The following is a 56,495-nucleotide window of genomic DNA, read 5'->3' on the forward strand; positions in this document are numbered from 1 at the left end:
CAGGTCCAGGGCCAGGCCGCGGATGTCGTCGGCCCCGCTGACGGCGCCGGCATCGTGCGCCACAACCCGGACGCCGGCGGCGTCCGTGGCGGTGTTGACCAGCTGCGCGGCGGCAGCGGCAAGCTGTTCCTTGCGGAGCCGGTCCAGTTCCTTCTCGGTTGCCTTGAGCTTGGCCAGGGTGGCGGAAATCCTGTCCGCGAGCTGGCCGGACGGTACCTTCAAGAGGTCGGTCAGTTCGGTCACCAGGGCACGCTCGGCTGCAAGGTGGCGGAACGCCTCCATGCCAACAAAGGCTTCCACGCGGCGGTTGCCTGAACCCACGGACTGTTCGCCCAGGAGGGACAGGCTACCGATCAGCGAGGTGTTGGCAACGTGGGTGCCGCCGCACAGCTCGCGTGACCACGCGCCGTCGATCTCCACCACCCGCACTTCACTGCCGTAGTTCTCGCCGAAGAGGGCCATGGCGCCCATGGCTTTGGCCTCGGCCAGCCCCATGATCCTGGTTTCCACCGCGTAGTTGTTGCGGATGGCCAGGTTGGAGACCTCTTCGATCTCGGACCGGGTGGCAGTGCTGAGACCTTCGCCCCAGGCAAAGTCGAAGCGCAGGTAGCCGGCCTTATTGAAGGATCCACGCTGGGTGGCCTCCGGGCCAAGGATCTGGTGCAGGGCGGCGTGCACGATATGGGTGCCCGTGTGCGCCTGCTCGGCGGCATGGCGGCGTTCACGGTCGACGGCGGCGCGCACCAGCGAGTCAGCCCCGATCTCACCTTCGCGGACAATCGCCTTGTGCACGCTCAGGCCCTTGACGGGGCGTTGGACGTCAAGGACTTCGACGACGAACCCGTCACCGGTGATGAGGCCGGTGTCGGCGGCCTGGCCGCCGGCTTCGGCGTAAAACGGGGTTTCGGCGAGCACGAGTTCGATCTCGTCGCCCGTGGCTGCCTGGTGGACCTGGCGGCCGGCGCTGAGCAGGCCGCGGACGCGCGACTCGCCTTCAAGCTCGGTGTAGCCGGTGAAGACGGTTTCGCCCTGGCCCAGGATCTCCTGGAAGACGCTGACGTCCGCGTGGCCGCCCTTCTTGCCTTTGGCATCGGCCTGGGCGCGCTGGCGCTGTTCCTGCATCAGGCTGCGGAACGCCGCCTCGTCCACCCTCAGCCCGGCCTCTTCGGCCATCTCGAGGGTGAGGTCGATCGGGAAGCCGTAGGTGTCGTGCAGGGTGAAGGCGTCCTCGCCGGAAAGCGGCTTGTTGGCTGCCTTGGATTCCTTGACCGCGTCTTCAAGCCGGGCAGTGCCGGACGCAATGGTGCGCAGGAACGCCTTCTCTTCGGCGTAGGCGATGCGGCTGATCCGGTCGAAGTCCGTCTCCACCACGGGGTACACGCCCTTCATTGCGTCCCTGGAAGCCGGCAGCAGGTCGGGCAGGCAGGCCTGTTCGACGCCCAGGAGGCGCATGGAACGGACGGCACGCCGGATGAGGCGCCGCAGGACGTACCCGCGTCCCTCGTTGGAAGGCGTCACGCCGTCGGAAATCAGCATCAGCGCTGACCGGATGTGGTCGGCCACAACCCGCATCCGGACGTCGTCCGTGTGATGGGGGTCGTCAGGGGTCTCCGCGGAAGTGTATTCCTTGCCGGACAGTTCCGCGGCCTTGTCGATGACGGGCCGCACCTGGTCGGTCTCGTACATGTTCTCGACGCCCTGCAGGATCATGGCGAGGCGTTCCATGCCCAGGCCGGTGTCGATGTTCTTCTTGGGCAGTTCACCCACGATGTCGAAGTCGACCTTGGAGCGCACGTTCTCGATCTGGTACTGCATGAACACCAGGTTCCAGATCTCCACGTAGCGGGTCTCGTCCGCGATGGGCCCACCCTCCACGCCGTAAGCGGGTCCGCGGTCGTAATAGATCTCGGAGCAGGGGCCGGCCGGCCCGGGCTGGCCGGTTGACCAGTAGTTGTCCGACTTGCCCATGCGCTGAATGCGCTCAGCGGGAACGCCGGTGTTCTTCAGCCACAGTTCCTCGGCCTCGTCGTCTTCCTCGTAGACCGTCACCCACAGCCGCTCGGGCGGAAGGCCGTAGCCGCCGTCGTCAACGCCCGTGGTGAGCAGTTCCCAGGCGAACTTGATGGCGTCTTCCTTGAAGTAGTCCCCGAAGGAGAAGTTGCCGCACATCTGGAAGAAGGTGCCGTGCCGTGCGGTCTTGCCCACTTCCTCGATGTCGCCGGTGCGGATGCACTTCTGGACACTGGTTGCACGGGAGTAGGGCGCTTCCTCGCGGGCGGTGAGGTAGGGAATGAACGGGACCATGCCGGCCACCGTGAACAGCAGCGAGGGGTCGCTGGAGACCAGCGATGCGGAGGGAACCGCGGTGTGGCCCTTGCTGACAAAAAAGTCCACCCAGCGCTTTGTGATCTCCTGCGACTTCATGAGCTGTTTTCTTACCCTTCTTGGTCCGCGCCGCCGGGCGGCACGGGAATTTCGTTGAGGCGGCCGGTCCCGAAGTGGGGTCCTGCCGGTTGTTGGCTGGCTGCCGGTGACACGCCCGCACGGGGCTTAGCGGCGGGCCAGTTCCGCTGAGTCGATACCCAGGGCGGTCCTCAGGTCCGTTTCCCGCTCACGCATCCCTGCGCGGACCGCGTCGGCGAAGTCGTAGACCCCGTCGGCCAGTCGGCCCACGGCGCGGTTGAGGCCCTCCGGTCCAAGGCTCGACTGGGCCTGGCTCACTTTTCGGTAGGCGATGACACCAATGGCCACGCCGATTCCCATCCAGACAATTCGTTTCATATTCGTTCTTTTCGAATCTAGCGGCTGCGGCGCCCGGCAGCGGGCTTCCGGCGGTTGGCGAAGGCGCTGCGCACACCGTAGCTGAATGCGGCCACCTTGATCAGCGGGGAACCCACCGTGGCGGCGACCAGCGAGGACAGGGCGGAAATGTTGGCTGACGCATCGGAGACGTTGGTCGAGATGCCGTCAACCTTCTTCAGCTGCTGGTTGGTGGTGGATACGGTGGCCGTGACCTCGTCCATCAGGGGGGTGGCGCCGTCGCTGAGGGACCTGATGGTGGTCCGCACCTCATCGAAGACCTTTCCCAGTTTCAGGATGGGCACCGCAAGCAGCAGGACCAGGAGCGCGAACACCCCGGCAGCGATCAGGCCGGCAATATCGCCACCAGACATAGACGTTCATCTCCTCGAAATTCCGTGGGTGGGTTCCATCCTGCACGCGCCTGGAAGGGGCGTTCGCACAGATGTCCCCCAAGTACCTTACATACAAAGAAGCCCGCGGCGCTTGCCACGGGCTTCTTTGGATACGCTGCTGGGATTTAGCGTGCGTAGAATTCGACGACGAGCTGCTCTTCGCAGGTCACCGGGATTTCCGAACGCTTGGGGCGGCGCACCAGGCGCGCCTGGAGGGCTTCCAGCTTGACGTCCAGGTAAGCGGGAACGGCGGGCAGGACGTCGCGGTGGGCGCCTGCAGCTGCAACCTGGAGCGGAACCATGGTCTCGCTGCGGCTGTGGACGTGGACCAGCTGGCCCTCGCCGACGCGGAACGACGGGCGGTCAACGCGGACGCCGTCAACCATGATGTGGCGGTGCACAACCAGCTGGCGGGCCTGGGCGATGGTGCGGGCGAAGCCGGCACGCAGGACCAGGGCGTCGAGGCGCATTTCGAGCAGTTCGATGAGGTTCTCACCGGTCAGGCCCTTGGTGCGGCGGGCTTCTTCGAAGGCACGGGTCATCTGTGCTTCGCGGATGCCGTACTGGGCGCGCAGGCGCTGCTTTTCGCGCAGACGTACGGCGTAGTCGGAGTCCTGCTTCTTGCGGGCACGGCCATGCTCACCGGGGCCGTACGGGCGGCGCTCCATGTACTTGGCGGCCTTGGGGGTCAGAGCGATGCCGAGGGACCGCGAGAGGCGGGCCTGACGGCGAGCACGAGTGTTGTTAGCCACTTGTGTCCTTCCAATATCTGCGGTGTGTCAGTGTTACTGGCCTCCACGATGGAGAGCATCGGCCAACCGCTGCCTTTTGCTACTGGGCCCAGGGCATAACCTCTCCAACGTGAAATCGGGGAGATTGTGCGTCCGCGCCTTGCCAGACAAAGATTCAGCTTACCACGCCGTCACTTGCCCCGGATAATCTTCCGCAGCCGCTCCAGCCGCTGGGCAATATCCCTCTCGGCGCCGTTGCCGGTGGGCTGGTAGTAGTCCCGGCCCACCAGGTCGTCCGGCGGGTACTGCTGGGTTGCCACCGCGTGCGGCGCGTCATGGGCGTATTTGTAGCCCACGCCGTGGCCGAGCTGCTTGGAGCCCGGGTAATGCGCATCGCGCAGGTGCGCGGGAATCCCGACGCCGAGCCCTGCCCGCACGTCGGCGATCGCTTTGTTGATCCCCATGTAGGCGGCATTGGACTTGGGCGCGGTAGCCAGGTGGACCACGGCTTCGGCCAGGATGATCCGGCCCTCGGGCATGCCGATGAGCTGCACGGCCTGCGCCGCGGCCACAGCGGTCTGGAGCGCTGTGGGGTCGGCCATGCCCACGTCCTCTGCGGCAGAGATGACAATCCGCCGGGCCACGAACCGCGGGTCCTCCCCCGCTTCAAGCATCCTTGCGAGGTAATGGAGTGCCGCGTCCACGTCCGATCCCCTGATGGACTTGATGAACGCGCTGGCCACGTCGTAGTGCTGGTCACCCGCGCGGTCGTAACGGACGGCGGCCGCGTCCAGTGCGCGCTCAGTGTGGCGAAGTTCGACAATGACCGGTTCCTCGGTGACCGGCTCGCCAGTTGCACCGTCCTCCCCCACGGAACGTTCGACGTCGTCCGCGTCACCGAAAGCGACGCCCGCCGCAGCTTCCAGCGCGGTCAGTGCCCTGCGGGCGTCGCCGCCGGAGAGCCGGACCAGGTGTTCCAGCGCTTCGTCGCTGAGCCGGACCTTGCCGCCCAGCCCCCGCGGGTCCTCCACGGCCCGCACCAGGAGGCCCTCGATGTCTGCGTCGGTCAGCGGCCTGAGCGTGAGGAGCAGGGAGCGTGACAGCAGGGGCGAGACCACGGAAAAGGATGGATTTTCGGTGGTGGCAGCCACCAGGACCACCCACCGGTTTTCGACGCCGGGAAGCAGCGCGTCCTGCTGGGCTTTGTTGAAGCGGTGGATCTCGTCCAGGAACAGGACAGTGGTGGTCTTGTACAGGTCCCGGGCGGTCAGGGCGTCATCCATGACGCGGCGGACATCCTTGACCCCGGCGGTGATGGCGGAGAGCTCCACGAACTTGCGTCCCGGCCCGCGTGCAATGACGTGCGCCAACGTGGTCTTGCCGGTGCCGGGAGGACCCCACAGGATCAGGGAGGTGGGACCGGCCGGGCCGGTGCTGTCTGCTCCGGCGCCTGCAGCCAGCTGCCGCAGCGGCGAGCCTTGCCCGAGCAGGTGCTGCTGGCCCACCACTTCGTCCAGGGTGCGGGGCCGCATGCGAACGGCCAGCGGACTCCGCGGTGAACCCGGTGCCCGCGAACCCTGGCCCCGGGGGCCGGCGCCCCCGGCGACGGGACGTTCGTCGTCGTCGTTGTCTGGGCCGGGCCCGAAGAGATCATCCACATAGATAGGCTACTTCCAGTCCACCACTGCTTTTCCGCCGGCCCTCCCGCCGGCACCCTGACCCCGAAGGACCCTCCATGCCTGCCCCTGCTTCAGCCGGCGTCCCGCCCTCCGTCCGGACGGCGTTCGTGCCCGGCGCCCGGCTGGCGGGCTGGGCGGAGCGGTTCGGCGCGTCCCACGGGGGTTACCGGTTTCAGGATGACGACGACGGCCTCCGCCTGTTGGGCTCTGACGGCGCGGAGGCGCTCTTGCAAGCACCGTGGCCGGCGGACGGACGTCCCGGACGCGGCACTGGGCCACTGGAACGGCTGGCCGCCCTTTCCTCCCAGCCGCGCAGGCTGGGACTGCTCCTGGTCCGGCGGGGCGGCTACGGCGTCGGGGTAGCAAGCGAAGGAACCCTCCTGGCGTCCAAGGCGGGCACCAGGTACGTCCAGTCGCGTACCGCGGCGGGCGGGCAGTCCCAACAGCGGTTTGCGCGCCGCCGTTCCAACCAGGCCGATGCCCTGGTTGCGGCGGTGGCACAGCAGGCGGCGGAGGTGTTCGGCGCAGCAGCCTTCGAGTACGTGGTGCCCGGCGGCGACAGGGCCCTGGCTGATCTGGTCCTCGAGGAACCTTTGCTGCGTGAATACGCCCGCTTGCCGCGCCTTGCCTACCTGGACGTCGCTGAGCCGCGGGCCGCCGTCCTGAAGAAGGCTGCAGCGGATGCCTGCTCGGTGCGCATCACGGTGACCGACCCGGCCGGCTAGTTCCCCGCTGCCGCCTGTGTCAGCAGCCGGTCAGTGAGGGGCGGGGGCGTTCCTGCCGGTACAGGTAGCGGCCGGAATCACGGAACCCGCCTTTGGCGTAGAGTTCCTGCGCACCGTGGTTCGCTGCTGTGACCAGCAGCCAGAAGCCCTCCACACCCCGTTCCGTGCCGGCCCGCAGCAAGGATTGCATAATGGCGGCAGCGAAGCCTTGGCGGCGCGCCGCGGGCAGGGTGGCCATGCAGTACAGGCCGCCCAGGCCGCTGCCGGCGGGGAGGGCAAGACGGCCGACGGCGGCGGCCCGGCCAGCGCCGTCCCGGACCAGGGCATACACAGAGGGACAGCCTTCAATGATGGCCCGGGCAGTGGCCAGGGCATCCTGCCCACCGCGGCCGTCCACCTGCCACCAGGTCCGCAGCCAGTCCTGGGACGGCTCCGTTGACAGCTCGATTGGCGGTGCGTGCACGCCGGCTTCCGGAACCGGGTCCGCCGTGGCACTGCGCACCATGACCCGGGTCTCGGACTGGCGGGTGAAGCCCTCTGCGTCGAGCAGATCGTGGAGCGCCGCCGTTGCCGGGCTGTCAAAAAGCTGGAAAATGACCGGCAGGCGGCGGATGCGGTACCAGGACCGGGCATCGGTGAGCAGCCCGGCGAGGTCCGCGGCGGATTGCCCGGAAGCATGGGTGCGGGGCCAGATGGAGTTGGCCCGCTGGGTGACGCCTGCCGCCGCCCGAAGCACCCACCGGCCGGCGTCATGCCGGTCCAGGGCGGGCCACGCGGCGTCCATGGCGGCTTCGAGTGCCACGGTTGAGGGTTCCCGGTGGTTCGAGGCCGGCACCGGCTGCTCCTTCCTTAACGAAGGGAGGTCCCCGCGGTGTGACCGGGGGACCTCCAATGGTCGCGGCCTGAGCCGCTAACTTGTCTACTGCTTGTTGTCCGGCTTCTTCTCTTCGGGCTTCCTGGCCGCCGGCTTGAAGTCCACGCCGGCCTCTTTGCGCTGCTGCGGCGTAATGGGGGCCGGGGCCTCCGTGAGGGGGTCGTGGCCGCCGCCGGACTTGGGGAAGGCGATGACGTCCCGGATGGACTCCACACCTGCGAGCAGCGATACCACGCGGTCCCAGCCGAACGCGATGCCGCCGTGCGGGGGCGCACCGTACTTGAAGCCCTCCAGCAGGAAGCCGAACTTGGTCTGCGCGTCTTCCTTGTCCAGGCCCATCAGTTCAAAGACGCGTTCCTGCACGTCGCGCTGGTGGATACGGATGGAGCCGCCGCCGATTTCGTTACCGTTGCAGACAATGTCGTACGCGTAGGAGAGCGCTGATTCCGGATCCTTGTCGAACGTGTCAAGGAATTCGGGCTTGGGCGAGGTGAAGGCGTGGTGGACTGCCGTCCACTGCCCTCCGCCGACGGCAACGTCGCCCGAGGCAATTGCGGCGGCGGCGGGCTCGAACATGGGCGCGTCCACGACCCAGCAAAAGGCCCAGTCGTTGGGATCGATCAGGCCGGTTCGGTGGCCTATTTCCACGCGGGCAGCGCCGAGCAGGGCACGCGAGGGGGTCTTCTCCCCCGCCGCGAAGAAGATGCAGTCGCCGGGCTTGGCGCCGACCGCGTCGGCCAGGCCGGCGCGTTCCGTGTCGGTCAGGTTCTTTGCGACCGGTCCGGCGAGTTCGCCGTCCTCCTTGTACAGGACGTATGCCAGGCCCTTGGCGCCGCGCTGCTTGGCCCATTCCTGCCAGGCATCCAGGGCGCGGCGTGCCTGCGAGGCACCGCCGGGCATCACGACGGCGCCCACGTACGGAGCCTTGAACACACCGAAGTTGGTGTCCTTGAAGAACTCCGTCAGCTCCGTCAACTCCTGGCCAAAGCGAAGGTCGGGCTTGTCCGACCCGAACCGTGCCATGGCATCGGCGTAGGTAATGCGCTGGATGGGGGTGGGGATGTCGGCCCCGATAAGCTGCCACACTGCTTTGACGATGTTTTCGCCGAGCCGGATGATGTCGTCCTGGTCGACGAAGCTTGCTTCGATGTCCAACTGGGTGAATTCCGGCTGCCGGTCAGCGCGGAAGTCCTCGTCCCGGTAGCAGCGGGCAATCTGGTAGTACTTCTCGAAGCCGCCCACCTGCAGCAGTTGCTTGAACAGCTGCGGGGATTGCGGCAGCGCGTACCAGGAACCCGGTGCCAGGCGTGCCGGGACCAGGAAGTCACGGGCGCCTTCGGGCGTCGAACGGGTCAGCGTGGGGGTCTCGATCTCCACGAAGCCCTCCTGGTGGAGCAGGTCGCGCGCCACCCGGTTCGCTTCGGAACGGAGGCGCAGGTTGCGGCTGGGGCCGGGGCGGCGCAGGTCCAGGTAGCGGTGCTTGAGGCGGGCTTCCTCACCGACTTCCACGTGCTCGTCGATCTGGAACGGCAGCGGGTCAGAGGTGTTGAGGATGGTGACGTCCTCGGCGATGACCTCGATTTCGCCGGTGGCCAGCGCGGGGTTCTCGTTGCCTTCCGGACGCCTGGACACAGTGCCCTTGACCTGGAGGACGTACTCATTGCGCAGCCCGTGGAACACTTCTTCCTCACGGACCACCACCTGGGATACACCCGAAGCGTCGCGCAGGTCCACGAATGCCACGCCACCGTGATCACGACGGCGGCCCACCCAGCCGGCCAGGGTTACGGTTTGTCCAATGTGCTCGGAACGAAGGGATCCGAGGTCATGTGTGCGCAGCACAGCACGCCTTTCTGCGGGAAAACAGTGGGAAGTTCAATATGATCGTTCCGGGAACGATCCCGTCCGAGTTTACCCGCTGGAAAGGCACTGCCGCCGCATGAGCGAACCACAGCAGCTGCGGCGAAGGCTGTGGACCTTTGATGCCACGGCGATCGGATTGGGTTCCATGCTGGGCGCAGGCGTGTTTGTGGTCTTCGCGCAGGCCGCGGCGCTGGCCGGAAATTTGCTGGTCCTGTCCGTGGCGGTGGCGGGCATAGTGGCGTACTGCAACGCCGTGGCCTCTGCCGCCCTCGCCGCCAAATACCCCACCAGCGGCGGGACCTACGTGTATGGCCGGATCCAGCTCGGCGAATGGCCGGGTTTCCTGGCCGGCTGGGGTTTCGTCACGGGGAAGACAGCCTCGTGCGCGGCCTTGGCCTTGACGTTCGGCAGTTACGTGGCGCGGGAGCATGCGGTCCCGGTGGCTGTGGCCGCCGTCGTGGCCCTCACCGGCGTCAACCTTCTGGCTATTACCCGGACTGCCCTGCTGACGCGGATCCTGCTGTGCCTGGCCATGGCAACGCTGGTATTCGTTGCCATGGCCGCCGTGCTGGGCCCGCACCCGGCGACCGGGTTGGCGGCCACGCCGGGCGGCGGCGCAGCCGGGGTCCTCCCTGCCGCCGGGCTGATGTTCTTCGCGTTTGCCGGTTATGCCCGGATCGCCACGCTGGGCGAAGAGGTCAGGGACCCGGCCCGCGCCATCCCGCGGGCCATTCTGGCAGCCTTGGCGGCAGCGTTCGCAATTTACCTGCTGCTGGCAGTGCTCCTGCTGGCACACCTCGGGAGTCGGCTTGCCGCCACCACCACTCCCCTGCTGGACGCCGTCCTGTACTCCCGGCTGGCCGCGGCTGCGCCGCTGGTGCAGGCGGGAGCCGCGGCCGCGTGCCTGGGTGCCCTCCTGGCACTTATCACGGGTGTGGGACGGACCACGCTGGCCATGGCAAGGGAACGCGATCTTCCGGGGCCGCTGGCGAAGGTGGGCGGAGCCCACACCGTTCCGTTCGTAGCGGAACTGGCCGTGGCCGCCGTCGTAATCCTGCTCCTGCTGACCGCCGACGTGATGACGGTGGTGGGTTTTTCAAGCTTCGGCGTGCTGGTTTACTACGCAATGGCGAACGCGTCCGCCTACACCCTCGCAGCGCACCCCGGCTACGCTCCCCGCTCGCTTAACGCCGCGGGCTTCCTGGGGTGCGTGGTCCTGGCCTTCACCCTGCCGCCGGCGCCCGTCCTGACCATGGCGGCAGTCCTGGCGGCGGGGGTGGCAGGGCGGTGGCTGGTGCTGCGTGTCCGGCAGCACCAGCCACGGACGTAGGCGCCCGGACTACACCGATGCCGCTGCGGGCGCCGTCGTTTCGACCTGGACTGTCAGGTCCTCCAGCGGCGGCATCCACGTTTCGGGGGCTGCCAGCACCTGTTCGCCGGTGCGGATGTCCTTGACCTGGTGGGTGCCGTCCTCGTCAGTGAACCAGACAAAGGGGATTCCCCGCCGGTCAGCGAACTTGATCTGCTTGCCGAACTTTTCGGCCTTGGCCGCCACCTCGGTGGGAATCCCCCGGCTGCGCAGCAGGGCGGCAACGTCCTGGGCAGCGCCCCAGCTGTCGTCATGGTTCAGTGCCACCAGCACGGTGGTGGGAACGGACCGGGAAGCTTTGGCCAAATCCTGGCTCAGGATCCGGGACACCAGGCGGGTGACGCCGATGGAAAGTCCGACGCCAGGGAACTTGCGGTTGCCCTTCGACGCAAGGGCATCGTAACGGCCGCCGGAGCAAATGGACCCCAGCTGTTCGTGCCCCACCAGGACGGTTTCGACCACGGTGCCGGTGTAGTAGTCAAGGCCGCGGGCGATGCTGAGGTCTGCGAGGACCTTGCCGGGAGCCCGCTGCACGGCGGCGTCGATGACCTGTTCCAGTTCGTCCAGGCCTTCGTCCAGAAGTTCATTGCCGACGCCCAAGGCCCGGACCTGGGCGACGAAGGAGGTGTCGTCGGTGCGGATGGCCGCCAGCTGCAGGGCTTTGTCAGCCTGCTCATCGGAAGCGCCCAGCTCGGACTTCAGCAGTTCGGCCACCTTGGCGGGCCCAATCTTTTCGAGCTTGTCGATGCTGCGCAGCACGCCTGCGGTGTCGTCCAGGCCAATGCCGCGGTAAAAGCCTTCAGCCAGCTTGCGGTTGTTGATCCGGAGCCGGAAGTCGGGGATGGGCAGCGCGCTGAGCGCTTCTGCGATGACCAGCGCAATCTCGACGTCGTAACGGAACGGAAGCTCGCCGTCGCCCACCACATCGATGTCAGCCTGGGTGAACTCGCGCGCCCGGCCTTCCTGGGGCCGCTCGCCGCGCCACACCTTCTGGATCTGGTAGCGGCGGAACGGGAAGGCCAGGTAACCGGCGTTTTCCACGACGTAGCGGGCAAAGGGGACCGTCAGGTCAAAATGCAGGGCAAGCGCGTGGGGATCGGCCTTGCCCCCCTTGACGGGGTTTTCGCTCTCATCCTCCTGGAGCCGGCTGAGCCCATACACTTCCTTGTCGATCTCCCCCTTGCGGAGCAGCTGGCCAACAGTCTCCACGGCCCGCGTTTCGATCGAGGTAAAACCATGCAGTTCAAAGACCCGGCGCAGGGTATCGAGCACATGCAGCTCCACCAGCCGCTCCTCGGGAAGCCACTCGGGGAATCCGGACAGGGAGGCGGTGCGTGCCATGGGGAAGGTTCTCCTTAGGGGGTGGATGGTGCGCCGAAGCTGCCGGCCCCACCCCTCAAGGGCGGCTTACGGCGGCAGTACAGCCAGCCATGCATAAACTATGTGCGGCAGCCAGTTTATGCGTCATCCGTGTGCATCTCTAATGCGGCGGACCTGCGTAGCCTGGCCCTTAATACCTGCGCCCTGCGGCCACCCGCCGGGCACCAGCAGCCCGACGATGAGGAGGACCCTTGGCGGCCAGTTCACGCAGTGCCCGCGAAACAAAACGGCGCATCCAGCAAATGGAAGCCAAGCGTGAGCTCCGGCGCGACCAGGAGAAACGGCGGAAGCGCGACAACCTCGTGGCCGCCGGTGCCGGGACCGCCGCCGTGGTGCTCGCCGTCGTCCTCCAACTCACCGCTTTCGCCGGAAACCCCACCGAAGCCGAATACGCTGCCGCCCAGGCCGGCCTGACGGAACCATCGGCCTCCGCAAGTGCCTCCGCCACACCGTCCGCAGCGGCAACCAACGGGCCGAACATTCCATCAGCGGACACAGCGGCCGGGAAGACGTTCACCGGCCAGCTGATGCTGAACGGCAGCCCGCTCGGCGTGGAGGTGGACGGGACGAAGGCCCCGCAGGCGGCCGCCGTCTTCAAGTCCCTCAGCGACGAAGGATACTTCAACGGCAAAACGTGCCACCGCCTGACCACCGCCGACAAGTTCGGCGTCCTGCAGTGCGGCTCACCCAAGGGCGACGGGCAGGGCGACCCGAACTACACATGGGGCCCGCTGGAAAACACCCCGGCTGACAACATGTACCCAGCCGGCACCATCGCGGTGGCCCGCACCGGCAACAACGCGTACGGCAATGGAACGCAGTTCTTCATCGTCTACAAGGACACAGCCATTCCTGCAGACGCCGCCGGCGGCTATACGGTGGTGGGAAAGGTCACGTCCGGACTTGATGTCGTGACCAACATCGCTGCCACCGGCATCACGCCAGGGGCCAGCGACACGGACGGCGCGCCGAAACAACCAGTCACGATAGACTCGTTTTCTCTGAAGTAGGAAGCCGGGCCGGACAGGCAACGGTGCAGTACGTGAGTATTTCCCTCCAAGCGAAAGACTTTTAGCGGTGACAGACAGTCAGAAATCCGACGAAACAGCAACAGACCTGACCGAATCGGCGGCTCCGGCCGACGGTGAAGGCAGCGGAACTGATGCACATGCCGAGCAGTCACCTGTGACCCCGGAGACCGAGGCCCCGGAAACCGCGGCTCCCGAAGACGGGGCGGCCGAAGTAAGCGCTTTGAAAGGGGGCGCCGTGGAAGAGGGCACTGCCCAGGACGCTGGGGAGCAGGCCGGCGAAACCGCTGCCGCCGAGGCACCCGCTCCAGCCCCCGGGCCGCGCCCGTCTGCACCGTCCCCTGCCGCGTTCGCGTCGCGTCCCAAGCCCGCTGCTGCGGCTCCCGCCGCAGCACCCGTTCCGGCTGCGCCCAGCACGTCTGTCGCCGAGGCCTCCAAATGGGGCCGGGTGGAGGGGGACGGCCACGTCTACCTGAACATCGACGGCGGTGAGCACCCCGTGGGACAGTACCCGGGTGTCAGCGGCGATGAGGCGCTGATCTACTTTGCGCGGAAATACGACGACGTCCTGGCCCAAATCGTGCTCCTGGAGCAGCGGGTCAGCTCCAAGGCCCCCAGCACCGACATGCAGAAGACGGTTACGCACCTGCGTGAACAGCTCGCCGAACGCAACATGGTGGGCGATCTTCGGGCAGCCGAGGCCCGGCTGGACAAGCTGTCCGGGCAGATCACTGAGCTGGAGAAGACCGAAAAAGCCGAGCACGATGCCGTGCGCGCCTCTGAGCTCGCAGCACGCGAAGCCATTGTTGCCGAGGCAGAGGAGATTTCCGGCCAGGATCCCGCCCAGACACAGTGGAAGACCTCCAGCGCCAGGATGAACGAGCTCTTCGAGAACTGGAAGGCCGCGCAGAAGAGCGGCGTGCGGCTGGGCCGCAGCAACGAAGACGCGCTGTGGAAGCGGTTCAGGGCCGCCCGTACGGTCTTCGACCGTCATCGCCGGGCCTATTTCTCCCAGCTGGACAGCAACAACTCCGCGGCAAAGGCTGCCAAGGAAAAGCTGATTGCCGAGGCCGAGGCACTTTCCACGTCCACGGACTGGGGCTATGCCGCCGGCGAGTACCGACGGCTGATGGACCAGTGGAAGGCATCGCCGCGGGCCAGCCGCAAGGACGACGACGCACTGTGGGCACGGTTCCGCGCCGCCCAGGACGTCTTCTTCACGTCCCGCCAGGCCGCCAACGACGAGATCGACCAGGAGTACGCCGCGAACCTCACGGTGAAGGAGGCCCTGCTGGCCGAAGCCAACGATATCCTGCCCGTAAGAGACCTGGCAGCCGCCAAGAAGGCCCTGCAGTCAGTCCGCGACCGCTGGGAAGAAGCCGGCAAGGTGCCCCGCGCAGACATGGGCCGGATTGAGGCCGGGCTGCGGAAGGTGGAAGACGCCGTCCGCCATGCCGAGGAAGAGCAGTGGCAGCGGTCCAACCCGGAGCGCAAGGCTCGCACCAACAGTGCGTTGTCGCAGCTGGAGTCCGCCATCGCCGGACTCCAGGAAGACCTGGCCACGGCCGAAAAGACTGGCGATCAGCGCAAGATCAAGGCAGCCCAGGAAGCCCTTGAGGCACGCCAGGCCTGGCTCGACCAGATCCAGCGGTCTGCCAGCGAGCTGTCCTGACGCTCCTGCCCTGAACTGACAGGCACAGGCCCGGTCCCGGTTATCCACATAACCGGGACCGGGCCTTTGCCTGTTAAAAGAGTGCGGGCAGGATTGCACGTATGGCCTCACCTCCAACTGCTTCCGCCGCCGGCCCGCGCTGGGCACCGCGCAAAGCCTCTTCACCGCCGGGCTGCGAAGCAAACGGAGCGGAGGCTGCCACCCCGCCACGCTTTCCCGAACTGTACTCGCCCGGCAAGCCCTTCGCCGGTCCGGAACTCCAGTCCCTGGCAGCTGACGGGCTGCTGGCCCGCTTCCACCAACACGGCTACACCCTCCCCGGAACACCGGCGTCCCCTCAGCTGCGGGCACGGGCTGCCGCCGGAAATGTACCGGCAGCAATACGGCAACGCGTGGTAGCGGGCCGGATGACGGCGGCCTGGATCTACGGCTGCGCGGCGGAACCGGACAGGCTGGCCCTGCTGGTGGATGCAAAGAGGCGGGTGTCCAGCCTCCGGAACACGCGCGGATGCACGCTGCACGAGGTGAAGCTGGGGCCATTCGATGTGATCAGCCTGGGCGGACTGATGGTTTCCAGTCCCTTGCGGACTGCACTTGATATCGCACTGCACGTTGAACCGGAGCGCGCCGTGCCCGCCCTCGCGGAATTGCTGGCCCGGCCGCAGCAGGACGTGAAACTGCGCCTCCTGGTGCGGGCCATTGAGGCAACTCCACGGATCCCGCACAAGCGGAACGCGCTGGAAAAACTTGCCCTGCTAGCTCCGGCGTTTGTTCCCGGTGGTGCGGTAGACGTCAAAAACCCCGTCGATCCTGCGGACGGCGCTCAGGACGTGGCTGAGGTACTTGGGATCCCCCATCTCGAAAGCGAACTTTGAGATGGCCACCCGGTCCGTGGAGGTGTGGACGCTGGCCGCGAGGATATTGACGTGGTTGTCCGACAGGACCCGCGTCACGTCCGAGAGCAGGGATTTGCGGTCCAGGGCTTCAACCTGGATTTCCACCAGGAAGACGCTTGACTGCGTCGGCGCCCAGTCCACGTCCACGATCCGGTCCGGCTGGTCCTTCAGGTCGGAGATGTTGGTGCAGTCGGTGCGGTGCACGGAGACACCGGACCCCCTGGTCACGAAGCCCAGGATAGGGTCCGGAGGAACAGGCGTGCAGCACCGGGCCAGCTTCACCCAGACATCGCCCACGCCGCGGACCACCACACCGGAGTCGGAGAAGCGGGCCTTGCTGACCTGGGTGGGGATGCTGACCTCTTCGACGTCATCATCGGCGCTCTCGTTGCCGCCCAGGCTTTCGATGAGCTTCTCCATGACCGATTGGGCGGAAGTGTGCCCGTCGCCCACGCCGGCGTACAGGCCGGAGATGTCAGCGTACTTGAACTCCTCCGCCACTGCGGCCAGTGCCTCATGCGTCATCAGCCGCTGCAGCGGAAGGTTCTGTTTCCGCATGGCGCGGGTCAGCAACTCCTTGCCGCGGTCGATGGCTTCTTCCCGGCGTTCCTTGCTGAACCACTGGCGGATCTTGTTGCGCGCCCTGGCGCTCTTGACGAAGTGCTGCCAGTCCTGGCTGGGACCGGCCCCCTCGGCTTTGGAAGTGAATATTTCCACCCAGTCGCCATGGTTGAGTTCGCTGTTGAGCGGGACCAGTTTGCCGTTGACCCGGGCACCGATGGTGCGGTGGCCTACCTCCGTGTGCACGGCGTAGGCAAAATCCACCGGCGTTGATCCGGCAGGCAGCGCCATGACTTCGCCCTTGGGCGTAAAGACGAATACTTCCCGGGCGTTGATTTCGAAGCGCAACGAGTCCAGGAACTCGCCGGGGTCCGAGGTTTCCTGCTGCCAGTCCACCAGGGAGCGCAGCCAGCCCATGTCGCCGTCGCGGGGGCTTCCCGGACCCACGGCAGTGCGGTTGGGCTGGTCCTTGTATTTCCAGTGGGCCGCCACGCCGTACTCGGCCCGCCGGTGCATTTCGTGCGTGCGGATCTGGATTTCCACCGGCTTGCCACCCGGGCCGATGACGGTGGTGTGCAGGGACTGGTACATGTTGAACTTAGGCATCGCGATGTAATCCTTGAACCTGCCAGGCAGGGGGTTCCAGCGCGAGTGCATGGTGCCCAGGGCCGCATAGCAGTCCCGGACGGAGTCCACCAGGACACGGACACCCATGAGGTCGTTGATGTCGTCGAAGTCCTTGTCGCGGACGATCATCTTCTGGTAGATCGAGTAGTAGTGCTTGGGCCGGCCGGTGATGGTGGCCTTGATCTTGGCGGCGCGCAGGTCCTCAGTGATCTGGTCGCGGATAACACCCAGGCTCTTTTCCCGCTCCGGCGTACGGTCCCCCACCATCCGGACGATCTCTTCGTACACCTTGGGGTAAAGCGCCGCGAAGGACAGGTCCTCCAGCTCCCACTTGATGGTGTTCATGCCCAGGCGGTGGGCCAGCGGGGCGAAGATTTCCAGGGTCTCGCGGGCCTTGCGGGCAGAGGATTCAGCGGATACGAAGCGCCAGGTGCGTGCATTGTGCAGCCGGTCCGCCAGTTTGATCATCAGGACGCGGATGTCCTTGGCCATGGCCACGACCATTTTGCGGACCGTCTCCGACTGTGCGGCCTCGCCGAAGCTGACCTTGTCCAGTTTGGTCACACCGTCCACCAGCATGGCCACTTCCGGCCCGAAGTCCCGCTTCAGGTCCGCAAGGGTGTAAGGAGTGTCCTCTACCGTGTCGTGCAGCAGGGCTGCCGCCAGGGTGGTGCCGCTGAGGCCCAGTTCCGCGAGGATGGTGGCCACGGCCACCGGATGGGTGATGTACGGGTCACCGCTTTTGCGCTTCTGTCCGCGGTGGCTGCGCTCGGCTACGTCGAAGGCGCGCTGGATGAGGTCGAAGTCCTCTTTGGGATTGTTGGCACGGACGGTGCGGAGCAGCGGCTCAAGGATGGGTGAGTATGTGGCGGCTCCGCGTCCGGTGAGGCGGGCAAGCCGGGACCGGGTGCGCTCCCTCCGGCCGGGAAACGTGGCACGTGATCCTGAGTTGTCAACAGGAACCAATGACCCCGGCCGCGCAGGGGATGCCGCACCGGCCTGTACACCGGCAGGATTCTTCTCTTCCTGTGCCGTTGGCGCCGACGCCGAACGTTCTTCCAATGAAGCACCCCTCACCACCGATTTAATTACCCCAGTCTATTCCTCCGGGCAGCCACTTTTATAACCGGGCCCAACAGGCTAAGGCCGGGCAACGCAAAATGCGTTGCCCGGCCTTAGCTGCAATTACAACTGCCTGCGGTTGCCGGTCAGGCTTTGGCCGGCGATGCCGGAACTGCCCGTTCTGCTGCCCCGGCCCGCCGCTGCTGTACACGCCTTGCCTGCTTGACCAGGTCCGGTTCTCCCTGCCGGAGCGCAGCATACAACGGAGCGGCCACGAAGATGGTCGCTGCGGTGCCGATGAGAATCCCGACGAACAAGGCCAGGGACAGGTCACGCAGGGTTCCCGCGCCCAGGAGGCCGGCACCGATGAAGAGGATGGCCCCCACGGGGAGGATGGCCACCATCATGGTGTTGATGGACCTCACCAGTGTCTGGTTGACCGCGAGGTTCACTTCCTCGCCGAAGGTCCGGCGCGTGGAGGCGTCGATTCCCGAAGTGTTCTCCCGGATCTTGTCGAAGACCACCACCGTGTCGTACAGCGAGTAGCTAAGGACGGTCAGGAATCCAATGATGGCTGACGGCGTGACCTCGAAATCGCTGAGGGCGTACACCCCGGCCGTGATGAACATGGTCACGGCCATGCCGGCAAGCGCCGACAAGGACATCTTCCAGGTGCGGAAGTACAGGGCCATCAGCAGGGCCGCAAGCAGCACGAATACCACCAGGCCGATCAACGCCTGCTTGGTTACATCGGCACCCCAGGTGGGGCCGACGAACGTGGAGGTTACCTCGTTGTCGGTAACGCCGTAGGCGCCGGTGAGGCCCTGCTTGATCCGCAGGGTTTCGTCGTCGGTCAGCTTGTCAGTCTGGATGCGCATGGTATTGCCGGCAACGTTTGCCACCCGCGGAATACTGCCCGCGACCACATCCGTCACGGCCTTCTCGCCGATGGTGGCATCCGTGGTTTTTACGTTCGAGACCGTGAATTCGGAACCGCCGCGGAACTCGATGCCGAGGTTGAAGCCGCCCTTGGCCACCGGGATGATGATGGACAGGGCCACTCCCACCGCGGCAATGATGAACCAGAGTTTCCTTTTGCCGACGAAGTCGTAGGAGCGCTTGCCGGTGTAGAGCTCGTTGCCGAAAGTGGCGAAGCCTGACATTACTTGTTCTCCTTCGCGGAGGTCTTGGACGAGCCAGCCAACTGTTCCTGCTTCTCTGCCAGGCGCCGTTCGGCGATGGTCATGCGACGCTCGGCCTCGGCGGCGGCACCGGTGTTCTTGCTGCGGACCACTACGGGCTTGTCCTCCGGGGTGCGGAGGCGGCCGGCGCCGCGGTACAGCGGCACGGCACCCAGCCGTTCAGGGTCCAGGCCGGAGAACTTGTGGCCTTCACCGAAGAACCGGGTACGGGCAAGGAGCTGCAGCGTGGGGTGGGTGAACATGAACACCACGATGAGGTCGGCGATGGCCGTCAGGCCCAGGGTGAAGGCGAACCCGCGGACGTTGCCCACGGCCACGAAGAAGAGGACGAGGGCTGCCAGGAGGTTGACGGCCTTGGAGGCCAGGACGGTGCGTTTGGCCCGCTTCCAGCCGTTTTCGACGGCGGAGACCAGGCCGCGCCCTTCGCGCAGTTCGTCGCGGATGCGCTCGAAGTAGACAATGAAGGAGTCTGCAGTCTGGCCGATAGCCACAATGATGCCCGCGACGCCGGCCAGGGACAGTCGGTAGTTCTCCGTCCAGCCCAGGATCGCGATCGCCTGGTACGTCAGGGCACCGGCCACCACCAGCGACGCAATGGTGACGAAACCCAGGGCGCGGTACTGGAACAGCGAGTAGACCACCACGAGCAGGAGCCCGATCAGGCCGGCCAGCATGCCCATGCGCAGCTGTTCACCACCGAGTGTGGCGGAAATCTGCTGTTCGCTCTGGATATCGAAGCTGATGGGAAGGGCGCCGAACTTTAACTGGTCTGAGAGTGCCTTGGCGGTCTTCTCGGTGAAGCCACCGGTGATCTGGGGGCGTCCGTCAGTGATGACAGCCAGTGAACGCGGGGCGGAAATGACCTGGTTGTCCAGGACGATGGCGAACTGGGACTTGGGGTCGGTGCCCGACTCGCCGCCGGCAGCCACGTAGAACTTGTTGAGACGTTCGGTGACCTCCTTGAACTTGGTCGTGCCCTCGCCGTCGAACTGGATGTTGACGGCCCAGTCATTGGTCACAGCTCCCTGTGCGCCCTGCTGCAGCTGGAAGGACGAGGTGACGATGTTGCTGCCCTTCACCTCCACGGGACCCAGGATGTACTTGATGGCCGGGGACTTGTCGGTGGCAGGTTGGCAGGTCACCAGCGGTTTGGTGGGATCTGACCGTTCGGATTTCTCGGCTGCGGCACTGTTGCAGTCCAGCGCCTCGAACTGCTTGTAGATCTCGGGAGTGATCCAGTTGGTGTCGCTGCTGTTTGCCGGTTCAGCTGTGGGCTTGGGCAACTGGTCATCCGGGGTCCGGGACTCCGGCGGGACGGCTGCGCCGCCACCGTTGAGGAGGACAGGGCGGAAGTTCATGTCCGCGGACGCCTGGATCAGGTTCCGGGTTTCGGCAGAGGGAGTGCCGGGAAGGCTGACCACCACATTGCGCCCTGACTGGGTGCTGATTTCCGCTTCGGAGACACCGGAACCGTCAACGCGCTGGCGGATGATTGCCACGGCCTGGTTGAGCTGCTGTTCATTAATGTCCGAACCGCCCTCCACCTTCGGGGCCAGGATCATCTGGGTGCCGCCCTCAAGGTCCAATGCCAGTTTGGGTGCCCAGCTGGCCTGTCCGGCGACGGTGCCGCCGGCCAGGACGGCGGTCAGCGCTGCCAGGAGTACACCAAGCCAGACCAGGACGCGCAGCCCAGGTTTCTTGCGGCCAGTTCGTGCCATTTTCGATCTTTCTCTTATTCACGGAGGAACCGCCGGCGACGGCTTTGCGTGCGCCGGCGGTGATCCGCAGCGGTAGAGGGAGGAAAGGGTCCAGCGGGCCTAGCTGTCCTTCTTGCCCTCGTCGTTGAGGCGCTTCAGGGTTTCTTCAGGAGTCTCGGCGGCCGTGGCGGTGCTCCCGGTCCCCGGAGTGGTGAGTGAGGACGCATCGTCAGGCACAACCGGGGAAGCGGCGGCCGGTTCGGCGGCCTCCTCGGCGACGGGCTCAGCGGCAGGTTCGACGACCTTCGTCACGGCCTGGCGGTGCACTGTGGCGAGGTTGCCGGGGGAAAGTTCAAGGGTGACCTTGTTCTCGGCCTCGTCGATGTCCACGATCCGGCCGAAAAGGCCGAAGCTGGTCATGACCTCCACGCCGGGGCCAAACTTCGACTGGAGCTCTGCCTGCTGCTGCTGCGTCTTCTTGTTGCGGCGGAACATCATGAAGATGAACACGCCGAGCATGACGAACAGGAGAATTGACATTGGATCCAAGGGGAATTCCGTTCTTTTGCGTGGTGTAGCTGGTTTTCCAGCGACGTCGGCTTCGCTTCGGCCGGGGCGGGTTGGTGACGCAGGCAGAACGCCTGACAATCCCTTCCCCAAGCGACGGGAGCGTTAGGGCGACCCGCGAAACAAAGACCCGAACGTGCGGGGCGTCATACCAGTCTAAAGGGAAAAGCTGAAGGCAGCCTGCTATTGGCCCTCGGAGGCCCAGTCCCCTTCCGTGGAGGCGTCCTCGCCGGGTTCGAAAAGGTCCAGCTGCTCCTGCGCAAAGACATTGGACGGGATTGCATACCCAAGGTGGGTCCACGCCGGTGCCATGGCGATCCTGCCGCGGGGGGTGCGGCCCAGCAGGCCCTCCCTGACCAGGAAGGGTTCGGCCACTGTTTCAACCGTTTCGGTCTCCTCACCGACAGCGATGGCGAGGGTGGAGAGACCGACGGGACCGCCGCCGAACTTGGTGATGAGGGCGTCGAGGACGGCCCGGTCCAGCCGGTCCAGTCCCTTCTTGTCCACTTCGTACATGTCCAGGGCAGCGGACGCGGTCCTTGAATCGATTTGTTCGATGCCGTGCACCAGTGCCCAGTCCCGGACCCGGCGCAGCAGGCGGTTGGCGATCCGGGGAGTGCCGCGGGAACGGCCGGCGATTTCAGCGAACCCCGCCGAGTTGACCTTCAGGTCCAGCAGCCCCGCGGAGCGGCGCAGGACCAGCTCCAGCTCCGGAACCGAATAGAACTCGAGGTGCCCGGTGAAGCCGAAGCGGTCGCGCAGCGGCCCGGGCAGCAACCCGGCGCGGGTGGTGGCGCCAACCAGGGTGAACGGCGGCAGCTCCAGCGGAATGGCGGTGGCACCGGCGCCCTTGCCCACCACGATGTCCACCCTGAAGTCTTCCATGGCCATATACAGCATCTCCTCGGCGGGCCGGGACATGCGGTGAATCTCGTCGAGGAACAGGACCTCGCCTTCAGACAGCGAGGACAGGATGGCTGCGAGGTCGCCGGCGTGCTGGATGGCAGGCCCGCTGCTCAGGCGCAGCGGGGCGTTCATCTCCGCGGCAACGATCATCGCCAGCGTGGTCTTGCCGAGTCCCGGCGGACCGGAGAACAGCACGTGGTCTGCGGTGCGTCCACGCATCCGGGAGGCCTGAAGCACCAGCGACAGTTGTTTCCGTACCCTGTGCTGGCCAACGAAGTCGTCCAGGTTTTTGGGCCGCAGGGCCGCCTCAATGGCGCGCTCCTCCGGCTCCTCCCCCGCGGCAACCAGTGACGGTTCAGCCACGGGTGCCTACACGGTTGCCGGCGCGCGCGCCGTCCTGGCCAAGCCACCGGAGGGTGGTCCGCAGGATTTCAGCCACGTTGCCGCGGAAGGACACTTCGGGATCCTCTGCCAAGGCTTTGTCGATACTGGCGGAGGCATCCTTTTCGGACCAGCCCAGGCTGGTCATGGCCGCCACCACCTGGGGCTTCCAGGCGGCTTCCGCGGCGGTAGGTGAACCGGCTGACCCGGCTGTCCCGTGCGGGACCAGCTTTCCGGCGAGCTCCAGGACGATCCGGCCGGCCACCTTGGGCCCGATGCCGGGCACTTTCGTGAAGGTCTTGCTGTCGCCGGTGTGCGCCGCCACCCGGATGGCCTCCGGTTCATGAACGGCAAGAACAGCCAGTGCCAGCCGGGGGCCAACCCCGCTGACACTGAGCAGGACGTCGAAAACCTCCCGCTCGTCGTCGGACGCGAAGCCGAAGAGCGTCAGGGAATCCTCCCGCACAATGAGTGATGTAAAGACTTGGCCCGGCTCACCCACCCTGAGCCGGCTGAGCGTCTGCGGGGTGGCATTGACGCTCATCCCGGCACCGTTGAGGTCGATCACGGCCGTGGACAGGCCAACGTGCGCTACGGTTCCGCGGAGGAAACTGATCAAGGCCGGGCTCCCGTTATACCGCCGGCCTCGCAGTGAGAACCCGGCTATCCGAACATATCTACGAATACCCTAGCAAGCAGCAGGGACAATCAACGCGACCGGCGCGCCTTCGCCTCGGCTTCCGCCCACGCGCGTTGGGCGGATGTCAGGGACGAGCTGCCGGGGCCGGTTGTCGCCACCGCAGCGCCGCTCCCGGCCCGCCACGCGTGCGTGATGGCCAGGGCCAGGGCGTCGGCCGCATCGGCGGGACGCGGCGGGGCGTCCAGGCGGAGGATCTTGGTGACCAGCTTGGTCACGGCGTCCTTGTTCGAGGACCCGCTTCCCGTTACCGCGGCCTTGACCTCGGACGGGGTGTGCAGCGCCACCGGGATTCCCCGGCGGGCCGCCGCCGCGATCACCACGCCGGACGCCTGCGCGACGCCCATCACCGTGCTGACGTTCAGCTGGGAAAAGACGCGTTCGACGGCGAGGACCTGGGGTTCGTAGCGGTCCAGCCATTCGTCGATGGCCAGGGCAATCACAAGGAGCCGCTGGTCCAGCGTTTCCTCGGGCGAGGTGCCCACGACGCCCACGGCCACCATGGTGGCCCGCCTGTTCCGTTCCACATCCACCACACCGATTCCGCAGCGGGTCAGTCCCGGGTCAACTCCGAGTACGCGCAGCGTCACGTGCGTGCTGTCTCAGCAGGCACCGCGGGACGTCACTCGGATTCCAGGGCAGCCTGGACTTCGTCACTGAGGTCGGCGTTGCTGTAGACGTTCTGGACGTCGTCGAGGTCTTCGAGGGCATCGGCCAGCTTGAGGAACTTGCGGGCGCCGTCGACGTCAAGTTCCACCTGCATGGAGGGGACGAACTCCACCTCGTCGGTGTCGTACTCCATGCCGGCTTCCTTGAGCGCCTCGCGGATGGCCTGCAGGTCACCCGGTTCCGAATGGATCTCGAAGGTCTCGCCGTTGTCCTTGACTTCCTCGGCGCCGGCGTCGAGGACCGCCATGAGGACGTCGTCCTCGCCCAGGCCGTTCTTAGGCAGGGTGACAACACCCTTGCGGGCGAAGAGGTAGCTCACGGATCCCGGATCGGCGATGGTGCCACCGTTGCGGGAGATGGCCAGGCGGACCTCGGAAGCTGCGCGGTTCTTGTTGTCCGTGAGGCACTCGACCAGGAGGGCTGAGCCCTGGGGACCGCGGGCCTCGTACATGATCTCGGTGTAGTCCACCACTTCGCCGGTGAGGCCGGCGCCGCGCTTGATGGCGCGGTCGATGTTGTCGTTGGGAACGGAGGTCTTCTTGGCCTTGGTCACCGCCAGTTCCAGGCCCGGGTTGCCGGCGAGGTCCGGTCCGCCCATCCGGGCGGCAACTTCGATGTTCTTGATCAGCTTGGCGAACGACTTTGCGCGGCGGCTGTCAATGATCGCCTTCTTGTGCTTGGTCGTTGCCCATTTGGAGTGGCCTGACATGCTTTACGCTTCTCCTCTGATCATGCGGATAAAAAGTTCGTGTACGCGTTTTTCGCCGGTCACTTCCGGGTGGAAGGAGGTGGCCAGGAGCTGGCCGGAACGCACTGCCACAATTCTAGCCGCCCCGGGCAGCGGGGCGGCGTGGGAGGCATGCTCCGGGTCCGCCGGTTCCACCTGCGCCAGGACCTCCACGTCCGCACCCACCCGTTCCACCCAGGGGCCGCGGATGAAGACTGCGTGCACCGGTTCCACGCCCGATGCGGTGGCGCTGAAGTCCAGCCCCTTGAAGTCCAGGTCGGTTTCGAAGGACTCGCGCTGACGCCCGAAGGCGTTGCGGCGGACGGTAATGTCCAGGCCGCCGAACGTCTGCTGCGGGGCGCCGGAAAGGTCGGTGGCCGGATCGGCAATGTCCGATGCCAGCAGGATCATGCCGGCGCAGGAGCCATAGACGGGCATGCCCTCGGCGATGTACTTGCGCAGGGGGTCGGCAAGCTCGAATGCCCTGGCCAGTTTGTCGATGGTGGTGGACTCACCGCCGGGAATGATCAGGCCGTCCAGGCCGTCCAGCTCCCCAGGGCGGCGGACAGCCGTGCCCTGGGCACCGGTTGCTTCCGCGGCGCGGAGGTGCTCACGGAAGTCTCCCTGGAGGGCCAGGACACCGATCCGCAGGCCTGAGCCCACGCGAGCGGGATCAGCAGAAGGGGGATTCGTCATCCCTCCAGCATACGGGCCCGGCCCCTGGCCGCCGCCGCAAGCAGGGGCCAGCAAAGGTTGCATGCCGCTCCTGGGATATATTCAAAACATGGTCTTCTTCAGTGTTCCGCTCGGCAAACTGGTCCGCAGGGTGTCCCGGCTCCGGGGCGGTGGCTCGGCACTTCCAGGCCTGGTGGTCGAGAAAATCGATCCCGGCTTCATGCGGCGGACGCTCACCACCCTGCCCCACGGTGTGGCCGTGGTCAGCGGCACCAACGGCAAGACCACCACCACCAAGATGGTTGTTGAACTCCTGGAAAGCCAGGGCCTGAAGGTCTTCACCAACCGGACCGGCAGCAACTTCACACGGGGAGTGGCGGCCGCCCTCCTGGGCGAGGTGGACTGGCGCGGCAGGCTGGACGCGGACGTTGCCGTCCTGGAACTCGACGAAGCCCACGCGGTCCATTTCGTGAACAGTGTTCCGCCCCGGTACTGCCTGCTGCTTAACGTGCTGCGCGACCAGCTGGACCGCTTTGGCGAGATCGACAAGACGGCGCAGCTCCTGCAGCACATCGCTGCCAAGACCACCGGAACGGTTGTCCTGAACCGCGAGGATCCCCGGGTGGCCAGGATCGCTGAGACCCTGACGGGACAGGAGGTCAAGTACTTTGGCCTTGATGATTCCCTGCTGGAAACCTTTCCCAACGACGACGACATGCGTGCCGCTCCAGGCAGCCCCGCTCCGGCGGGCCTCCCGGAAAAGCCCGCAGCCGACGTCGTGCTCCGCAAAGTGGGCGCGGACAGCGCAGAGTTTGAGTACGACGGCGGTACGGTCACCACGGCGATGAAGCTGCGCGGCGTCTACAACATCTTCAACGCCGCTGCCGCCCTGACGCTGGCCCGAAGCATCTGCGGCGCCGGCGCCGCCACGGCAAACCACGCCACCTTGCTGGAGGCGCTGTCCCGGGTGGCGCCTGCCTTTGGCCGCGGCGAGAGCCTTACCGTTGATGGCCAGCCGCTGGACCTTGTGCTGGTGAAGAACCCCAGCGGTTTCCGGCTGGGACTGAAGTCCTTCCCGGCCGGCGGTTACGCCACCATGATCGCCATTAACGACAACTACGCGGACGGCCGGGACATGTCCTGGCTTTGGGATGTGGAGTTCGATTCCCTCCGTGCGGGCGGCGTGGAGGTGCTGACCGGGTCCCGGGCCTACGACATGGCTCTGCGGCTGCAGTATGACGACGTCCGGATCGGCGCGGTGCAGCCCGAGATTCCAGCCGCCCTGGCAGCCTTCATCAGGGAAGGCCAGGGCAAACCGAAGCGGATTTTCTGCACCTACACCGCCATGCTCGCCATCCGCCGCGAGCTGTCCAAAATCACCACCGTGGAGGTTGTCTCGTGAGTCCGGCAGAAGCAACGGCAGCTGGCAACCAGTCCAAGGGCACCATCCGCGTAGTCCAGCTGTACCCGCGGGACATGAACATCTATGGCGACTGGGGCAATGCCCTGGTCCTGCAGCGCCGAATCGCCTGGCACGGGTACACGCCTGAACTGCTCGAGTACAACGTGGGCGATCCATTCCCGGACGGCGTGGACATCATTGTCGGCGGCGGCGGGCAGGACAGCGGGCAGCTGGTCATCCAGGACGACCTGCAGGCACGGGCCGGCGAACTCAAGGAACTGGCCGAGGATGGTGCGCCCATGCTTGTCATCTGTGGCCTGTACCAGCTTTTTGGCCGATTCTTCAAAACCCGCACGGGTGCCGTCATTCCCGGCATCGGCGTCCTGGACGTTGAAACCCACGGCACCGATGAGCGCCTGATCGGCAACGTCAAGGTCTCAACCACGGAGTTCGGCGAAGTCCTGGGCTACGAAAACCACAGCGGCCAGACCACTTTGGGCAGCGGTGTGCGGCCGCTCGGAACGGTGGCCAAGGGAACGGGTAACAACAGCAACGACGGCCATGAAGGGGCGCGGTACCGCAACATCGTCGCCAGCTACCTGCACGGCTCGCTGCTGCCCAAGAACCCCGCCATTGCCGACTTCCTCATCCGTACCGCCGCTGAACGCAAGTTCGGCAGCTTCTCCCCCGGCGACCCGGACGACACCTACGCGGTCCTGGCGAGGGACCACGCCGCCCGCCGGCCCCGCTGAACGCAGCTGCCGGGGTCAGCGCCACTGGAAGTATTCGCGGTGGATGTTGGCACGGCGCACGCCCGCTGCCCGGAAAGCCTTCCGGAACTGCCGCAGCATGGCGTCAGGACCACCCATGAACACCGACAGCTGCCGTGGTTCCGTGCCCACTGCCGCCATGACCGCATCTGGAGTCAGCCGCCCGTCCACCACGGTATCCACAAGGTGGACCGTAAGCCGTGGGTGGTTCCTGGCGATGGCGGTGATTTCGTCGGCAAAGGGTGACGGCCCCGCCGAGGTTACGAAGAAGTGGACATCCTCGTGCAGTTCCCCGTCCAGTGACCGCAGCCAGCTGAGGAAGGGCGTGATTCCCACCCCGCCGGCGATCCAGACCTGTTGGGCCGTGCCTCTGTGACGGTCAAAGCGGCCGTAGGGCCCGCCGACGACGGCCGGCATCCCCGGCTGGACCACGTCGGGAAGCCTTGTGGTGTGGTCCCCCAGCGCCTTGACGGTGATGCTGATCCCGCCTTCCTCGGCCGGGCCTGAGATGGAGAAGGGGTGCCGCTGCCAGCCGTCCGCTGTTTCGAGGTAGACCATGGCGAACTGGCCGGGCTTGAACACCAGCGGGCGGCCCAGGGGACGCAGTGCCACCTCCACCAGGTCCGCCGCAACCGGCCGGACCCCTGCCACCTGGTAGTCGTGGTGGGGCAGGAAACGGCGCGCCAGTAGCTCCCGGTACGCGTAGAACGCCAGCCCGGTCCCGCCGATGGCCACGTAGCTCCACCTGAGTGCGGGCACGGCCTCGAACGCGCTGGCATCGAGCAGGCCGTGCAGGAACCCGGCGGCCAGGAACAGGCCGGTCAGCCGATGGAAACCGCGCCAGCGCTCGTAGCCGCCCAACACGCGGCCCGCCAGGCGGACAGGCCTGGTCTGGAGCGCCCGGATGACCAGCCCGCGGACTGGTGACGGAAGCATGGTCCGCCATCGCGGCAGGACGGCCCACACCACCAGGGCGGCGAGGCCGCAAATGGCCACCACTGCCAGCGTCTTTCCCAGGCTCGTTGCTTCGGGGCTGGACGCGAGTTCGATGTGCGGCAGCAACAGGACAGTTGCGGTGACCGCCGCCCTGCGGTGCCAGATGGCGGCGTGGTCGATGCCGCCGAAGACCGGCTCAACATGGGGGAGGGTGCTGACCAGGACCAGCGCGACCGAATACAGCAGCACGGATTCCCCGCCGAAGAGCTGGCCGACGTGCCCCAGGAGCGGTTCGCCCGCCGGACGCGCCAGGTACCAGTAGATCCCGTACGCTCCTGCCAGCACCATGATGAGGCCCGGTCCCACCCATCGGAACGGTATTCCCAGGATGGCGGACCCCGGCGTCGTGCCCTGTTTGGTCATGGACTAAGGTCCCTCCGTCATTGCCGAAGCCGTGCGCGTGCCTGGCAAGATGCCCAGGTTGCGGCCCGGTCCGGACCCCATAGCGGCAATTGTAGGGATGGCGGCTGGGAGCGGGCGCTAATTCAATTAATTGAGAAGCGTGCCCGGCTGTGAAAGGTTTACCCAATGACCAACCCCCTCCTTGCCCCCAGTCCCCTGCCCCACGGCCTTCCACCTTTCGAGGGCGTCACAACGGAGCAATACCGTGAAGCCATAGACAAAGGCCTGTCCTCGCACCTGGTCGAAATCCAGGCCATCACGGGCAACGCTGAGCCGGCAACGTTCGAAAACACGGCCCTCACCATGGAACGCTCCGGGCAACTGCTGAACCGGGCGGCCGCGGCATTTTTCACCCTGGTGTCCGCGGACGCGTCCACTGGGATCAGGGAACTCGAAACGGAGTTGTCGCCGCGCCTCTCCGCCCACCAGGACGAGGTCTACCTCAACAGGGATCTGTACGAGCGCTTTGCCGCCATTGACACGGCCGGCTTTGATCCGGAGTCAGCCCGCCTGGTGGAGGAATACCTCAAGGAGTTCGGCCAGTCCGGCATCCAGCTCGACGCGCCGGGCCAGGAGCGGCTGCGTGGCATCAACGCGGGTCTGGCCAGGTTGGGCACGGAGTTCGGCCAGCGGGTCAAGGAAGGGATGAAGTCCGCGGCGCTGGTGCTGGAAGACGCCGGCGACCTGGCGGGCCTGCCGGCGGACGACGTCGCCACTGCTGCGGAGGCAGCGTGCGCCGCCGGACACGACGGCAAATACCTGCTCACCCTGATCCAGCCCGGCAACCAGCCTGCCCTGGCCGCGCTCGAGAACCGGGACGTCCGCCGTCGTCTGTTCGAAGCGTCCGTCGCCAGGGGCAGTGACGGCGGCAGCCTCGATGTGCTGGACTTGGCCCGGGAGATGGCCGGGCTTCGGGCGGAGAAGGCCCGGCTGCTGGGTTTCACCAACTACGCCGAACTTGTGGCCGACCGCCAGACAGCGCCGGACTTCGAGACAGTGCAGACCATGCTCAGCCGGATGGCACCGGCTGCCCTCCGCAACGCCGACACCGAGGCAGCAGCACTGGCCGAGGCTGCCGGGCACCCGCTGGAAGCATGGGACTGGGCCTACTATTCGGCAAAGGTGCGGCGGGAAAAATACGACGTCGACGAGCAGTGCCCAAGGCGATCCGCGCCGTCGTACTCCGCATCGTGGTGTTCTACGTAGGGTCCGTCCTGCTGCTGGCCATGCTGCTTCCGTCCGACCAGGCGCTTCGTCCCTACTTTGAGTTGGACCGGACGATAGCCGACGGTGTGTTCCACGCGGCCACTGAGCTGTACGGGATCACCTTCCACGAGCGGAACGACCTCAAGGGCTATCACCCGGACGTGCGTATCTGGGAGGTCCGCAATAAGGACGGAACGGGGCTGGGGTTGTTCCTGGGCGACTACTACGCCCGTGAATCCAAGCGCGGCGGAGCATGGATGAACTCGCTGGTGGACCAGTCGGCGTTGCTTGGCACCAAGCCCGTGGTGATCAATACGCTCAACATTTCAAAGCCGCCCGCGGGCGAGCCGACGCTGCTCACCCTGGACGAACTGCGCACGCTCTTCCATGAGTTCGGCCACGCACTGCACGGCCTGTTCTCCAACGTCACCTATCCGCGCTTTTCCGGCACGTCGGTTCCCCGGGATTTTGTGGAGTACCCGTCCCAGGTGAACGAAATGTGGATCACTTGGCCCGAGGTACTGTCCAACTACGCACGCCATCACGTTACCGGCGAACCGCTTCCGCAGGACGTCGTGGACCGGCTCGAGGAATCCCGGCTCTGGGGCGAAGGTTTTGCCACCACCGAATACTTGGGTGCTGCCCTGCTCGACCTGGCGTGGCACGTGCTGGAGCCGGGCCGGGTGCCGGACGATGCACTGGAATTTGAAGCCAAGGCCCTCGCTGCGGCCGGCATCACCCATCCCCTGATCCCGCCGCGGTACCGGACCGGCTACTTCCAGCACATTTTCGCCGGGGCCGGCTACGCCGCGGGCTACTACTCCTACATCTGGAGCGAGGTGCTGGACGCCGAGACGGTGGACTGGTTCAAGGAGAACGGCGGTCTGACCCGCGCCAACGGCGAACGCTTCCGGCAAGAGCTCCTCAGCCGGGGCAACAGCCGCGACCCCCTGGAGTCCTTCCGGATCCTGAGGGGCCGCGACGCCCGGCTCGAACCCCTGCTCAAGCGCCGCGGCCTGGAGTAACCCCCCATCGATTGCTCCGTAGACGCCGTTTAGAGCCTCGAGAAGGGCAGTTACGGAGCAATCGAATTAAAAAGAACGACGCCGGACCCCCACCGAGAGAGGTGAGGGACCGGCGTCGTCAGTTACAAACAAAAGCAGGCGACCACTGGCGACGGACGGCGTTACCCGGCAGCGCGCGTAAAAGGGGCCCCGCGCCCCGGCCAGCCGCGAAAGCTGCCAAGGGAGCGCGGGGAATAGCGCGCAGAGGGTGGCGCCGTGCGCCGCCCACCGGACGCCAAAAACGAATTACCAGCCGCGCTCAGCGAGGCGGTGCGGCTGCGGGATCTCGTCGACGTTGATGCCCACCATGGCTTCGCCCAGCCCGCGGGAGGCCTTGGCGATGACGTCGGGGTCGTCGAAGAAGGTGGTGGCCTTGACGACGGCGGCGGCGCGCTGTGCGGGGTTGCCGGACTTGAAGATGCCGGAGCCGACGAAGACGCCGTCGGCGCCGAGCTGCATCATCATGGCGGCGTCAGCAGGCGTGGCGATACCGCCGGCGGTGAACAGCACCACGGGAAGCTTTCCGGCGGCGGCGACTTCCTTGACCAGTTCGTAAGGGGCCTGGAGCTCCTTGGCCGCGACGTACAGCTCGTCCTCGGGCAGGGAGGAGAGCTTGGCGATCTCGGAGCGGATCTTGCGCATGTGCCCGGTGGCGTTGGAGACGTCGCCGGTGCCGGCCTCACCCTTGGAACGGATCATGGCCGCGCCCTCGTTGATGCGGCGCAGGGCCTCACCGAGGTTGGTGGCACCGCAGACGAAGGGAACCTTGAAGTTCCACTTGTCGATGTGGTTGACGTAGTCGGCCGGGGTGAGGACCTCGGACTCGTCGATATAGTCGACACCGAGGGACTGCAGGACCTGGGCCTCGACGAAGTGGCCGATGCGGGCCTTGGCCATGACCGGGATGGAGACGGCGTCGATGATCTGGTCGATCATGTCGGGATCGGACATCCGGGACACGCCACCCTGGGCGCGGATATCGGCCGGAACACGCTCCAGCGCCATGACCGCCACGGCACCGGCGTCTTCGGCGATGCGAGCCTGTTCGACGTTGACGACGTCCATGATGACGCCGCCCTTGAGCATCTCGGCCATGCCACGCTTCACGCGGCTGCTGCCCGTGACGCTGTTCGCGGACGAACCGGCCTCGTTGCTTACATCAGGTGTAGACACAAAAACCCCTATGGGTAGACAGATGATCTTCGCCGGGCATGCGGCGGCGGCTGCCGGAGGTGCACGCACGGATTGCCGGGTCCCTTGACCGGGCACTTATATACTAGTCCCCCGCCGCCCGGCCGGCTTAATCATGCTTAATCAGCTGGGGTGGGTTCCGCCAGCGCCTGCCGGCGCACGGCGATGACGCGCTGCACCACGGTGGCCAGGCTTGCGGCGGCCAGGAGAACCAGCGTTACCAGGAGCACCACCGGCGGGAGCCCAAGGCCTGTCAGCCCAGTGACGACCAGGACGGAGACCAGTCGTTCAGCCCGTTCTGCGATGCCGACGTTGGCGGTGAAGCCGAGCGATTCCGCCTTGGCCCGGGCATACGAGACGACCATGCCGAGGACAAGGCAAAGCAGGGAGGATACGGCGATAGCAGCGTTGTTGCCGCCGGTGAAGAACCACACGGACACGCCGGCGAAGAGTGCGCCGTCGGCGACCCTGTCCAGGGTGGAGTCGAGGAAGTTCCCCCAGCGGCTCTTCACCTCCTGCATCCGCGCCATGATGCCGTCCAGGACATCGGAAAAGATGAACGCGGTGATGAACAGGGTGCCCCAAAAGAGCTGGCCCAGGGGGTAGAAGACCAGGGCTCCCACCGCTACCCCGGCAGTGCCGAGGATGGTTACCGCATCCGGGGAAACACCGATCTTGAGGAGCCAGCGGGCCAGCGGGGTAAACAGCGCGGTGAAGAAGCCGCGAGCGTGCCTATTCAGCATCCGACTCCCCGGGCCAGGCGTCGGCCACCTGCTGCCGGACCTCGTCAAGAGTCTGGGTGATGGCCTTGGTCTGGGCAATGATGGGGAAGAAGTTACCGTCCCCGCCCCATCGCGGAACAATGTGCTGGTGCAGGTGGGCGGAAATGCCGGCTCCCCCCACGACCCCCTGGTTCATCCCCAGGTTGAAGCCCCCCGCGTTGGAAACCTTCCGCAGGACCCGCATGGCGGTCTGGGTCAGGTCGGCGAACTCCGCTGTTTCTTCAAGCGTGAGGTCCGTGTAGTCAGGGATATGCCGGTAGGGGCAGACCAGCAGGTGGCCCGGGTTATAGGGGAACAGGTTCAACACCACGTAGCAGGTCCTGCCGCGGTAGACGATGAGCGCGTCCTCGTCAGTGCGGCCGGGACCCAGGCAGAACGGGCAGTCGTTTTCATTCTTGAACTGGTGCTGCCCGCCCTTGATGTAGGCCATGCGGTGGGGAGTCCACAGGCGCTGGAAGGCGTCCGGGACACCGGCGAGGGCAAATTCGTCGGTAACGTCGGCGTCGCTTGGATATCCTGCGCCTGTGTTCTCCTGCACTGTCCTGCTTCCGTTCGGCTAGCTGGTCCGGTTACGGACGGCTTCGGTGATCCGCTTAATTGCTTCCGACACCGGCACGCCGTTGTCCTGGCTGCCGTCGCGGAAGCGGAAGGACACCGCGCCCGCCTCCGCGTCGTCGCCGCCCGCGATCAGCACGAAGGGGATCTTGTCCTTGCTTGCGGTGCGGATCTTCTTGGGAAACCGGTCCGAGGAAGTGTCCACCTCGGCGCGGATGCCCGCCGCCTTAAGCTGGTCGACGACGTCGAACATGTACTCGTTGAACGCCTCTGCCACGGGGATGCCCACCACCTGCACAGGAGCCAGCCACGCGGGGAACGCCCCGGCGTAGTGCTCCGTGAGGACGCCCATGAACCGCTCCACCGAGCCGAAGAGCGCACGGTGGATCATCACGGGACGCTGGCGGCTGCCGTCGGCGGCCTGGAATTCCAGCTCGAAGCGTTCGGGCAGGTTGAAGTCCAGCTGGATGGTGGACATCTGCCAGGTGCGGCCCAGGGCGTCCTTGGCCTGCACGGAAATCTTGGGACCGTAGAAAGCTGCTCCACCAGGATCCGGCACGAGCTCCAGCCCGGATTCCTGGGCCACCTCGGCGAGGGTCCTGGTGGCTTCCTCCCAGGCGGCGTCGTCGCCGACATACTTTTCTGGGTCCTTGGTGGAAAGCTCCAGGTAGAAGTCGTTCAGTCCGTAGTCCTTGAGCAGGTCCAGGACGAAGTTCAGGGTTTTGGTTAGCTCGTCCTTCATCTGTTCGCGGGTGCAGTAGATGTGGGCGTCGTCCTGTGTCATGCCGCGGACGCGGGTGAGGCCGTGCACCACACCGGACTTCTCGTACCGGTAGACCGAACCGAACTCGAACAGCCGCAGGGGCAGTTCCCGGTAGGACCGGCCGCGGGCGCGGAAGATGAGGTTGTGCATGGGGCAGTTCATCGGCTTCAGGTAGTAATCCTGGCCGGGCTTGCGCACGGTGCCGTCCTCATTGAGTTCGGCGTCCACGTGCATGGCGGGGAACATGCCGTCTTTGTACCAGTCCAGGTGCCCGGAGACCTCGTACAGGTGGCCCTTGGTGATGTGCGGGGTGTAGACGAACTCGTAGCCGGCCTCGACATGGCGCTGGCGGGAGTAATCCTCCATCTCCTTGCGGATGATGCCGCCCTTGGGGTGGAAGACGGGCAGCCCGGAGCCCAGTTCGTCCGGGAAGGAGAACAGGTCAAGTTCGGAGCCCAGCTTGCGGTGGTCGCGGCGCTCGGCCTCGGCAATGCGCTCCTGGTAGGCCTTCAGCGCTTCCTTGGTGGGCCAGGCGGTGCCATAGATGCGCTGCAGCTGCTGGTTCTTCTGGTTGCCCAGCCAATAGGCCGACGACGAACGCGTCAGTGCGAAGGCGTTGGAGATGAGCTTGGTGTTGGCCAGGTGCGGGCCACGGCAGAGGTCGCACCAGACAGTGGTGCCTTCCTTGCGCTCCACGTTGTCGTAAATGGTGATGTCACCGGCGCCGACCTCAACGTTCACGCCTTCGCCTGCCTCGGCAGCGCCGTCCTTTTTGCCCAGCAGCTCGAGCTTGTACGGCTCGTTTTTCATGGCTTCGCGGGCTTCGTCCTCGTTGACAACGCGGCGGACGAATTTCTGGTTCTGGTTGACGATCTTGAGCATCATCTTTTCGAGGGTCTTGAGGTCCTCGGGAGTGAAAGGCTCGGCAACGTCGAAATCGAAGTAGAAACCGTCGGTGATGTAGGGTCCAATGCCAAGCTTGGCGTCGGGACGCAATTGCTGCACTGCCTGCGCCATCACGTGGGCAGTGGAGTGGCGCAGGACGTTCAGGCCGTCGGGGGAATCGACGGTGACGCCCTCCACCTCGGCTCCCTCGGGAAGTTCCTGGTCAAGGTCCTTCAGTTCGCCATTGACCCGGGCTACAACAACGTCACGGCGCTCAAAGAAGAGTTCCGCACCGGTTGTCCCGGTAGTCACCTTGGTCTCTTCGCCATCGACGAGAAGGGTGATCTGCTGGGCATCTGACACGGGTGTCTCCTATTCAAAGTTCAGGCTTCATAGCTTGTGGCATACGGGGACCACAGCCAGCCATCGTCAATGCTATCGGTTCCGGCTGGGGCCGACCAACGCGGCACACGGCACGCTCACCCGTTAAACCCGGTTATGGCCAGCGTCCTGCTGATGCCGTCGAGGGGATGCGGGCCGTCCTCGGCGGCACTCTGGACGGACGCCGGGAAGGGCAAACTCTCCGCCCGGCTGAGGTCCCACGCCATGCTCGCACTGAGGCTGATGCCCCGGGGACCGGTCCTCCGGGTGGTGCCGCGGATCAGCAGCAGCCGGGTACCGAACAGGAGCGGTCCGGCGCTTTCCTGGGCCTCGTGGAAGAAGACCGAATCCACGCAGCCGGTGCCGTCGTCGATGCTGATGAACACCACTCTCCTGCCGCCGCGCATCGGCGGCGTCTGGGTTGCCACCCGGACTCCCGCCACCAGCACTTCTGTCCCGTTGCGCAGGCTGAGGAGTTTATCGGCAGTGGTGACGCCCAGTTTTTCCAGCAATGGCCGGTGGCTTTCCATGAGGTGGGTGCTGACGTCGACGGCCATGAGGTCGAGTTCCGCCCTGACGTTTTCCACCAGCGTGGGGGCGGGAAGTCCGGGTTTGATGTTGCGCAGTTCGATGTCGCCCAGGGGAAGGGACAACTGCCCTTCCAGCACCTCCACCCCTTTGCGGGCGCCATTGGCGGTTTGGAGCTGCTGCAGGTGGTGCACCAGGTCCGCCCGGTTGGCAGGGCCTCCGGCTTCACGGTGTAGGGAATCAAAGGCTCCCAGCTGTGCAAGGCGCCTGATGCTTGGCTTGCTGAGCCGCGAGCGCGTCCTGAGGTCCGCCAATGAGTCGTACGGCTGGCCGGCAACTATCCGCTTCAGTTCTGCAGCAGACAGTCCGTAAATCCCGTTCAGGCTGAGCCTGATCCCCAGCCTGCCGGCGTCATTGCCGGACCCGATCCTTTCCACCTGGTATTCGGCTTTGCTCCGGTTGATATCCAGGGGAAGGATGGGAATGCCCAGCCGGCGGGCTTCGGCAACAAGCAGCCGTTTGGGGTACATTCCGGGGTCATGCTCCCATAAGCCGGCCAGGAAGGCTTCGGGGTGGTGGGTCTTCAGCCATGCTGACTGGTAGGTGGGGACGGCGAAGGCAGCACCGTGGGCTTTGCAAAAGCCGAAACTGGCGAATGACTTCAATGTCCCCCAAACCTTGTCCACTACCTCGGGGCCGTACCCCTTGGTTTTGGCGTTGCGCCGGAAGTACTCCTCCACCTGTGCTTCACCGGCCTCGTTGCTCAACGCCCTGCGGAACTCGTCGGCTTTTGCCAGCCCGCAGCCGGTCATGATGTCAAGGGTTTTCAGGATCTGTTCGTGGAAGACCGTGACCCCGTGGGTTTCCTGAAGTACCGGCTTGAGGTCCGGGTGCGGGTAGACCTCAGGTGCGAATCCGTGCCGGTGTTCCAGGAAGGGCCGCACCATGTCCGATTTCATCGGACCGGGGCGGAACAGGGAAATATCGATGATGAGGTCGTTGAACTCCCGCGGTGCCATCTTCCCGATCAGTTCGCGCTGCCCGGGTGATTCAATCTGGAAACAGCCAAGGGTATGAGTGCTGCGAATCAGCTCGTAGGTCGCTTCGTCATCGAGCGGGACGGCGTTAAGGTCAATCCGTCCGTCCCCGGCAATATAGTCAGGCCCCGTGCCATCAGGACCTGGCGGGTGCTTGCCTGCTGCCACCACGTCCTTCTTGGTGGGGTGGATACGGATGATCTCCCGGACCGCGAAAGCCATGGCGCTTTGCATGCGCACACCCAGGACATCGAGTTTGAGCATGCCCATGGGGTCCATGTCATGTTTATCAAACTGGCTCATGGGCAGCCCAAGGCCGCTTGGCTGGACCGGTGTGCGGTCAAGGAGGCTTGCATCGCCCAGGATCACACCGCAAGGGTGCATGGAAATGTGGCGGGGCAGCCGGTCGAGCCGCTCGGTCAGGTCCACCAGCAGGTCCAGCTGCTGGTTACCGTCCGCGTCCCGCTGCTCCACCCGTCCCGCAAACTCCCGGAGCTCGGGTTTTTCCTGGAGTGCTTCACGGAATTTCCGCGCCGAGAACCGCCACAACTGCTTGGCAATTTCCCCCACCTCGCCGTCGTCCATGCCAAGCGCCAGTCCGGCGTCGCGGACTGCGCCCCGGGCGCGGTACCCGTTCTGCATGCTCATCAGGGTGACCCGTTCGGAGCCGAAACGTTCGAAGATCCGTCGGTAGACGTTATGGCGCTCCGCGCTTTCGACGTCGATGTCGATGTCAGGGAGGGTGGCGCGGTCATTGGAGAGGAACCGTTCGAAGATCAGGTCGTGCTGAAGGGGATTCACGTGGCTGACGTCGATCAGGTAATTGACCAGGCTGGAGGCCCCGGACCCCCTGGCCGCCGCCCTGACCCCCATGTCCTGGATCATCCGGGACACCTCTGCCACCGTCAGGAAGTAGGAGGAGAAGCCCAGGTTTTGGATGATGCCGAGCTCGTGCTCCAGCCTGGCCAGCATCTCCTGCCCTGCCTTGCCGCTGATGCCAGGGAACCGCCTGCCGATTCCTGCATGGCAGCGCTGGATGAGTTCGGCGTGCGGATCCTGGCTGATGCCAATGACGGACGCCTCAGGAACGACAGGCTGCTTCCACCCCATGTCGGTAGTTGGATCAATCCGGCAGAGGTCGGCGAGCGCCTCTGTCTGCGCCATCAACTGCTTGAGGTCTGCGGCACCATAACCGGCAGCTGAAATGATTTCCCTGCCCAGCCCCAGCATCTGCTCCGGGGTCTTCAGCCATCCTTGTCCGGTGGGCTGCAGGAGAGGTTCCCCTGCCAGTTCCGGCAGGGACTTCAAGGTCCTGGCAGAGTCGAGGACGTCAGCGGTTGGCGCTCCGTCTGCAGCGCAGTACCTCACTGCATTGGTAAGGATGGCGGGCACATGGTGTTCCTCGGCGAGCCGGAGCAGCCGGACAGCATGCGCAGTGCTGAACGGGGTCCCCGGGGCGCTGAGCTGGGAGACGATTTCCGCCACCACCGTTCCCGCGGGCATGGCATCCAGCCATTGCTTGAACAGGGTCCGGGGACGGAGGTAGCGCCGTCCGCCCATGGCCCGTCCGACGTCCGAATCAGGACCGAGCAGGACCGTCAGCACCGGTTTGAGGGTTTGGGGGTCGAGGGTGCGGGAAGCCAGTTCGGCCCTGGTGACCGCCGCGGGCACCGCTCCCCCGGCTTTCCCCGAGGTCCTGGCGTGGGCGTCGGAAACCAGCCGGCACAACGCCCGGTACCCGGCACCGTTGTTGTGGCCGCGGGCCAGCACCACCACCCTGCCTGCTACCTGCGTGCGGTGATCGCCGTCGTCGTCAAATACTGCAAGGTCTACCCCCACAATGGGGTCGATGCCCGCTGCCATGCAGGCCTTGAGGTGCTTGATAGTGCCGTAAAGGCCATCCCGGTCGGTGCAGGCGAGGGCCGTGGCACCATCGGCGGCGGCAGCCATGGCCAGCTCCTCCGGCCAGGAGACGCCGTAGTGGGCGCTGAATGCTGTGGAAACGTGCAGATGGGTGAAGCTCATGCTGTTCTGTGTTCAGGTTGTTCTGTGCTCATGCCGAGAAGGGGCTCATGCTGATTTGGGGCGGAGAGCGTCATGGATCCGCAGCAGCCGCCAACGGCCGCTGCGGATATGGCGGGTCAGGTCAAGGGTGAGGGGTTCAGCGCCGGCAGGTTCTCCTGATCCTCCGGGACGGCCCACCCCGGCAGCCAGCACCTGGACGCGCCAAATTTCGTGGTCCACCACGCCGGGCCCGCTTCCCAGCGGAGCCCTGCTGTCTTCAGCCCACCACTGCCTGCGTTCATACCATCGGACGGGTTCTGCACAGACGGTGAAGGACCTGCCTGCCCATGTCACTGCTTCCGGCTGCCCGGCAGCGGAGCACACCACGTCAACGGACTCGCTGAACATGCCCATGTGCGCCTCCCGGACGGTACTTCCTTTTCAAATATTCGAATATGTATTCGAATATAATCAGTCTACGCCGGGCAGGCAACAAAACATAGGCAGGGGTGGACTGGGCGTGCGGCAGGGAGCAGGATGTTGGCATGAGTACCGATGACGCACTCCTTAAGCAGGCAAGCATCAAGACCCAGGACTCCACCCTCGTTGCCACATTCGATATCGAAGGCGCCATTCCGGGCTCCGGCGCCTATGTGGTGGGGTTGATGGGAGCCTCGCCGGACTATTCGTTCCAACGCCGGCTGTGCATTGAATTCATGAATGGTGAGGCCATAGCCTGCTACTCATTCAACCGGGACCAAGGCATCGAGGAAGATTACGACCTGTCCGGGGTGTCCCACTCGGAAAACAGCATTACCGGGAACTTTCCCCTGGCAGCGTTGAACGGGCTCGGGCGGGAGCATGTCCTGTCAGCCTTCAGCGAGGCGGACGGACGGGAGTTCCAACACGGGGTGCCGGTAGAGGAAGCCCTGTAGGGCTCCTCCACCACCTCCTGGATCCTGCGCCGGAAAAACCCGCACCAGCACCCAAACGCAGGTCAGCCCTGTTCTTTGTGGATCCTCAGTTCAAGTTCAATGAACGCGGAGATCATTGCGCGGTACGTCGACTCGACGATGTCCGGGTCGATGTCCTTTTTCTCCGCAGCGGACCGCACATGCTCGATGATGCGCTCCACGCGGCCAGGGGCACGCACCTCGGCGTCGTCACCCTTGAGGGTCCCGGCAATCCTGATCAGCCGTTCGCGGCGGGCGATGAGGGTGACGATCTGTTCATCCACCTCGTCAACGGCAATCCGGACGGCAGCGAGCTGTTCCTTGTCGGCCCGGGCATCCCTATCGTTTCCTTGAATTGTCGCCATCATCTGACAGTATCGAAGCATGGAGCCCAGAGTCGACTTTATCTCGCTTGGTGTCCGCAACGTTGCGGAATCCCGCGCCCTCTACGTTGACGGCCTTGGCTGGCCCGTCCATCGGGAGGTTGCCGGGGAGGTGCTTTTTATCCAGGTGAACCACGGCCTGGTGCTCTCCCTCTGGGACGCACGCCAGATGCAGGCCGAGGCGGGCACCAGCCAGCCCGCGGGCGTCCCCTGCATCACCCTCAGCCACAACGTCAAAAGCCCGCAGGATGTGGACCGGGTTTTGGAAGAGGCTGCGGCGGCTGGCGCTGCCATCATCGCCGAGCCGGTAACCCAGCCGTGGGGCGGTTACACAGGCTATTTCGCCGACCCCGACGGGTTCCGCTGGGAAGTGGCGTACAACCCCGGATGGGCAGTGGACGACGCCGGCACGGTCACCGTCTGATGGGCCGCCGCGGCAGTGGCGGCGGCTGCTAGAACAGGGCTTCCACCGGCCGGATCAGTTCCGGGCCGTTGTTGCGGACATTGCCCACTTCCTTGCCCACCGATTCCACCTGCCAGTCGGCGGCGGCGTCCTTGACCCCTGACCGCACCAGGTCCACGAGTGCGGCGGCATCATCCGCCTGTGGGTCCAGCCAGGCTTCCATGGTGGTCTTGTCCATGGGGAGCGGCACCCTGTCGTGCAGTTCCGTCAGCTTCCCGAAGATGGTGGACTCCGTCCCTGGCGGCGGGGTGTCGGCCGTAAGGATGGACGTGGACAACAGCCAGTGTCCTGGCTGCCCCTCCGGCAGGGACGGGTCCTTCCACCACTCGTAGAGGCCGGCAAAAACCAGCCCATGCTCCCCGCCAGGGTGGACGTAATAGGGCTGCTTCGCCTTCCCAGGCCCCTGCTTCCACTCGTAGTAGCCGTCGGCCGGCACAGCACACCGCCGGGACTTCACGGCCTTCCTGAATGCCGGCTTCTCGAGCACGGACTCGCTCCGGGCGTTGATCATGCGTGAGCCGATTCCGGGATCCTTTGCCCAGGAAGGGACCAGGCCCCAGCGTGCCACATGCAGCTGGCGTACCTGCCGGGGCGCGGCATTGTCATCAACCAGGCGTTCCAGCACGATGGGCACGGCATCGGTGGGCGCTACATTCCACGACGGCGGGATGCTGACCTCGTCTTCAAGTTCGGCATCGAATTCAGCCAGGAGGTCCCCCACGGCGCGTGCCATTACGTAGCGTCCACACATGGCAACAGCTTGCCACCGCCGCCACATACTGTCATCCAGGCACCGCTGGGGTCACGCAACTCCAGGGAATACCCGCGGCCACGCTACGGTTGACAGTAAGGAAACCTTTCAAGCGACGTTTAGGAGATCCCTGTGGACTTCACTCCCGAATCCGGCACCATCACCATGTTTTCCACCACCTGGTGCGGCTACTGCAACCGGCTCAAGAAGCAGCTGGACGCGCAGGGCATCGGCTACACGGAAATCAACATCGAAGAGGTGGAAGGCACCGCAGACCTCGTGGAGCAGCTGAACGGCGGCAACCGCACCGTTCCCACCGTCCTCTTCCCGGACGGCACCGCTGCCACCAACCCGTCCGCTGCCGAGGTCAAGAGCCGCCTGGCTGCCTGACCGGCCGCCACGCGGCATTGAACCGTAAGCATGTGGCCACGCGACGTAACACTGATGCGGGTCATGCCCCCAGGCTGCTGAAGGAAGCAGATTCCAGCGCGGCATGGCCCGCATACGTTTCCAGGAGGGCCTGCTCCACAGCTGGCACGTCCAGGCCGGGCACCAGGTCATTGGCGGCGCCGGCGGTGGCAGGATCCCACGCCAGGCCCAGCGCGGCATAACTGTCGGTCAGGACTTTGCGGATGGGGGCTGAATCCTCCACCACGATGACGGAGCTGAAGAGCCAGCCGCCGGAGACCACCCTTTGGGCAGTGCCCACCAGTTTCACCTGCCGGGAGCTGTCCGCCGGATCGGTCCCGTGCACGCTGTATTCGCCGGGACAGTACTCCCCGGGGATTTCCCCCACTGCGGCCTGCACCCCGACGGTTCGCAGGGCCTCGGCAAAGAGCTCGCCGAAGTAGCCGAACCGGCTCTTGGACCCTGCGACTGCGTCCGTGTCCGGTTCGATATGGTCCACCACCAGGGTGCCCTGGTGGTAGGCAGCAGCGCGTCCCCCTGCCCTCCGGACCAGGGGTTCGAAGCCATTGTCCCGGCAGGCCTGGGCGGCCGCCTCGAAACCCGGCAACCGGGTGTCCCGCTGCCCGAACGCCACGGTGGGAGCCGGCCGGTACAGCCGGAGGGTGGGGCCGAGGGCGCCGGTCCTTGCCCTCGCCAGCAGCTCCAGGCCGAACTCGAGGTCGCGGCCGGCGCCGAGCGACACGTCCTGCCGCACCACGGTCAGCGTGCGGAGTCCAGTACCGGTGTGGTGCATTGTTGCGGGGCTCCCTGGGATTAGGCGTCGACAGGATTCCATGGCGACGGGTTCAAAGGCTGCGGACGGACAGGCCAACCTTAGGCTACGCCCGACGGCGGCAGCCGCCTCAACGCCCCCGGCGCCCCGCCCACAGTGCGTGCAGCAGCGGAACTGCCGATGCGGTCATCAGCACATTGCCCAGCATCAGGTCGTCAGCGCGGACAACGGCGCCAGCGAGCAGCAGGGCACCGAAGACCAGGGCGGAGGCTGAGCGGCGTACTGCCCGGTCCAGCCGGGCAGCCTGGCGCTCCAGGCGCGGGACGGCGACCTGCAGCGACCCTTCCTCAAGCGTGCCGGCCAAGGCGTCAAGCCGGCCGGGCAGGCGGAGCGCAACACCGGCGGCATCGAGGGCTTGCCGTGCGACGTCCTGCACCACGTTGCCGCGCTCGTTCCGCAGCAGCTGCGCCGCATAGGGCTCCACCGAATCCCAGAGGTTGAAGCGCTCGTCCAGGGCGCTGCACACGCCGGATGTCAGGGACATGGCACGGATGATCAGCAGGAAATTCTCCGGCAGCTGGAACGGCAGCGAGCGGACCACATCGCCGAATTCGACCGCAAAATCGCGGAACTCCCGGGGGTCCACTTCGCGCAGCTCGGCGAAGCCCATGCCGCCGAAGCGGGCAAAGAGCTGCGTCATGGCGCGCTCCAGGCCAGCGCTGTCGGCTGACGGCATCAGGACGCCCACATCGTTGATGGCCGCTACAAGTCCCTTTCCATCCCGGGCGGCGGCTGCGATCAGCAGCTTCCGCAGGCCGCTGCGCGTGGCGGCTGTCACCTCGCCCATCATGCCGAAGTCGATGAACGTCAGCTTCCAGGGAAGCTCCCCTGTCCCGGCAGGGACAGGGGTGACGAAGATGTTCCCCGGGTGCGGGTCGGCATGGAAGAAGCCATTGGTGAAGAGCTGGTCGAACATGATCGACGCAAACACCGGGGCAACCGCGGCGGGATCGATGCCGGCGGCGCGGAGAGCCCGGACGTCCGTGATCTTGATGGCGGTGACGTCCTCCAGGGTCAGTGCACGGCGGGTGGTCCGCTCCCAGACCACGCCCGGCACCGCCACCCTGCCGTCGCCGGCAAAATCCGCGGCGAACCGCTCGGCGTTGACGGCTTCGTGCAGGTAGTCAATTTCCGCCAGGCTGGTCTGCGCGAACTCCTCCACCAGGGCAGGCATGTCGGCGCGGCGCGAAACAAGGCGGATGTGGCTGAGCCAGCCGGCCACCTTGCGCAGGGCGGCGAGGTCGACGTCGACAATGGCGCCGATGCCGGGACGCTGCACTTTCAGGACCACGGCATCGAGTCCGGTGTCCCCGGCGTCCAGGGGATTCAGGCGGGCCCGGTGGGCCTGGCCCAGGGAGGCAGCGGCGATGGGCGTTTCGTCCACGGAGGCGAACACGTGCTCCAGCGGCGCACCCAGTTCCTGCGCTGCCAGGGCGGAGATGCCCCGGAAGGGGACCGGCGGGACCTCGTCCTGCAGCCCTTCGAGCTCCTTGGTGATTTCCGGGGGAAGGATGTCGAGCCGGGAGGACAGGAACTGGCCCACCTTGATCATCAGGCCACCGAGTTCCACGGCCAGGTCATGGAACCGACGGGCAAACCGCCCCATCCGCTGCGAACGCGTCCTGGCGGCGATCCGGCCGAGCCCTACGCGCGGCAGGAACAGCTCGAACCACCATGTGTTGGCAAGGTTCCAGGCGGCGAAGCGCAGGATCCGCCGGTAGCGCCCGCCGTGCTCCCGCCTGGGGCGCGGCGGGCCGGACCTGTCCTGGACCGTCGACGCCACCCCGTCAGTCCTGGGCGAGGATGGCGTACAGCCGGCGGCGGGCCTCGTCCAGCACCGCCACGGCCTGGTGCACCTGTTCGGGTGTACCTGTGCGGCCCACCTGGGCTGCGGCCTGTGCCAGTTCGATCCCCGCTTTGGGAAGGGAAGCAATGCCGCCCCCGGACATGGGGCCGGCCGGATCCCATGGCGCAGCTCCGTGGCGGGCCGCCACCTCCTCGCGGCCGGCTTCGGTCAGCGTGTAGATTTTGCGGCCATTGGATTCCTCGGCGCTGATCGAACCTTCATCCGCCAACAGCTGCAGCGTGGGATAGACAGAACCCGCACTGGGCTTCCAGCTGCCGCCGCTGCGCTCTTCGATCTCGTGGATGATCTGGTAGCCGTGCATGGGCCGCTCAGCGAGCAGGGCCAGCACCGCCTCCCGCACCTCACCTTTCCCGGCACGGGTTCCCACCCGCTTCTCGAACCGGGAGCGCAGCTCCTCGACGGCCTGCCACATGCCGTCCAGATTGTTCCCGCCGAATCCGCCTGCAGGGTATGAAGCACGCATGATGAACTCCTTTATCAGTCCCGAACGATATACAACGATACTCAGCGATACATCCGGGCACCATACCCGCCGGGGCGGCCACTGGCAGCTGCCGGCCGGCAGGAAACTGCGGTTCCGGTCAGGTCCTGCGCAGTGTCAGGATCTGTTCGGCCCGGCCGAACGGCCCCTGCCGGTCATGCAGCACCGTGGACGTCAGCCCGATTCCATCCCGGCCGAACGACACCGCGTTGTCGAGTCCCAGCCATTCCCCCTGGGGCCTGCGGTACATGTGGATCTGCAGGTCAAGGTTGGGAAACGCGTAGCTGTCCTTGCCGGGAGGGACCCGCGCGGCGATGCCGTTGGCAGTATCCACCAGCCCCATGAGGCGGGCGAAGTCCCCGCTGTCGGCGCGGTCGGTCAGGGGGTGGTCGGTGCGGAGCCACACTTTGCCGGCCCCCGGCCGGTGCCCTTCGGCCACCCTCATTTCCAGGGACCGGATGTAGCCGCCGGGCCAGACGGCAGAGCCGTCGTACGGCTTGCATTCGTCGGGGCCGGGTATTGCAGCGTCCTCGACGGCGGCCACCTCACCGGTATCACTGGTCAGCATGCGCCACCCTGTGGCACGGATCGCGGTCCGGCCGCCGGCCACCAGCTCGGCCTGCACCAGCTCGATGGTCCTCCCGGGCCGCAGCGTGGTGGTGTCGATCTGAAACCCGCCGCCCGGGATCAGGCCAAGGATCTCGTAGCTGATCCGCGCCATCCGCATGTCCTCCCGCGGCTGGTGCCGTTCCAGGACGTCCGCCATGAGTCCTGATGCCGGAGCCATGTGCTGTTCGTGGGCGTTCCAGGCACCCTGGGCGTGAATGGTGGACCGGAACCGGCCCCCGCCCAGGTCCTGGTAGTAGAAGTTGCCCCCGGCAAGTTCGGGCAGGTCTGCGGTCAAGGCTGGCCCCTTACGGAAATTCAGTGAATTGCCACTAACTCTATCCTCCTGGGTCCGCGGCGCGCGCCGACAGGCATACGAAATGTTGGATGGTGCCGGTGGCAATCGGGCTAGAGTAAGGAACTGATCCTGTCAGCAACCCTCAAAAGAGGTGTTTCATGCGCGTCATCAGCTACAACCTCCGCAAGCACAAGGCCAGTGGCGAGCTTCTCGCGCTGGCCCGGAACCATGACATCGATGCGCTGTGCCTCCAGGAGGTGGATTCCAGCGACCTCCCGGAGACCTTGGGCCCCCTGCACCTTGCGGACGTTACCAAGGGCAACCGGCTGGGCCTGGCCATCTACTACCGCACCAGCCGGTTTACGGCACTGGACACGCAGTCCTTCGCCCTGAAGAAATCCATGCATGACAGGGTGTTGGCTCCGGCGCATGAGCGGCTCATCGGCACCAGGGTGGTGGACAACGAAACCCAGCATGAACTGGTGATCGGTTCGTTCCATGCGGCCCCGCTGACAGCATCGAACTCACTGCGGCGGAAGCAGATCCACGCTGCCCACGCCGAGCTGCTGAGCATGGGCAGGGGCCTGATGACCTTGATGGTGGGCGACTTCAACTACCCGTTCTTTACCAAGAACCTTGACATTCACATGAAGAACTCGGGGTATGCCCTGTCGCTGAGCAACAGGCGGACCTACACCCGGTACAAGGTGTTCAAGGGCCACTTCGACTTCGCGACGTCACTGGGGCTGGACATCGCAAGTGTGGAGACGCTGCCGCGCGGAAATTCAGACCACTTGCCCATCCTGGTGACCGCCGAATACGGCGAAGGATACTAGCGAAAAACGCGGGGGTGCCGCCGGCTCACCAGGGTTCGTCGGTGTCCAGCCGCGCCAGCAGCTCCGGCCAGGCGGCAGCGAAACCAGGGTGCAGCTCAAGGGAATCCACCTCTGCCACCGGAATCCAGAGCAGGGCGATGCTTTCGGGGTCGCTGATGACGGGCTCGAAGGACTCCCGCACCCGCACCACCACCGTGGTGTAGGACCAGTAGCCGTGGTCCAGCACCGACGTGAACAGCACTTCCACGCTTTCCGATGGGACGGCGGCTTCCTCATAGGCCTCGCGGAGGGCGCCGTCCACTGCCTCCTCGCCCTCGTGCAGCGCCCCGCCGGGCAGGCCCCAAGTTCCGCCGTTATGGCTCCAGACGGCGCGGTGCTGCAGGAGCACGCCCCTGCCGGGGTCGTAGGCCAGGACGCCTGCCGCCCCGAACCTGCCCCAATACCGGCCGCGGTCCCCTTCCACCCAGGCGTCGCCGGGGTCGCGGGGACCGGTGCGCGGCGGCGGAGTGGAGGACGTACTGGAGGACGGAAAGTGATCCATCGCTCCAGTCTGACAGGTGAACCGGCCGGGGCGCAGTCCCGCTTGGCTGTCAGGGGTTGCGTCCGTGGTCGACGGCGAAATCGCCGCCGGGATACATGACCGTTTCGTGGCCGTCGTCGAAGCGGACAACGTAGGGTGGGCTTCCGCCCTCGCCGCGGACTTCCAGGATCACCCCGTGCCGGTCCGAGGAGCCAACGGTCCTCCCGTGCACGACGATGCGGTCGCCTTGGGCTGCCTCCATGCCAATCACCTCCCAGCCCCCAGATTACGACTCGCGGCCGCACGGGAACAGGGGGCCGTGGCAGGATTCCGGTATGCCGTTGAACCTTGTCCTGATCGCCGATACCCATGTGCCAAAACGGGCCAGGAGCCTGCCGGAGCAGGTGTGGCAGGCCGTCGAAGAGGCTGATGTGGTGTTCCACGCCGGCGACTGGGTGGAGGCGGCGCTGCTGGACGGGTTCGAACGCCGGAGCAAGCGGCTGCTGGGCGTTTACGGCAACAACGACGGCCCGGAACTTCGCCGGCGGCTGCCCGAAACGACCACTGCCACCCTGGAGGGTGTCCGTTTTGCGATGGTCCACGAAACCGGACAGGCGAAGGGCCGCGAGTTGCGCTGCGACGCGTTGTACCCCGACGCCGATGTCCTGGTGTTCGGGCACAGCCACATCCCGTGGGACACGGTCTCCCCAAACGGCCTGAGGCTGCTGAACCCTGGTTCGCCCACCGACCGCCGCCGGCAGCGCGCCTGCACCTTCATGGAAGCCGTGGTCGACGCCGGACGATTGGCCACGGTCAGGCTGGTGGAGGTCCACCGCAGCTGACCGGCCGTTCCGCTTGGCAGGGTGGGGATCCATTGCCTAGGCTGGTAACCGTAAGCATGCTTAGCTTTTTGGCTGTTGCGATTGTGTGATCGCAGCCTGCTTCAGTTTCCGGGGCGACGAACCCGCCCGAGTCCGCACGAACAGGAGGACCACCATGACTGACCAGTACACCTTCCGTAATCCCGTGACTGCCTACGAAAAGATCTCGCCGCCACAGCAGCACCAGCCCGAGCCGGGCCTCGATGCCGGGCTGGAGCCCAAGGCCGACCTGGGCGAAGAGACCTACCGTGGAACCGGACGGCTGCAAGGCCGCCGCGCCATCGTCACCGGCGCGGACTCAGGCATCGGCGCTGCAACAGCGATCGCCTTCGCAAGGGAAGGCGCCGACGTCGTGCTTTCCTACCTGCCGCAGGAAGAGGAGGACGCCTCCCGCATCGCCGGGATCATCGAGGCGGCCGGCCGCAAGGCCGTCAAGGTTCCCGGTGACCTCAAGGACTCGGCAACGTGCCGGGACCTGGTGGACACGGCAGTTGCCGTGCTGGGAGGGGTGGACATCCTGGTCAACAATGCCGGCAAGCAGGTTGCGCAGGAGGACCTGCAGGACATTACCGACGAGCAGTTCGACCACACGCTGAAGACCAACGTCTACGCCATGTTCTGGGTGACCAAGGCAGCGGTGCCGCATATGCCGGCCGGCTCGACCATCGTCAACACCACGTCCATCCAGGCCTACAACCCGTCGCCCACGCTGGTGGACTACGCCACCACGAAGGCCAGCATCAACAACTTCACGAAGGGCCTGGCCCAGCAGCTGGCGCCCAAGGGAATCCGGGTGAACGCCGTGGCCCCCGGCCCCATCTGGACCCCCCTTCAGGTCAGCAGCGGCCAGCCCAAGGAGGAATTGCCGGAGTTCGGCCAGTCCACTCCCCTGGGCCGGGCGGGCCAGCCTGCCGAGCTCGCCCCCGCCTACGTCTTCCTGGCCTCACCCGAGTCCAGCTATGTGGTGGGTGAAACCCTCAACGTCAACGGCGGCAGCCCCACGCCGTAGCGTCCCCCTGCCCCCTGGAACTGGAGGCAGGGCTCAGCCGGCCGCATCCTGGCGGGCAAGGAGCTCGTCGGTGGCAGGGTCCGGCTCGCCGTCGAAGAACTGGGCCAGGACGGTCTTGAACACTGTTTCTCCGGGTGCCGCCCGGAGAAACAGTGTCATGGAGGAGCGCAGTTTCCTGGCGTCGATACCGCCGAAAATGTCCTCGGCGGACTGGTCGGCGTGGTTGGCCAGGACCAGGGCGCACTCCAGGAGGCGCGGGCCCAGCACCTCGTGATCCAGGTAGGCGCGGGCTTCGGCCAGGGAGGAGATGGCGTATTTGCGCGATGTGGCGCTTTGCCCCAGTCCGGCGACCTGCGGAAAGATGAACCACATCCAGTGGCCGGATTTCCTGCCGACCTGCAGTTCCCCCAACGCCTGGTCATAGGTTCCGCCGCTGTCCTGGGCGGCGACGAAACGGTCAAGATCAAACGGTTCGTTCATTTGGGTCTCCTAGGTACATTTCACAGGGATAAGTCGTTCTCAAGGGCGTTGGCAGCCGCCCGCAACTGGGGGTCGGGGCCGTCCCGCCACCTTGCAAGGACAACGCCGGCCCGCTGCCGTTCGCGTTCCCCCAGCCGCGCCAGCAGGGGCACCAGGACGTCGGCCAGCAGGGGCTCTGCCAGGTCCGCAGCCTGGGCGGAGCGCAGGAAGCCTTCCAGGCGGGTCAGGTCCGAATGCCGGAGGACCCGCACGTTTGACTGCAGCAGCACCACGGCGGCCAGGCGGCGCTCGAAGACGGGACGGGCGCCGGGCCGCGGCTGTCCCCACAGGGCGGAGGCCAGCATCACCACGCCGTCGTGGTCCAGGCCCTTGAACTTGCGCAAGGCATCCCGGACGGTTCCGCGGACCGCACCCACGGACGAACCATAGGAGTCAAGCACCCCGCCCAGCCGGTGCCCGACGTCGTCCGCCCGGTACCAGGCGCCCTCGTTCCGGAGGGTCCGGTCAACGAAATCGGCCGCCGCCGGCACCACATCCGTCGTCGTCATCGTGCACGCCCCGCTGAGGCGTGCCGGATACAAAACGGGGTCCAGGGACGGGCCTCCAGCCTGCCTTCGGCGATGGGCTCGCCGCACACGGCGCAGGTTCCATAGGTGCCCCCCGCAAGCCGTGCCAGGGCCGCCTCGATCTGGTCCAGGCCGGCCGAGCTCTGTTTCAGCAGCGCCGCGGCCTGCGAAAGTTCAAAGGCGATTGTGGCGCCCTCCGGATCGTGCTCGTCATCGACATTGGAGTCCTGGCGGGCCAAATTTGCGGCGTCGATGTCAGCCCGCAGCGCCGGCAAGAGCGCCACCCGCCGCGCCCGCTCCTCTTCGAGCAGCGCACGGAACCGTTCGAAATCAGGCATGGAGACAGCCTAACGCGTCAGTCAGTACCAGTTCAGGGACACGGAGTGGTTCCACGCCCCGCACGGGGAACCGTAGCGGTCGCGGATATAGCTCAGGCCCCACTCCACCTGGGTCCGCTAGCTGGTCAGCCAGTCACTGCCGGCACTTGCGTACTTGCCGGGCGGCAGGGCCTGGGCGATTCCGTACGCTCCGGAATAGGCGTTTGTGGCGGTGGTCAGCCAGTTGGACTCCTTGGTCCACAGCTGGGCCAGGCACAGGAACTGGTCCTGCTCCCAGCCGTAGGCAGCCAGTCGCCCCGGCCGGATCGTTCACCGCTCCCCCTGGGACGGAAGGTACGACGACGGCGGGCGGGGCTGGCAGGGAAGGCGCCTGTGGCGCATCGGGGACGGAAGGAGCTGGATTGTTGACGGGCGCCGGATTGGACAGTGCGGGATTGGACAGTGCAGGATCCGCCGGGGCGGGGTTTGCCGCATTTGCGGCAGCGCCGGCGGGTGCTGCGGGCTTGGGCTGCCGGGCCGCCCCCGCGGCGGCGGCCGCGTTGGCAGCAGTTTCCGCCTGCACGCGGGCCTGCTCCTCCGCGGCCGCCCGCTTGGCCGCCTGGGCGGCCTCATAAGCAGCCAGCGCAGCCTGGCCCTGCCGGTACTCTCCCTCAAGGGCCGCCGTCGTACCCTTCAGGGCGGCAAGCTGGGCAGTCAATTCGCCGCCGTGCCGCTGTTCCTCGGAGACCTGGCGGGCCAGCGCATCCTGGGCCGAACGGGCAGCATCCTGTTTTGCTTTCGCTTCCCCGGACAGGCGCTCCCGCTCGCTCCTTGCAACCTTTTCCTGTTCGGTGAGGGCAGCGGCAACCTTACCGGCGGCCGCAGTATTGCTCAGAAGGGCGGCAGTCTTGTCCCCGACGACCTTGACCAGGTTGAGCCCCTGGACACTGTTGGTTTCCAGCACATCGAGCGCCACGAAGAATCCCGCGTTGGTCCCGCCGGTCTTGTATGACCGGACTGCCAGGGCGCCAAGCTCCTTCCGGTGCCGGGCTAACTCATCGGCTGCATGGGCCGCCTGCGCGGACAGCGCATCCAGGCGGGAGGTGGCCGCCTGGAGTGCGGCATCGGCAGCAGCATAGCCGGCGGCCGACCGCACCGCCGCTTCTCCCGCCCTCTCCGACTGCGCCTGCAGGCCGGTCAGAAGTCCGTTGATCGTGGTGATTTCCGCGGCTTTTGCCGCCTCCGAGGCCTGCGCGTCCTGCACGTCCGTCCAGGAGGGGTATCCGCCGGGCGGTGCGGGTGCCTCGGCCGCCGCCGGCAGCACCATGGTGGCGGCAAGGGCAGTGGCAATGAGGCTACCCATCACGGCGTACCTGGAGATGGTCACGGACAGGGGCATGGTCCCGAAGCTTACCGCCGGCAAACCGAAGCGGATACGAGGCCGCACCAGAATTGTTACGCAAAAGGCCCCAATTCCTATCTCGCGAGGTCATCCCGACATCCGGTGGATATCCAGACGTTTGCCAAATTCGAGAGAGGAACCTCGTATGTTATCTAAATGTGACAATCAGGGTGGGCGCGGGTTATGGTCTTTTGGTGTCCCTCCCAGACGGGACATTCCCGTCAGTATGCCGAGCCCTGCCGCTGATCATGGGATTCAACCGCTTTCCAGCTGGCAGGGACGGGGGAACCACGTTTCCACGGCCACATGTGGCCTTGGGGTTAAGTCGATAGCGCCTCCGTCCGTCGCGGAGCCGCTGCCGGCCGGGTATCTCCAACCCGAACCCGACAGCTCACCCCGCAGGCATGGGAGAGGCGATCAACCGTGTCAAAAAATTCCATCACTGCCCGTCACCGCGCGACTCCGGCCCGCTCCATAGTGCTCGAGGGCCTCGCCGTAACAGCCAAGTCCCAGGCCCGCTCGCTGGGCCGCCCGGCGCTCGCCGTTGCTGCAGCGTCCGGCATTGCGTTCGGTGTCGGCGCGCCGGCCCACGCCGGTGTAACCGGCCCGGACACCACTGAGAAGACCACCGTCCAGGCCTCCTCTGCGCCGGCAGCCCCGGCTGCAGCTCCTGCAGCAGCAGCAAACGTGCACACCGTCGTTTCCGGCGACACCCTTGGCGCCATTGCCGCAGCCTACGGCGTCAGCCTCAACGACGTCCTGTCCGCCAACGGCCTGGGACTGTCTTCGATCATCTACCCCGGCAACCAGATCCAGATCCCCGGTGCAGGGCACACCCCGGCCCCGGCGCCCGCCCGCGCAGCAGCACCCGTCCAGGCTGCAGCCGCCACCGCACCGGCGAACACGGGCATGAACATGTCGTACGCCTCCGCCACCCCGGTGGCATCCAGCACGGGTACCGGCGCTGCCATCCTGGCGTCCGCCTACGGCCAGGTTGGCGTGAACCAGGACTGCACGGCAATGGTCGAGAAGGCACTGCGTTCGGTCGGCAAGACCGTCGGCGACCTGGCCCCCACCCAGTTCTTCCAGTACGGCACCGTGGTAGGCAGCCCTGCTCCTGGTGACCTGATCATCACCTCCGGCCACGTGGGCGTTTACGCCGGTAACGGCCAGGTAGTCAGCGGCGGCGTCAACGGTTACACCACTCAGGTGCACCCGATCAGCTGGCTCAGCGGCTACTCCGCTGTCCGCGTAGCCTAGCCTGCGCGACGCTTCGCCATCGGCGAAGCTAGTCATGAGCACGAGGGCGGCAGCCGGGGATTCCCGGCTGCCGCCCTCGTGCCGTTTCCCTGCCGGCCCGACGGGAGCGGTCAGGTTCCGCAGAAGGTCATGTACCTGCCGAAGTCTCCAGGAGCGCCTTCCGCGTAGCGTTCCAGCCCGGGCCGTTCGGTGAAGGGGTCGCTGACTGCCTCGAGCAGCAGCTCCAGCGGTGCCAGGCTGCCGTCAGTGGCGGCGGACAGCGCCTCCTCAACGAGGTGGTTCCGGGGAATGTATGCCGGGTTCACGCTGTCCATCAGCTCCGGGTCGGGTTTGAGCGCCTGCCACCGCTGCGCCCAAGCATCGAAAGCGGCCAGGTCCAGAACCATGCCGCGCACGGGACGAAGGTCGCCCCGAGCTGCCTTGCCCAGGTTCCGGAAGAACAGGGTGTAGTCCACCGGGCCGTCCTTCAGGAGTGCGATGGCATCATCCACCAGGCCGGACGCGGCGTCGTGGTCACTTCCGGCGGCGCCTTCCAGGCCCAGCTTGGTTTGCATGCCGCCTGACCATGCCTTGCTGTACTGGCCCCGGAACCCGCCCAGCACCTCCACCGCCGGGGCAACCGCCTTCTCCTGGTCCTCGTCGATGAGGGGCAACATCGCCTCGGCCAGACGGGCAAGGTTCCATTCGGCAAGCACCGGCTGGTTGGCGTAGGCGTACCGTCCACTGACGTCGATGGAACTGTAAACGGCTGCGGGATCGAACGCGTCCATGAATGCGCAAGGGCCGTAGTCGATGGTTTCCCCCGAGATGGTCATGTTGTCCGTATTCATGACCCCGTGCACGAATCCCACCAGCATCCACCGGGCCACCAGGGCCGCCTGGGCTGAGACGACGGAGCCAAACAGCGCCAGGTACGGGTTTCCAGCGTCGGCGGCGTGTGGGTAGTGCCTGCTGATGGCGTGGTCCGCCAACCGCTTCAACAGGTCCATGTTTTCCGTAGCCCGCGCATACTGGAAGCTGCCAACGCGCAGGTGGCTGCTTGCCACCCGGGCCAGGACGGCGCCGGGCAGCATGTCATCGCGCCTGACCTGCCGCCCGGTTGCCACGACGGCGAGCGAGCGGGTGGTGGGAATCCGCAGGGCGTGCATGGCCTCACTGACAACGTACTCACGCAGCATAGGTCCGACGACGGCACGGCCGTCACCGGCCCGGGCGAAAGGCGTGCGCCCCGAACCTTTGAGATGGACGTCGAGGAGGCGGCCGCTTTGGTCCGTCACCTCACCCAGCAGCAGTGCGCGGCCGTCGCCGAGCAGTGGCGAGTACCCGCCGAACTGATGGCCGGCGTACGCCTGCGCCACGGGCGTGGCCCCGGCTGGCACATGGTTTCCCACCAGGAGCCGCACACCTTCGGGGCTGCGCAGGTAGTGCGGGTCGAGGCCCAGGTCTTTTGCGAGCTTTTCGTTGAGGACGAGAAGCACGGGGCTGGGCGCTTCCTCGGCCTGCCAGGGAACGGCGAGTTCCGCCAGTTCACGGGCGAAACGGCCGTCAAAAGTGACTGTGGATTCAGCTGCTGCCGTCATGGTTTAACCCTATCGCCGTAGTGTGGCCCGCTGCTTCCCGCGCCCGTTGACGCCGCGGCGGAACTGCGATGCGCTCCAAGTCGCGGGCGGCGATCACCGCGGTCCCGGGAGCGCGGGCCCGGGCCTGCTCCGCAAGCAGGGTGGCGTCGTCGCCGTACCGCGACGAGAAGTGGGTGAGCACCAGCGTCCGCGACTTCCCGTTCGCCGCCAACTCCCCGGCCTGCCCGGCGGTGAGGTGCAGGTATTGCCTGGCCAGGCCGCCGTCGTCGTCACTGAACGTTGACTCGGCGACCAACAGGTCTGTCCCCTCCGCCAGCTCTTCGGCGCCGGGGCACGGCGCGGTGTCCATGATGAAGGCAAAGCGCTGACCGGCCCTGGGAATGCTCACCGCCTCCAGCCTGACTGCGCCCAGGGCGCCCAGGCGCTGCAGCCGGCCCACGTCCGGCCCTGCGATTCCTGCCGCCCGCAACAGCTCCGGCAGGAAGGTGCGGCCGTCCGGCTCGGTGAGCAGGTAGCCGTAGGTCTCGATGCGGTGTTTCAGGGGCCGGATTTCCAGGCCGTCTGCCACGGGTCCGGCGCCGGAATGCGGGTGGAGCCGCAGGTCGACGCCCGGCGAACTGACAGCCACAAGGGCGCGGACCACCGGGTCACCGGTCGCCGGATAGTGCAGGTGGACCGGATGCCCGACGCCGTCCAGGGCCATCCGCGACAGGACACCGGGCAGCCCGTAGCAATGGTCTCCATGCACGTGGGTGAGGCAGATCCTGGTGATGTGGCCTGCCGCGACGCCGGCGTGGATCATCTGGCGCTGCGTGCCCTCGCCGGGATCGAACAGTAGCCCCTCACCGTCCCAGCGTAGGTAGTAGCCGTTGTGGTTCCGGGTCCGGGTGGGAACCTGGGAAGCGGTCCCCAGCACCACGAGTTCACGCACCGCTGGTGTCTGCCGACCCGGGGAGGAGCCCCTTGGCGTATGCGGCCTGGCCGACGTGTTGGAGGCAGTCCCCCAGGATGCTGACCAGCCGCACTCCGAGGGTCACAGGCGGGTTCCAGTGCTTGTCGACCACCCGGTCCAGATCCGGATCGCCTATGCCTTCCAGGACCCTGGCGGTTTGCCGGTGCACGGCGTCGTAGTACTCCTGCAGGAGTTCCCGGGGCGCCCTGACAGCGTCCACCTGCCGGCTGGAGTGGCCGTAACCCGTATCGCCGTCCGCCAGCGGGAGGCCGAAGCGCGATACGAAGCCCTCAGCCTTCCAGACCTGTTCCAGCCCCGAAGCGGAGGCGACCTGCGCATCTTCCACCCGGCCCGTGTGCCAGATCAGCCAGGCGATGGAATTGCCGTGCCCACCGGGACGGTGCTGCAATTGGGCGGAATCGAGCCCGTCGAGTGCCTGCCGGACCAGGACCGGGAGGCGATCGAAGGCCTCCAGCAGCAGTTCCTTGGATTGCATGAGTCT

At 66.1% G+C, this 56,495-nt stretch carries 53 protein-coding genes, 2 pseudogenes and 1 riboswitch (1 of these 56 cut by a window edge); of the genes and pseudogenes, 15 read left to right on the top strand and 40 right to left on the bottom strand.

From position 1 onward, the window contains the following. The 5 genes from alaS to IEW19_RS05550 form a co-directional block, all read right to left on the bottom strand. On the bottom strand, positions 1 to 2,424 hold the 5' portion of the coding sequence (gene alaS / locus IEW19_RS05530; RefSeq protein ID WP_188570663.1) for an alanine--tRNA ligase. Its footprint begins 255 nt before the window's first position; 2,424 of the gene's 2,679 nt are visible here — the first part of the coding sequence; the start codon lies at positions 2,422 to 2,424; the stop codon falls past the left edge of the window. A gap of 126 nt (positions 2,425 to 2,550) precedes the next feature. Beyond that, positions 2,551 to 2,781: a DUF6167 family protein gene (locus IEW19_RS05535; RefSeq protein WP_188570664.1), complete on the bottom strand. Its 231-nt coding sequence runs from the start codon at positions 2,779 to 2,781 to the stop codon at positions 2,551 to 2,553. 17 nt (positions 2,782 to 2,798) lie between these two features. Then, positions 2,799 to 3,173, bottom strand: a complete 375-nt coding sequence (locus IEW19_RS05540; protein ID WP_188570665.1) for a DUF948 domain-containing protein — start codon at positions 3,171 to 3,173, stop codon at positions 2,799 to 2,801. Between the two features lie 146 nt (positions 3,174 to 3,319). Beyond that, positions 3,320 to 3,946 (bottom strand): 30S ribosomal protein S4, encoded by a 627-nt coding sequence (rpsD, locus tag IEW19_RS05545; RefSeq protein ID WP_009357431.1) that lies wholly within the window; start codon positions 3,944 to 3,946, stop codon positions 3,320 to 3,322. Between the two features lie 170 nt (positions 3,947 to 4,116). Next, the gene (locus tag IEW19_RS05550; protein ID WP_188570666.1) at positions 4,117 to 5,583 is read right to left on the bottom strand and encodes a replication-associated recombination protein A; all 1,467 of its coding nucleotides are present in this window, start codon (positions 5,581 to 5,583) and stop codon (positions 4,117 to 4,119) included. Positions 5,584 to 5,660: 77 nt separating this feature from the next. On the opposite strand from IEW19_RS05550, the gene IEW19_RS05555 reads away from it, so the two are divergent. Then, positions 5,661 to 6,329 (top strand): acVLRF1 family peptidyl-tRNA hydrolase, encoded by a 669-nt coding sequence (locus IEW19_RS05555; protein ID WP_188570667.1) that lies wholly within the window; start codon positions 5,661 to 5,663, stop codon positions 6,327 to 6,329. A gap of 19 nt (positions 6,330 to 6,348) precedes the next feature. Here IEW19_RS05555 and IEW19_RS05560 read toward each other — a convergent pair whose 3' ends face one another. Both IEW19_RS05560 and aspS read right to left on the bottom strand, forming a co-directional pair. Then, positions 6,349 to 7,164: a GNAT family N-acetyltransferase gene (locus tag IEW19_RS05560; RefSeq protein ID WP_373283564.1), complete on the bottom strand. Its 816-nt coding sequence runs from the start codon at positions 7,162 to 7,164 to the stop codon at positions 6,349 to 6,351. Between the two features lie 84 nt (positions 7,165 to 7,248). After that, the gene (gene aspS / locus IEW19_RS05565) at positions 7,249 to 9,045 is read right to left on the bottom strand and encodes an aspartate--tRNA ligase (RefSeq protein WP_188570668.1); all 1,797 of its coding nucleotides are present in this window, start codon (positions 9,043 to 9,045) and stop codon (positions 7,249 to 7,251) included. A 97-nt stretch (positions 9,046 to 9,142) separates the two neighbouring features. On the opposite strand from aspS, the gene IEW19_RS05570 reads away from it, so the two are divergent. Then, on the top strand, positions 9,143 to 10,396 hold the full coding sequence (locus IEW19_RS05570) for an APC family permease (protein ID WP_188570669.1): 1,254 nt from the start codon (positions 9,143 to 9,145) through the stop codon (positions 10,394 to 10,396). Between the two features lie 9 nt (positions 10,397 to 10,405). Here IEW19_RS05570 and hisS read toward each other — a convergent pair whose 3' ends face one another. Further along, the gene (gene hisS, locus IEW19_RS05575) at positions 10,406 to 11,776 is read right to left on the bottom strand and encodes a histidine--tRNA ligase (RefSeq protein ID WP_188570670.1); all 1,371 of its coding nucleotides are present in this window, start codon (positions 11,774 to 11,776) and stop codon (positions 10,406 to 10,408) included. 230 nt (positions 11,777 to 12,006) lie between these two features. Between hisS and IEW19_RS05580 the strand changes: the two genes are divergently transcribed. The 3 genes from IEW19_RS05580 (at position 12,007) to IEW19_RS05590 (ending at position 15,390) form a co-directional block, all read left to right on the top strand. After that, a complete protein-coding gene (locus tag IEW19_RS05580; RefSeq protein WP_188570671.1) occupies positions 12,007 to 12,825 on the top strand; it encodes a peptidylprolyl isomerase in 819 nt (272 codons plus the stop codon). A gap of 67 nt (positions 12,826 to 12,892) precedes the next feature. Further along, positions 12,893 to 14,515 carry a DUF349 domain-containing protein gene (locus tag IEW19_RS05585; RefSeq protein ID WP_188570672.1) on the top strand — a complete coding sequence of 541 codons (1,623 nt, stop codon included), beginning with the start codon at positions 12,893 to 12,895 and terminating at the stop codon, positions 14,513 to 14,515. A gap of 101 nt (positions 14,516 to 14,616) precedes the next feature. After that, a complete protein-coding gene (locus IEW19_RS05590) occupies positions 14,617 to 15,390 on the top strand; it encodes a type IV toxin-antitoxin system AbiEi family antitoxin (RefSeq protein WP_188570673.1) in 774 nt (257 codons plus the stop codon). On the opposite strand, the gene IEW19_RS05595 is transcribed toward IEW19_RS05590, so the two are convergent. From IEW19_RS05595 to pdxT, 9 genes are all read right to left on the bottom strand, one after another. Then, positions 15,271 to 17,661 carry a RelA/SpoT family protein gene (locus tag IEW19_RS05595; protein WP_188570674.1) on the bottom strand — a complete coding sequence of 797 codons (2,391 nt, stop codon included), beginning with the start codon at positions 17,659 to 17,661 and terminating at the stop codon, positions 15,271 to 15,273. The two genes, IEW19_RS05590 and IEW19_RS05595, sit on opposite strands and share 120 nt — an antisense overlap. 146 nt (positions 17,662 to 17,807) lie before the next feature. Further along, positions 17,808 to 18,824 (bottom strand): protein translocase subunit SecF, encoded by a 1,017-nt coding sequence (secF, locus tag IEW19_RS05600; protein ID WP_188570675.1) that lies wholly within the window; start codon positions 18,822 to 18,824, stop codon positions 17,808 to 17,810. Then, positions 18,824 to 20,581, bottom strand: coding sequence for a protein translocase subunit SecD (secD, locus tag IEW19_RS05605; protein WP_188570676.1), 1,758 nt, complete (start codon positions 20,579 to 20,581; stop codon positions 18,824 to 18,826). The genes secF and secD overlap by 1 nt, the downstream gene beginning before the upstream one ends. Positions 20,582 to 20,680: 99 nt before the next feature. Next, positions 20,681 to 21,100 carry a preprotein translocase subunit YajC gene (gene yajC, locus IEW19_RS05610; RefSeq protein ID WP_188570677.1) on the bottom strand — a complete coding sequence of 140 codons (420 nt, stop codon included), beginning with the start codon at positions 21,098 to 21,100 and terminating at the stop codon, positions 20,681 to 20,683. A 210-nt stretch (positions 21,101 to 21,310) separates the two neighbouring features. After that, positions 21,311 to 22,396 carry a Holliday junction branch migration DNA helicase RuvB gene (gene ruvB / locus IEW19_RS05615; RefSeq protein WP_188570678.1) on the bottom strand — a complete coding sequence of 362 codons (1,086 nt, stop codon included), beginning with the start codon at positions 22,394 to 22,396 and terminating at the stop codon, positions 21,311 to 21,313. Further along, the gene (gene ruvA / locus IEW19_RS05620) at positions 22,389 to 23,033 is read right to left on the bottom strand and encodes a Holliday junction branch migration protein RuvA (RefSeq protein WP_188570679.1); all 645 of its coding nucleotides are present in this window, start codon (positions 23,031 to 23,033) and stop codon (positions 22,389 to 22,391) included. The genes ruvB and ruvA overlap by 8 nt, the downstream gene beginning before the upstream one ends. 89 nt (positions 23,034 to 23,122) lie before the next feature. Beyond that, positions 23,123 to 23,701 (bottom strand): crossover junction endodeoxyribonuclease RuvC, encoded by a 579-nt coding sequence (gene ruvC / locus IEW19_RS05625; protein ID WP_188570680.1) that lies wholly within the window; start codon positions 23,699 to 23,701, stop codon positions 23,123 to 23,125. A gap of 32 nt (positions 23,702 to 23,733) precedes the next feature. Beyond that, complete coding sequence (locus tag IEW19_RS05630; RefSeq protein ID WP_188570681.1) at positions 23,734 to 24,489, bottom strand: YebC/PmpR family DNA-binding transcriptional regulator; 756 nt, start codon at positions 24,487 to 24,489, stop codon at positions 23,734 to 23,736. Positions 24,490 to 24,492: 3 nt separating this feature from the next. Then, positions 24,493 to 25,203: a pyridoxal 5'-phosphate synthase glutaminase subunit PdxT gene (gene pdxT / locus IEW19_RS05635; protein WP_188570682.1), complete on the bottom strand. Its 711-nt coding sequence runs from the start codon at positions 25,201 to 25,203 to the stop codon at positions 24,493 to 24,495. 88 nt (positions 25,204 to 25,291) lie between these two features. On the opposite strand from pdxT, the gene IEW19_RS05640 reads away from it, so the two are divergent. Together IEW19_RS05640 and IEW19_RS05645 are read left to right on the top strand one after the other, a co-directional pair. Next, positions 25,292 to 26,584, top strand: a complete 1,293-nt coding sequence (locus tag IEW19_RS05640; protein ID WP_188570683.1) for a Mur ligase family protein — start codon at positions 25,292 to 25,294, stop codon at positions 26,582 to 26,584. Then, complete coding sequence (locus IEW19_RS05645; RefSeq protein WP_188570684.1) at positions 26,581 to 27,336, top strand: type 1 glutamine amidotransferase; 756 nt, start codon at positions 26,581 to 26,583, stop codon at positions 27,334 to 27,336. The genes IEW19_RS05640 and IEW19_RS05645 overlap by 4 nt, the downstream gene beginning before the upstream one ends. A gap of 15 nt (positions 27,337 to 27,351) precedes the next feature. Here IEW19_RS05645 and IEW19_RS05650 read toward each other — a convergent pair whose 3' ends face one another. Further along, positions 27,352 to 28,713, bottom strand: a complete 1,362-nt coding sequence (locus IEW19_RS05650) for a ferredoxin reductase family protein (RefSeq protein ID WP_188570685.1) — start codon at positions 28,711 to 28,713, stop codon at positions 27,352 to 27,354. Positions 28,714 to 28,878: 165 nt separating this feature from the next. Here IEW19_RS05650 and IEW19_RS05655 point away from each other — a divergent pair. Beyond that, a pseudogene (locus tag IEW19_RS05655) lies at positions 28,879 to 30,983 on the top strand (M3 family metallopeptidase). 285 nt (positions 30,984 to 31,268) lie between these two features. Here the strand turns inward: IEW19_RS05655 and pdxS are convergent. The 6 genes from pdxS to IEW19_RS05685 all read right to left on the bottom strand — a co-directional run bounded on the left by pdxS (position 31,269) and on the right by IEW19_RS05685 (position 39,562). After that, positions 31,269 to 32,195, bottom strand: coding sequence for a pyridoxal 5'-phosphate synthase lyase subunit PdxS (gene pdxS / locus IEW19_RS05660; RefSeq protein ID WP_159631883.1), 927 nt, complete (start codon positions 32,193 to 32,195; stop codon positions 31,269 to 31,271). A gap of 137 nt (positions 32,196 to 32,332) precedes the next feature. After that, positions 32,333 to 32,956: a phosphatidylinositol phosphate synthase gene (pgsA, locus tag IEW19_RS05665; RefSeq protein WP_188570686.1), complete on the bottom strand. Its 624-nt coding sequence runs from the start codon at positions 32,954 to 32,956 to the stop codon at positions 32,333 to 32,335. Beyond that, the gene (locus IEW19_RS05670) at positions 32,946 to 33,533 is read right to left on the bottom strand and encodes an HIT family protein (protein WP_188570687.1); all 588 of its coding nucleotides are present in this window, start codon (positions 33,531 to 33,533) and stop codon (positions 32,946 to 32,948) included. The genes pgsA and IEW19_RS05670 overlap by 11 nt, the downstream gene beginning before the upstream one ends. Before the next feature lie 18 nt (positions 33,534 to 33,551). After that, positions 33,552 to 35,561: a threonine--tRNA ligase gene (gene thrS / locus IEW19_RS05675; RefSeq protein ID WP_188570688.1), complete on the bottom strand. Its 2,010-nt coding sequence runs from the start codon at positions 35,559 to 35,561 to the stop codon at positions 33,552 to 33,554. Between the two features lie 116 nt (positions 35,562 to 35,677). After that, positions 35,678 to 39,169, bottom strand: a complete 3,492-nt coding sequence (locus IEW19_RS05680; RefSeq protein ID WP_188570689.1) for a DNA polymerase III subunit alpha — start codon at positions 39,167 to 39,169, stop codon at positions 35,678 to 35,680. 45 nt (positions 39,170 to 39,214) lie between these two features. After that, positions 39,215 to 39,562, bottom strand: a complete 348-nt coding sequence (locus IEW19_RS05685; protein WP_188570690.1) for a DUF6504 family protein — start codon at positions 39,560 to 39,562, stop codon at positions 39,215 to 39,217. Between the two features lie 131 nt (positions 39,563 to 39,693). On the opposite strand from IEW19_RS05685, the gene IEW19_RS05690 reads away from it, so the two are divergent. Next, positions 39,694 to 40,083: a hypothetical protein gene (locus IEW19_RS05690; protein ID WP_188570691.1), complete on the top strand. Its 390-nt coding sequence runs from the start codon at positions 39,694 to 39,696 to the stop codon at positions 40,081 to 40,083. Between the two features lie 62 nt (positions 40,084 to 40,145). On the opposite strand, the gene IEW19_RS05695 is transcribed toward IEW19_RS05690, so the two are convergent. Beyond that, positions 40,146 to 40,469 carry a chorismate mutase gene (locus tag IEW19_RS05695; RefSeq protein WP_373283565.1) on the bottom strand — a complete coding sequence of 108 codons (324 nt, stop codon included), beginning with the start codon at positions 40,467 to 40,469 and terminating at the stop codon, positions 40,146 to 40,148. Positions 40,470 to 40,485: 16 nt separating this feature from the next. Between IEW19_RS05695 and IEW19_RS05700 the strand changes: the two genes are divergently transcribed. Continuing rightward, positions 40,486 to 40,908 carry a VOC family protein gene (locus tag IEW19_RS05700; RefSeq protein ID WP_188570693.1) on the top strand — a complete coding sequence of 141 codons (423 nt, stop codon included), beginning with the start codon at positions 40,486 to 40,488 and terminating at the stop codon, positions 40,906 to 40,908. 28 nt (positions 40,909 to 40,936) lie between these two features. Here the strand turns inward: IEW19_RS05700 and IEW19_RS05705 are convergent, their stop codons facing one another. After that, entirely contained in the window at positions 40,937 to 41,698 is a 762-nt protein-coding gene (locus IEW19_RS05705; protein ID WP_188570694.1) for an SOS response-associated peptidase, read from the bottom strand. A gap of 132 nt (positions 41,699 to 41,830) precedes the next feature. Between IEW19_RS05705 and IEW19_RS05710 the strand changes: the two genes are divergently transcribed. Continuing rightward, on the top strand, positions 41,831 to 42,088 hold the full coding sequence (locus tag IEW19_RS05710) for a mycoredoxin (protein WP_011692168.1): 258 nt from the start codon (positions 41,831 to 41,833) through the stop codon (positions 42,086 to 42,088). Between the two features lie 61 nt (positions 42,089 to 42,149). Here IEW19_RS05710 and IEW19_RS05715 read toward each other — a convergent pair whose 3' ends face one another. The 4 genes from IEW19_RS05715 to IEW19_RS05730 form a co-directional block, all read right to left on the bottom strand. Beyond that, positions 42,150 to 42,899, bottom strand: a complete 750-nt coding sequence (locus tag IEW19_RS05715; protein ID WP_188570695.1) for a lipoate--protein ligase family protein — start codon at positions 42,897 to 42,899, stop codon at positions 42,150 to 42,152. Positions 42,900 to 43,008: 109 nt separating this feature from the next. Next, positions 43,009 to 44,721: an ABC1 kinase family protein gene (locus IEW19_RS05720; protein WP_188570696.1), complete on the bottom strand. Its 1,713-nt coding sequence runs from the start codon at positions 44,719 to 44,721 to the stop codon at positions 43,009 to 43,011. 4 nt (positions 44,722 to 44,725) lie between these two features. Further along, positions 44,726 to 45,268: a PadR family transcriptional regulator gene (locus IEW19_RS05725; RefSeq protein ID WP_188570697.1), complete on the bottom strand. Its 543-nt coding sequence runs from the start codon at positions 45,266 to 45,268 to the stop codon at positions 44,726 to 44,728. Positions 45,269 to 45,386: 118 nt separating this feature from the next. Further along, on the bottom strand, positions 45,387 to 46,190 hold the full coding sequence (locus IEW19_RS05730) for a thioesterase family protein (protein WP_188570698.1): 804 nt from the start codon (positions 46,188 to 46,190) through the stop codon (positions 45,387 to 45,389). Between the two features lie 158 nt (positions 46,191 to 46,348). Between IEW19_RS05730 and IEW19_RS05735 the strand changes: the two genes are divergently transcribed. Then, positions 46,349 to 47,026, top strand: coding sequence for an endonuclease/exonuclease/phosphatase family protein (locus IEW19_RS05735; RefSeq protein ID WP_188570699.1), 678 nt, complete (start codon positions 46,349 to 46,351; stop codon positions 47,024 to 47,026). A 25-nt stretch (positions 47,027 to 47,051) separates the two neighbouring features. Here IEW19_RS05735 and IEW19_RS05740 read toward each other — a convergent pair whose 3' ends face one another. Next, a complete protein-coding gene (locus IEW19_RS05740; protein WP_188570700.1) occupies positions 47,052 to 47,567 on the bottom strand; it encodes an NUDIX domain-containing protein in 516 nt (171 codons plus the stop codon). A 49-nt stretch (positions 47,568 to 47,616) separates the two neighbouring features. Beyond that, positions 47,617 to 47,808 (bottom strand): DUF1918 domain-containing protein, encoded by a 192-nt coding sequence (locus IEW19_RS05745; protein WP_188570701.1) that lies wholly within the window; start codon positions 47,806 to 47,808, stop codon positions 47,617 to 47,619. A gap of 73 nt (positions 47,809 to 47,881) precedes the next feature. On the opposite strand from IEW19_RS05745, the gene IEW19_RS05750 reads away from it, so the two are divergent. Together IEW19_RS05750 and IEW19_RS05755 are read left to right on the top strand one after the other, a co-directional pair. After that, a complete protein-coding gene (locus tag IEW19_RS05750; protein ID WP_188570702.1) occupies positions 47,882 to 48,388 on the top strand; it encodes a metallophosphoesterase family protein in 507 nt (168 codons plus the stop codon). A gap of 154 nt (positions 48,389 to 48,542) precedes the next feature. After that, a complete protein-coding gene (locus IEW19_RS05755) occupies positions 48,543 to 49,436 on the top strand; it encodes a glucose 1-dehydrogenase (protein ID WP_188570703.1) in 894 nt (297 codons plus the stop codon). A gap of 33 nt (positions 49,437 to 49,469) precedes the next feature. Here the strand turns inward: IEW19_RS05755 and IEW19_RS05760 are convergent, their stop codons facing one another. From IEW19_RS05760 to IEW19_RS05775, 5 genes and pseudogenes are all read right to left on the bottom strand, one after another. Further along, the gene (locus IEW19_RS05760) at positions 49,470 to 49,916 is read right to left on the bottom strand and encodes a DUF1810 domain-containing protein (RefSeq protein ID WP_188570704.1); all 447 of its coding nucleotides are present in this window, start codon (positions 49,914 to 49,916) and stop codon (positions 49,470 to 49,472) included. 20 nt (positions 49,917 to 49,936) lie between these two features. Beyond that, positions 49,937 to 50,464, bottom strand: coding sequence for a DNA alkylation repair protein (locus IEW19_RS05765; protein WP_188570705.1), 528 nt, complete (start codon positions 50,462 to 50,464; stop codon positions 49,937 to 49,939). Beyond that, a complete protein-coding gene (locus tag IEW19_RS05770; RefSeq protein WP_188570706.1) occupies positions 50,461 to 50,820 on the bottom strand; it encodes a TraR/DksA family transcriptional regulator in 360 nt (119 codons plus the stop codon). Before IEW19_RS05770 ends, IEW19_RS05765 begins: the two co-directional genes overlap by 4 nt. Positions 50,821 to 50,841: 21 nt before the next feature. Further along, positions 50,842 to 51,039, bottom strand: a pseudogene (locus tag IEW19_RS24415) (aggregation-promoting factor C-terminal-like domain-containing protein). Then, entirely contained in the window at positions 50,954 to 52,198 is a 1,245-nt protein-coding gene (locus IEW19_RS05775) for a coiled-coil domain-containing protein (RefSeq protein WP_308419982.1), read from the bottom strand. Before IEW19_RS05775 ends, IEW19_RS24415 begins: the two are co-directional and overlap by 86 nt. Before the next feature lie 250 nt (positions 52,199 to 52,448). Next, positions 52,449 to 52,621, top strand: a riboswitch (cyclic di-AMP (ydaO/yuaA leader). Positions 52,622 to 52,624: 3 nt separating this feature from the next. Here IEW19_RS05775 and IEW19_RS05780 point away from each other — a divergent pair. Next, positions 52,625 to 53,461, top strand: a complete 837-nt coding sequence (locus IEW19_RS05780) for a C40 family peptidase (protein ID WP_188570707.1) — start codon at positions 52,625 to 52,627, stop codon at positions 53,459 to 53,461. Positions 53,462 to 53,571: 110 nt separating this feature from the next. Here IEW19_RS05780 and IEW19_RS05785 read toward each other — a convergent pair whose 3' ends face one another. From IEW19_RS05785 to IEW19_RS05795, 3 genes are read right to left on the bottom strand one after another with little or no spacing between them, the layout of a single operon-like run. After that, a complete protein-coding gene (locus IEW19_RS05785; protein ID WP_188570708.1) occupies positions 53,572 to 55,041 on the bottom strand; it encodes a protein adenylyltransferase SelO in 1,470 nt (489 codons plus the stop codon). Then, the gene (locus IEW19_RS05790; RefSeq protein ID WP_188570709.1) at positions 55,025 to 55,972 is read right to left on the bottom strand and encodes a ribonuclease Z; all 948 of its coding nucleotides are present in this window, start codon (positions 55,970 to 55,972) and stop codon (positions 55,025 to 55,027) included. Before IEW19_RS05790 ends, IEW19_RS05785 begins: the two co-directional genes overlap by 17 nt. Next, a complete protein-coding gene (locus IEW19_RS05795; RefSeq protein ID WP_188570710.1) occupies positions 55,965 to 56,489 on the bottom strand; it encodes a mycothiol transferase in 525 nt (174 codons plus the stop codon). Before IEW19_RS05795 ends, IEW19_RS05790 begins: the two co-directional genes overlap by 8 nt. Positions 56,490 to 56,495: the final 6 nt, after the last annotated feature.

Source organism: Arthrobacter liuii (assembly GCF_014639275.1).
Taxonomy (GTDB): Bacteria; Actinomycetota; Actinomycetes; order Actinomycetales; family Micrococcaceae; genus Arthrobacter; species Arthrobacter liuii.

Coding starts and splice junctions, on each gene's coding strand:
- IEW19_RS05535 (WP_188570664.1), bottom strand. CDS start 2,781: ATGAAACGAATTGTCTGGATGGGAATCGGCGTGGCCATTGGTGTCATC.
- IEW19_RS05540 (WP_188570665.1), bottom strand. CDS start 3,173: ATGTCTGGTGGCGATATTGCCGGCCTGATCGCTGCCGGGGTGTTCGCG.
- IEW19_RS05555 (WP_188570667.1), top strand. CDS start 5,661: ATGCCTGCCCCTGCTTCAGCCGGCGTCCCGCCCTCCGTCCGGACGGCG.
- IEW19_RS05570 (WP_188570669.1), top strand. CDS start 9,143: ATGAGCGAACCACAGCAGCTGCGGCGAAGGCTGTGGACCTTTGATGCC.
- hisS (WP_188570670.1), bottom strand. CDS start 11,776: ATGGCACGCACCGCCTCCCTGTCCGGATTCCCCGAGTGGCTTCCCGAG.
- IEW19_RS05590 (WP_188570673.1), top strand. CDS start 14,617: ATGGCCTCACCTCCAACTGCTTCCGCCGCCGGCCCGCGCTGGGCACCG.
- secF (WP_188570675.1), bottom strand. CDS start 18,824: ATGTCAGGCTTCGCCACTTTCGGCAACGAGCTCTACACCGGCAAGCGC.
- secD (WP_188570676.1), bottom strand. CDS start 20,581: ATGGCACGAACTGGCCGCAAGAAACCTGGGCTGCGCGTCCTGGTCTGG.
- yajC (WP_188570677.1), bottom strand. CDS start 21,100: ATGTCAATTCTCCTGTTCGTCATGCTCGGCGTGTTCATCTTCATGATG.
- IEW19_RS05630 (WP_188570681.1), bottom strand. CDS start 24,489: ATGTCAGGCCACTCCAAATGGGCAACGACCAAGCACAAGAAGGCGATC.
- pdxT (WP_188570682.1), bottom strand. CDS start 25,203: ATGACGAATCCCCCTTCTGCTGATCCCGCTCGCGTGGGCTCAGGCCTG.
- IEW19_RS05640 (WP_188570683.1), top strand. CDS start 25,292: ATGGTCTTCTTCAGTGTTCCGCTCGGCAAACTGGTCCGCAGGGTGTCC.
- IEW19_RS05650 (WP_188570685.1), bottom strand. CDS start 28,713: ATGACCAAACAGGGCACGACGCCGGGGTCCGCCATCCTGGGAATACCG.
- pgsA (WP_188570686.1), bottom strand. CDS start 32,956: ATGCTGAATAGGCACGCTCGCGGCTTCTTCACCGCGCTGTTTACCCCG.
- IEW19_RS05680 (WP_188570689.1), bottom strand. CDS start 39,169: ATGAGCTTCACCCATCTGCACGTTTCCACAGCATTCAGCGCCCACTAC.
- IEW19_RS05685 (WP_188570690.1), bottom strand. CDS start 39,562: ATGGGCATGTTCAGCGAGTCCGTTGACGTGGTGTGCTCCGCTGCCGGG.
- IEW19_RS05690 (WP_188570691.1), top strand. CDS start 39,694: ATGAGTACCGATGACGCACTCCTTAAGCAGGCAAGCATCAAGACCCAG.
- IEW19_RS05695 (WP_373283565.1), bottom strand. CDS start 40,469: ATGATGGCGACAATTCAAGGAAACGATAGGGATGCCCGGGCCGACAAG.
- IEW19_RS05700 (WP_188570693.1), top strand. CDS start 40,486: ATGGAGCCCAGAGTCGACTTTATCTCGCTTGGTGTCCGCAACGTTGCG.
- IEW19_RS05705 (WP_188570694.1), bottom strand. CDS start 41,698: ATGTGTGGACGCTACGTAATGGCACGCGCCGTGGGGGACCTCCTGGCT.
- IEW19_RS05715 (WP_188570695.1), bottom strand. CDS start 42,899: ATGCACCACACCGGTACTGGACTCCGCACGCTGACCGTGGTGCGGCAG.
- IEW19_RS05725 (WP_188570697.1), bottom strand. CDS start 45,268: ATGCGTGCTTCATACCCTGCAGGCGGATTCGGCGGGAACAATCTGGAC.
- IEW19_RS05735 (WP_188570699.1), top strand. CDS start 46,349: ATGCGCGTCATCAGCTACAACCTCCGCAAGCACAAGGCCAGTGGCGAG.
- IEW19_RS05740 (WP_188570700.1), bottom strand. CDS start 47,567: ATGGATCACTTTCCGTCCTCCAGTACGTCCTCCACTCCGCCGCCGCGC.
- IEW19_RS05745 (WP_188570701.1), bottom strand. CDS start 47,808: ATGGAGGCAGCCCAAGGCGACCGCATCGTCGTGCACGGGAGGACCGTT.
- IEW19_RS05750 (WP_188570702.1), top strand. CDS start 47,882: ATGCCGTTGAACCTTGTCCTGATCGCCGATACCCATGTGCCAAAACGG.
- IEW19_RS05755 (WP_188570703.1), top strand. CDS start 48,543: ATGACTGACCAGTACACCTTCCGTAATCCCGTGACTGCCTACGAAAAG.
- IEW19_RS05760 (WP_188570704.1), bottom strand. CDS start 49,916: ATGAACGAACCGTTTGATCTTGACCGTTTCGTCGCCGCCCAGGACAGC.
- IEW19_RS05765 (WP_188570705.1), bottom strand. CDS start 50,464: ATGACGACGACGGATGTGGTGCCGGCGGCGGCCGATTTCGTTGACCGG.
- IEW19_RS05770 (WP_188570706.1), bottom strand. CDS start 50,820: ATGCCTGATTTCGAACGGTTCCGTGCGCTGCTCGAAGAGGAGCGGGCG.
- IEW19_RS05775 (WP_308419982.1), bottom strand. CDS start 52,198: ATGCCCCTGTCCGTGACCATCTCCAGGTACGCCGTGATGGGTAGCCTC.
- IEW19_RS05785 (WP_188570708.1), bottom strand. CDS start 55,041: ATGACGGCAGCAGCTGAATCCACAGTCACTTTTGACGGCCGTTTCGCC.
- IEW19_RS05795 (WP_188570710.1), bottom strand. CDS start 56,489: ATGCAATCCAAGGAACTGCTGCTGGAGGCCTTCGATCGCCTCCCGGTC.